This is a genomic window from Burkholderia sp. AW33-5 (genome assembly GCF_053427615.1).
In genome coordinates, this window is record NZ_JBSAXA010000013.1 from 56376 (window position 1) to 114046 (window position 57671).

A 57671-nucleotide genomic window follows, 5' to 3' on the forward strand; every position below is an offset into this window, starting at 1 on the left:
GCCGAACACGCGCTTGGCCATCACGTATTCGCCGCCTGCGCTGCGATGCGCGGCACTGAGCTCCGCGTAGCAGAGCGCGAACGCGAGCGCGAGCACGCCGCCGAGCAGGAACGACAGCACCGCGCCGCTGCCGGCCTGCTGGATCGCGAACGGCGCGATCACGAAGATCGAGCTTGCGGGCGTCACGCCCGACACGGTGATCATCACCGCGTCGCGCACGCTGAGCGTCTGCGACAACGCGCGCGGCGCGTCTTCCGTGGCAGGCGTCGCTTGCAGCGTGCCCGTCGATTCCGACATCATCGCCATTTCGTTCTCCTGTTGCTCCTACCCTGCACTTTTTTGAACACCCATACTCGGGCCCGATTGATTGCGTGGCAGTCTAGGAAGCCAAATTCAGGACCGCTATTCCCCCTTCGTGTTACACCCTTCGGTGGTGGTATGGATCGACTCTTCTCCGAAATCGCGATGCACCAGGCGCTTGGCCGCGCGATCGATCATCTGGGCCAGCCGCGCTTCTGGCGCTTCCTGGTGCTGCTGCTCAACGAGATGGTGCCGTTCGACAACGCGCTCGCGACCGCGATCGGCCGCGACGGCGTGCCGCTCGTGCTCGACGAATACGACACGGGCGGCTCCGACAGCGCGTCGCCGGTGCCGCTTTACCTCAATGGGTTATATCTGCTCGACCCGTTCCTGCAGGCCGCGCACGACGGACTTGCCGACGGCTGCTACCGGCTCGAGGAAGTCGCGCCCGACCTGTTTCGGCAGAGCGAGTATTTCCTGAGCTACTTCCGCGATGCGGTCGGCGACGACGAAATCCAGATCCTGCTGCGACCGAACCCCGACTTGCTGCTGTCGTTGTCGCTCGGCGCGTCGGCGCGCTTCGACGTCGAGCCGCTCGGCAAGCTGACGGCCGCGATGCCGTGGGTGCTCGCGACGATCCGGCAGCACTGGCGGCTGGTGGGCGATGCCGCGCGCGCGACGCCCGACGACGATCTCGGCGCGCGCGTCGAGCAGGCGCTCGCGCGCTTCGGCGCGGGCGTGCTGACCGATCGCGAGATGTCGATCGCAAGAATGGTGCTGCGCGGCAATTCGTCGAAGGCGATCGCGGAACGGCTGGCGATTTCACCCGAGACGGTGAAGGTGCATCGGCGCCATCTTTACGCGAAGCTCGGGATTTCGTCGCAGCCGGAGCTGTTTTCGCGGTTCATTCAGGCGTTGGGGGAGGATGCGGCGGGCTGAGCGCGACGCCGCCGCGTCACGACGGTCCGACCGCCGCCGCCCGCCGTGTCGGCGCGATCGCCAGGTGCAGCGCGCGCCCGGGCCGCAGCGTCACGTTCAGCGTCGCGCGCGGCACCGTCATGCCAGGCGGCACGGACAGTTCATGGCGCTGCAGGATCATGGCCGCCACCACCGTCATTTCCGTCATCGCCAGATGCTGCCCGAGGCATACGCGCGGCCCCGTGCCGAACGGCAGGTACGCGCCGCGCGGAATCGCCGGCGCGTCGTCGGCGAAGCGCTCGGGCCGGAATGCGTGCGGTTCCGGAAACCACCGCGCGTCGTGATGCATCAGCCGAATCGGCAGCATGAACAGCGTTCGCGCCGGAAACTGCCATGCGCCCAGCGCGACCGGCCGCGATGCGCGACGGCTGATCAGGATCGGTGCCGCCGGATACAGGCGCATCGTTTCCTCGAGCGTCTGTGTCAGATAGCGCAATGCGGCGCGCGTGTCGGCGGTCGGCGCGCGGCCGCCCAGCACGCGCACGACTTCGTCGCGCGCGGCGGCCTGCGCGGCCGGATTCGCGGCCATGTTCCACGCCCACCAGGTCAGCGTGGCCGCGGCCGTCTCGTGACCGGCCAGGAAGGCCGTCATGCACTCGTCGTGCACGGCTTGCAGCGGCCACGCGCGTGCGTCGGCGCGGTGCAGCCGCAACAGGCGCGACAGCAGATCGTCCGGCCAGCCGTGCTCCGGCATGTCAAGACGCGCATGCAGTTGGCGGTCGATCAATCCGTTCAGCACCGCCAGCGCCCTCGCCTTACCGCGCTTCGACGGCATCCAGTCCGGCGCGCTGGCCGGCTGGTAGAACTCGGCGTTCGCGGCCGCGCTGACCGTGCGCACGGCTGCCTCGGCCACGCGCGCGTCCGCGCCGATCGCATCCGAGAACATCGTGCGCATGATCACGTCCATCGCGAGCGACGTCAGCGCACTTTCGATCGGCCAGTGCGCGTCGTGCGCGGGCCACTGCGCGAGCGCATGACCGGCCGTCGCAGCGATCGACGGCACGAACGCCTGCACAGGTTTCGGCATGAAATTCGGCTGCAGCGCGTGCCGCTTGTCGCGCCATGCGTCGCCCTCTGCAATCAGCACGCTGTGCCCGTGAACCTGCGAGAACACGCGGATGCCGCGCTCCCAGCGCACGAACGCATCGTGATGCGTGACCAGCAACGCGCGCACGAGCGCCGGATCGGTCACGACCACCGCATGTTCGGGCCACATGCGCAGGTGCACGACGTCGCCGTGCGCGCGCTGCCAGCCCGCGAGCGCGCCGGGCAGGTCGCGCGACATCGCGCGCAGCAGCCGCCACCCCGTCAGGCCGGCACGCGGCCCCGGCGGCCATACGCCGGGCGGGTGAAGCGCGGGCGCCGCATCGGCGGCGTCCGCATGAAACGGGCATCGGGAAGAGGATCGTGTGTTCATGCGCCGGATTGTCCGGATCGACGCGCCGCCGGTCTTGAACGCAAACGACATCGACACGCGCGCCGCCGGTCCCTATACTCCGGCGTCATGCCCTTCGGTCCGTCTCCGACATTGCCGCCGTGTCCCGATCCGCTCGCGCGTGCGCCGCGCGTGCTGTGCGACGGCCGGTCGCCGCCCACCCGGCTGTATCAGCCGCCGGCTGCGCTGCAAGGCGCGGTCGTCGCGATCATCACGCGCGACACGCGCAGCTTCATGTTGAGCGACGCGCAGCGGCTCACGCATTTCCCCGCATCGCCGCTCGTCTGCCTGTCGTGGTATCGCGGCCTCGACGTCGGGCTCGTCCGGCGCACCGGCGACGGGCCCGTATGGCGGCCGTTCGGCGCATCGGCGACGCTGTCGGGCAGCCAGTCGATGCCGGTCGCGAGCTGGGCGCCGACGAGCGGACAAGGCGGCATCGTCTGCCTGCATGCCGATGCGGCACGCGCGCTGTTCGGCGTCGCGTTGCCGGCGATCCACGACACGTTCGTCGACGCGCATGCATGTCTCGACGACAGCTGGCGGCCGCTGCTCGATGCGCTCGCCGATGCCGAACACGACGACGACGCGCTGGCCGCGCTCGACCGCCACCTCGCGCCGCGCTGGCATGCGCTGCGCGGCAGCGTGTCGCCGCTGTCGTCGCTGCGCGATGCGGGGCGCAGCTGGGTCGGGCGTCTCGCGTCGAAAGCGCGCGAATGGCGGTACACCCACAGCCCGCGTCAGGTCGAACGGCGCATCAAGTCGTACAGCGGTCGCTCGATGCGCGACTGGCAAACGCTGGTGCGCACCGAAGGCGTGTTCTTCGCCGCACGCGACCGGCAGGACGCCGGGCAGCCGGTCGACTGGGCCGCGCTCGCGCTGGACGAGGGGTTCGCCGACCAGGCACACCTGAGCCGCGCGACGCGGCGCATCACGGGCTTCTCGCCGACCGAGTTCGTACGACGCTTCGCCGAGGACGAATCGTTCTGGATGTACCGCCTCTGGGTGTGACGGGCCGCGGCCCGTCACGCGTCAGCCGCCCGATTCGATGAACCCGCCCTCGGGCGCCTGGTGCGGCACGTACCAGCCGAAATACACCTCGGCCTCGACGATCCGGCCATCGCGGACACGCAACCGCTCCGCATTCCGGAACCGCCTGCCGGCTGTCGTGTCGGCTTCGTACACCACGAACACGTATTCGCCGTGCACGGCGACGTCGACGAACTCGAAACCGGCGAGCATCGCGCTATTCGGCCAGCAGCGCGCCAGATACGCGTCGCGGTCGAGCCGGTTGTCGAGCGGGCTCGTGAAATGGAAGTCCGGTGCGATCAGCGCTTCGATCGCGGCGCGGTCCTTGTCGACGTACGCGCGATAGCTGGCACGCGCAACGTCACCGGGGTCGTCTGTCATCGTCGTTACCTCCGCGAAGGACGGGGCCGACGCGACAGCCCGCGTCGCCCCGAGGCATCGATCAAACGCTTGCGGGCGGCACGACCGACCACGACCGCCCCCGCAGTCAGCGTTGCGCGCACGCCCGGCTCGATGCCATTCGCGAAAACCCGCACCGGGAGATCGGCGCGAGCGCCTGCGCGCGCCGATGCCGCGGTTGCCCGTTTCCGCACGCACGGGCATGATGTCCGCCAGCGTGCCGGCCGCGGCCGCCGGCTTCGGCGGTCGTCGGCGCCGCGATCGGCTTGCCGCCCATGCGCCGCCTCCGGCATCACTGAGCAATCCGCGTGCCGGCCCCGGCCGCCCACCTCACCGAGCCCATGTCACTACGCGCATTCCGAACGCTGGTCGCGATCGCCCGATACCGCACCTTCGCGCGCGCCGGCGAAGCGATCGGGCTCACGCAATCGGCCGTGAGCCTGCAGATCAAGACGCTCGAAAGCGAATACAACGTCCGGCTGTTCGACCGTTCGCGCCGCCAGCCGATACTCACCGAAGCCGGCAACATCCTCGTCGCACAGGCCGAGCAGGTGCTCGCGATGGTCGACCGGATTCCCGATGCGCTCAGCGACGAAAAAAAGCTCGTCGGCCGCCTGCGGATCGGCGCGATCCAGACCGCGCTGTCCGGCCCGCTGCCCGACGCGCTGCTCGCGCTGCGCGCCGCGCACCCGTCGTTGCGCGTGCACGTATCGGCCGGCATGTCGGCCGAACTGGCGAACCGCGTCGCGGCCGGCGAACTCGACGCCGCGATCACGACGCGCCCCGTGCGTCCGCATCCGGCGGAGCTGACGTGGACCACGCTGTACGAAGACCGCTTCTGGCTGCTCGCGCCGCCGCAGTATGCGGAGCGCGACGCGGGCACGCTGCTCGACGCGTTGCCGTTCATCCGCTTCGACGCACAGGCGTGGGCCGGCCGGATGATCGCCGCCGAGTTGCGCCGCATCGGCGTGCGCGTACGCGAGGAGATGGTGCTCGACAGCGCGGAGACGATCGCGCGGATGGTCGCGCGCGGGCTTGGCGCGGCGATCGTCGCGCTCCCCGACTCGACGCTCGCGCGGCTGCCGCCCGTCACGCGCTTGCCGTTCGGCCAGCCGCAGATGGGCCGCGAGGTCGTGCTGCTCGAACATCAGTCACGGCCGGCCGAGCGTTTCGCTCGTGCGCTGGCCGCCGAAGTCACCGCGTCATCGATGAGAATTTCTCATTGAACGCCCGATAATTAACCATTATTCCTGCTGCATCCGCGTGTTAACTTGGCGGCATCGTCACTCTTTCGATTGCGTGCCGCCATGTTGCCCGCCGGATGGATTCCCGCTTCGTTCCGCCGCTCCTCGCGCCTGCCGTCCGGCCCGTGTCGCCTGAAGGCGCGTCGATGATCGGCCCGATCCTGCTCGCGCTCGCGCCGGTCGCGCTGCTGGTCGCGCTCGGCCACGGCCTCCGGCGCACGGGCTTCATCGGCGATGCATTCTGGCCGCACGCCGAGCGGCTCTGCTACTACGTGCTGCTGCCGGCGCTGTTCGCGAACGGCCTCGCGAACGCGCGGCTGCAGGCACTGCCCGTCTTGCCGCTCGCGGCGGCGCTGGTCGGTTCGACCGTGCTCGTCGCGGCGCTTCTGCTGCTGGTCCGCCGCTTCGTTTCTGTGGACGGCGCCGGGTTCACGTCGGTGTTCCAGGGCGCGGTGCGCTTCAACAACTATGTCGGCACGGCACTCGCCGCCGGACTCTTCGGCGCGCACGGAATCGCGCTCGCGGCCGTGTGCGTCGCGGCGATCGTGCCGACCGTGAATTTGATGTGCGTGCTGGTGTTCGCGCGCTACGGCGACACGCGGCTCGGCGCGTGGGCGCTCGTGCGCCAGATCCTGTCGAATCCGCTGGTCGTCGGGTGCGCGCTGGGGATCGCGATGCAGGTCGCCGGCATCGCGTTTCCGGCCGCCGTCGAACCGGCCGTGCGCGCGCTCGGCGCCGCCTCGATGCCGCTCGGCCTGCTGTGCGTGGGCGCGGCGCTGAAGTTCGACGCGGCGCGCGAGTGGATGCAGCCGATGTGCATCGCGTCGGCGTTCAAGTTCATGGCGATGCCGCTCGCCACGCTCGCGGCCGGCCGCCTGTTCGGGCTCGGCGATGCCGCGCTGACCATCGCGCTGCTGTTCCAGGCGCTGCCGACGTCGTCCTCGTCGTACATCATGGCCCGCCAGCTCGGCGGCGACGCGCCGCTGATGGCCGGCATCACCGCGTTCCAGACGATCGCCGCCGCGCTTGCGATGCCGGCCGTGCTGACGGCGCTCGCGTCGGCGCCGGTATTTCGCTGACGGCACGGCATCGCGGCGCGTCGCTATCCGTCGTGAAAGCGCGCCGCCGGGGCCCGTTCGACCCGCGAAGGTTCGGGGACGGATGCCGAATCCCGCCGCACGCGCGCAACCGCCGCGTCGTTGCGCGAGACACACGCATCGCCGATGCGCCCCCCGTTCTTCTCGCAGCCCCGCCAAAAACCGCCTATGGTGAATGAAGCGGGTCCGTGCCTCCGCCATTCGACTTCACGTCGCTCGCACCGGCGGCCACGGCGCCGCGTTCCGGCACCATTCCCCGCAGTCGCGCGCACGCCCGGCCATGCGTGCGGCTGCGCCGCCCACCGGACCACAAGGAGGTAATCATGAAAGCCGTGCTGCTCGTCAGCTCCGCCGTGCTCGCCATGGCGTCCGTTTCGGCCTCGGCTCAAGGCTCGATCACCAAGGTCGAAAACGGCGCGCTCGTCGCGGCGAACGGCATGACCGTTTACGCATTCGACAAGGACAAGCCCAACGCCGGCACCAGCGCCTGCACGGGCCAATGCGAATCGATCTGGCCGCCTTACAAGGCCAGCGCGACCGACGTCCCGGTCGGCCCCTACACGATCGTCAAGCGCGACGACGGCAGCCCGCAATGGGCCTACAAGGGCAAGCCGCTGTATTTCTTCGCGAAGGACATGAAACAGGGCGACCGCAACGGCGACAACTTCAAGAACATGTGGCACGTGGTCGCGCCCTAAGCGTGCCTTCCCCGTCTTCAGTGTCGGCACGGCCGCCGCACGTGTGAAAAGGCCCGCCCCGGTCGTCGATCGGGGCGGGCCTGTGCGTCTTTACGCCGGCCGCATGGCGTCACGTCGCGGCCGGATCGCGCGTCAGCGGTTCGACGGGAAGCTGAACACCGTCCCTTCGCGCACGCCGGCCGACGGCCAGCGCTGCGTGATCGTCTTGCGCTTCGTGTAGAAACGCACCGCATCCGGGCCGTACGCGTGCAGGTCGCCGAACAGCGAGCGCTTCCAGCCGCCGAACGAGTGATACGCGACGGGCACCGGCAGCGGCACGTTGATGCCGACCATGCCGATCTGGATGTTGTCGCTGAAGTAGCGCGCCGCTTCGCCGTCGCGCGTGAACAGGCACGTGCCGTTGCCGTATTCGTGCGCGTCGATCAGCGCCATCGCCTCGTCGAGCGACTTCAGGCGGATCACGCCGAGCACCGGCCCGAAGATCTCGTGCTGATAGACCGGCATGCCGGGCTTCACGTTGTCGAACAGGCACGGGCCGAGGTAGTAGCCGCCGTCGTGGCCGTCGACCTTCACGCCGCGGCCGTCGACGACGAGCGTCGCGCCCGCTTCCACGCCCGCGTCGACGAAGCCCGTCACCTTCTCGAAATGCTGCTTCGTGACGAGCGGCCCCATGTCGACGCCCACACCGTTGCCCGGGCCGACCTTCATCTTCGCGATCTCGGCCTTCAGGCCGTCGATCACCTTGTCGCCCGTTTCGTCGCCGATCGCGACGACCAGCGGAATCGCCATGCAGCGCTCGCCGCACGAGCCGTACGCGGCGCCCATCAGCGCGTTCACCGCGTTGCCGATGTCGGCGTCGGGCATCACGACCGCGAAGTTCTTCGCGCCGCCGAGCGCCTGCACGCGCTTGCCGTGCGCGCAGCCGGTCGCGTAGATGTATTCGGCGATCGGCGTCGAGCCGACGAAGCTCACCGCCTTCACGCGCGGGTCGGTCAGGATCGTGTCGACCGCTTCCTTGTCGCCGTTCACGACGTTCAGCACGCCCGGAGGCAGGCCGGCCTCGAGCGCCAGCTCGGCCATGCGCAGCGTCGACGACGGCGTGCGCTCCGACGGCTTCAGCACGAACGTGTTGCCGCATGCGACGGCCATCGGCCACATCCACAGCGGTACCATCACCGGGAAGTTGAACGGCGTGATGCCGGCCGCGACGCCGAGCGCCTGGAATTCGCTCCACGAATCGATCGCGGGGCCGACGTTCTTGCTGTGCTCGCCCTTCAGCAACTCGGGCACGTAGGTCGCGTATTCGACGTTCTCGATGCCGCGCTGCAATTCGCCCATCGCGTCGGCGAGCACCTTGCCGTGCTCGGCGGTGATCAGCGCGCACAGCTCGTCCGCATGCTCCTCGAGCAGCGTCTTGAAGCGGCTCATCACGCGCGCGCGCTTCAGCGGCGGCGTGTTGCGCCACGCCGGGAATGCGGCCTGCGCGGACGCAATCGCCGCTTCGACGGTCAGCTTGTCGGCGAGCGCGACGCTCTTGTGCGATTCGCCGGTGGCCGGGTCGAACACCGGCTGGACGCGGCTGCCGCCGTCGACGCGCTTGCCGTCGATCAGATGGCCGACGGTGGAGGTCACATTGCTGTCGTGTTTCATGGTTCTGGCTCTGTCGTGAATTCGGTTGTCGCGCGGCACGGGCCGCGCTCAGTTCACTTCGTTCAGCGCGTCGGACAGCGCGTTCACGAGGTTGTCGATCTCGCGCTTCTCCGAGATGAACGGCGGCGCGAGCTGGATCGTGTCGCCGCCGTAGCGCACGTAGAAACCCTTCGCCCAGCAGCGCATCGCGATCTCGTACGGGCGCCGTGCCGGCTCGCCCGGCAGCGCCGCGATCGTCAGGCCCGCCGCCAGCCCATAGTTGCGGATGTCCGTGATATGGCGCTGGCCCTTCAGCCCGTGCACAGCCGCCTCGAAATACGGCGCGAGATCCCGCACGCGGGCCACCGCGTCTTCCTTCACCAGCAGGTCGAGCGCCGCGACGCCGGCTGCGCACGCGACCGGGTGCGCCGAATACGTGTAGCCGTGCGGGAACTCGAGCATGTACTCGGGGCCGCCCGCGGCCATGAACGTGTCGTAGATTTCCTTCGTCGCGATCACGCCGCCGAGCGGCTGCACGCCGTTGGTCACCTGTTTCGCGAAGTTCATGATGTCCGGCACCACGCCGAACGCGTCGGCGCCCGTCATCGCGCCGGCACGGCCGAAGCCCGTGATGACTTCGTCGAAGATCAGCAGGATGTCGTGCGCGGTGCAGATGTCGCGCAGGCGCTTCAGATAGCCCTTCGGCGGCACGACCACGCCCGCCGAACCCGAGAACGGCTCGACGATCACGGCCGCGATGTTCGATGCGTCGTGCAGCGCGATCAGGTCGAGCAGGCGGTCGGCCAGATCGGCGCCATGCTCGGGCATGCCGCGCGAGAACCGGTTTTCGGCGAGCTGCGTGTGCGGCAGGAAGTCGGCGTCGATCCCCTGGCCGAACAGCTTGCGGTTCGGTCCGATCCCGCCGACCGAGATGCCGCCGAAGTTCACGCCGTGATAACCCTTTTCGCGGCCGATCAGGCGCGTCTTCGTGCCCTTGCCCTTGGCGCGCCAGTACGCGCGGGCCATCTTCAGCGACGTGTCGGCCGCTTCCGAGCCCGAGCCCGTGAAGAATACGTAGTCGAGGCCGGCCGGCGTCAGGTCCTTGATCTTGTTCGCGAGCTCGAACGACTTCGGATGACCGAACTGGAACGCCGGCGCGTAGTCGAGCTGCGCGACCTGGCGGCTCACGGCTTCCGTGATTTCCGTGCGGCCGTGACCGAGGCCCGTGCACCACAGGCCCGACAGGCCGTCGAAGATCTTGCGGCCTTCGCCATCCGTGAAATACGCGTCCTTGGCCGACACGATCATGCGCGGATCGGACTTGAACTGGCGGTTCGCCGTGAACGGCATCCAGTGGGCGTCGAGCCAGGCGGCGTCGGTGCGGAGGTTCGTCTCGTCCTGCTGGCTGGCGGTGATCGTGTCGGTCATGTCGGTCGGCGCGGCGCGCCCCTCCTTCTTGTGATGATGTTGCGCATTGTCGGGAGGCCAATTAGTCTCTTCAATATCGCAATATCAATGTTCACTTGCGCAACTATGCAAGCAAAGAAACCGAAGAGCCGCGCGCTGCTCGGGCAGCTCAGCGACATGGATCTGCGGCTGCTGCGGGTCTTCAAGGGCGTCGTGCAGTGCGGCGGGATGGCGGCGGCCGAACTCGAGCTGAATATCGGCATCTCGACGATCAGTCGGCACGTGAAGGATCTGGAAACGCGCCTCGGCCTCGTGCTGTGCCGGCGCGGCCGAGCGGGCTTCACGCTGACCGCAGAGGGGCAGACGGTATACGAGGAAACCTTGCGACTGCTCGCGTCAATGGAGGCATTTCGCAGCAGGATCGACGGCATTCATGACAAGATGGGCGGAGAACTGCACGTCGCCGTATTCGACAAGACCGCCACCAACCCGAACGCACGGCTCGGCGACGCGATCCGCCAGTTCACGGACGAAGCGCCCGACGTCGCGCTGAACCTGCATGTCGCGTCGATCAACGAGGTCGAGCGCGGGATCATCGACGGCAGCTATCAGGTCGGGATCATCCCCGCGCACCGCAGCTCGGGCAGCCTCGTGTATTCGGAACTGTTCGACGAACGGATGCTGCTGTACTGCGGCCGCCAGCATCCGCTCTTTGACGCGCCGCACGGCAAGCTCACGTGGACGACGATCCGCAACCACGCGTTCGCCGGCCTCGGCTTTCATTCGCCGAACATGGAGCTGAGCCATCGCGCGAAGCTCACGCGCAGCGCGACGGCATCGGACCAGGAATCGATCGCGACGCTGATCCTGTCCGGCCGCTATCTCGGCTTCCTGCCCGACCATTACGCGGAGAGCTTCGAAAACAAGGGGCTGATGCAACCGATCGCGCCGCACCGCTTCAACTATCGGTGCCGGTTCGTGAGCCTGCTGCGGCGCTCGCCGCGACCGACACGGGCGGCGCTGCTGTTCCAGTCGTGCCTCGACGCGGCGCATGCGGTGGCGCGGCCGGGCGGCGACGGCAGCGACGCGTAGCCACGTTCAGGTTTCGCTGGCGGCGCCGTCCGACCAGAGGCTGCGGCCCGATCCGGCTCTGCGATAATGCGCACTTCCCGTTTCCGCTCGCCCCCCGCCATGACGCAGCCGTCCGCCCCGCTCCCGACCGACCTGCCGCCGATTTCGTGCCTGCCCGGCGACGCGCTGCCATGGCTGCCGATGAGCGCCGACCTGCCGGGGCTCGCGATCAAGTATCTGCATATCAATGCGGCGGAAGACACGCTGACCGCGCTGCTGAAGATGCCGGCCGGCGGCACGCTGCCGCGCCATCGCCACGACGGCGAGGTCTTCGTCCATACGCTGCAGGGTGCGTGGCGCTACCGCGAATACGAGTGGATCGCGCAGGCCGGCTCGACGGTGCTCGAACCGGCCGGGTCGGTGCATACGCCGGAAACGCTCGGCGCGCCCGGCGACGACGTGATCACGCTCAACGTGATGCGCGGCGATCTGGTGCTGCTCGACGACGACGGCCGCGAAACCGCGCGCGAGAATTGCCGCGTCGCGCTGCTGCGCCAGCGCAAGCATGCGCGCACCGCGCCGCACGATGCGGCGCCGTTTGTCACACGGTAATCACGCGGTAATCGCACGGCAAGACGGGCGACATCGTCGCGTCACGATCCGCACGGCGCATGCACTCGCCAACACGCACATGAATGACCGCCGGCGCACTTCGTCACCCAAGCCGCCCCCGGCGGCATTAGCGAAAACGCCGGAAAAATCGGCGAATATCGTCGGCCAGCAGTTCCGGCTCCTCCATCGCGGCGAAATGGCCGCCGCTCGGCATGTCGGTCCACTGCACGACGTCGAACACCCGTTCGACCCAACTGCGCGGCGGACGGCTGATTTCCTTCGGAAACCGCGCAAACGCGACGGGCGCCGCCACGCGCTGCCCGGCCGCGAAGCGCATCGGCTGCAGCCGGTTTTCCCAATACATCTGCATTGACGAGCCGATGCAGCCGGTGAACCAGTAGAGCGAGATACCGGTCAGCAGCGTGTCGTGCGAAAACCGCTTGGCGACGTCGCCATCGCAATCGCTCCACGTGCGGAATTTCTCGGCGATCCATGCCGCCAGCCCGGCCGGCGAATCGTTGAGCGCGACGGCCAGCGTCTGCGGCTTCGTCATGTGCACGTGCGCGTATCCGCCCTCCAGCGCGACCCACTCTCCGCGCTGCGTCACGAAGGCGCGTTCGTCTTCGGTCAGCGGGGAAGCCGCGTCGGTCGGCGGCTCGTAGTTGCCGGGCAGATAGTTCAGATGGATGCCGTTCACCACGTCGGCATGTCGCGCGCCGAGCGCAATCGACACGCCCGCGCCGAGATCGCCGCCTTGCGCGCCGAAGCGGCGATATCCGAGCCCGGACATCAACGTCGCCCAGCGGTCGGCGACCTGAAATGCCGACATGCCGGGTGCCGCGGGCGCGGGCGAGAACGCGAAGCCGGGAAGCGACGGCGCGACCACGTCGAACGCGTCGTGCGGATCGCCGCCGAACGCGGCCGGATCGCACAGGCGATCGATCAGCGCGTCGAATTCGAGTACGGAGCCCGGCCAGCCGTGCGTGATGACGAGCGGATACGGCTTCGGCCCCACCCCACGCCGATGGATGAAATGCACACGCTGCCCGCCTGCGTCCGCGACGAACTGCGGCTGCCGGTTCAGCGCACGCTCCGCCGCACGCCAGTCGAAGCGCTCGCTCCAGTATGCAACCAGTTCGTGCAGCCATGCGCCATCCACCCCCTGCTGCCACGGCGCGGCGGGTGTCAGCACCGGTGTGCGCGTGTCGCGCAGGCGCCGATGCAGGTCATCGAGCGCGTGATCGGGAATCGCAATGCTGAACGGGGCGGCGTGCATGGTGTCTCCTCGCGAGGAATGCCGGAGATTCTGCGCGATTTTTCCGACCCGCGCTGGCGGCGCGCCCGCGAGCGTCAGCCCGTTTCGCGCGTATCCGCCCGCGCGTCGCGCCGCACGGCCTGCGGCGGCACGCCGAAGCCGCGCACGAACGCATCGCGCAGGTGGCGCCGGTCGCGGAAACCGTTCTCCTTCGCGATCACATCGAGCGAATGCCGGCTCTGCTCGATCATCAGCCGCGCGGCTTCCAGCCGCAGCCGCTCGATCGCCTTCGCCGGCGACTGCCCGGTTTCGAGCGTAAACACGCGGCTGAACTGGCGCGGACTCAGGTGGACGGCGTCGGCCAGTTCCTCGACGGTCAGCGCGCGGCCGAGATTCCGCCGCGCATAGTTGAGCGCGTTCTGGATCCGGTCCGATTTCGGCGCGAGGTCCAGCATTTCCGAATGCTGCGACTGTCCGCCCGCACGGCGCTGGTGCATCACGAGCTTGTGCGCGACCGAGCGCGCGGTGTCCGCGCCGAGATCCTTCTCCACCATCGCGAGCGCCAGGTCGAGGCCGGCCGTCATCCCGGCGGACGTCCAGATCGGGCCGTCGACGATGTAGATCCGGTCCTCCTCGACACGAATGTCCGGAAACTGCTGCTGCATGCCGCGTCCGTACGCCCAGTGCGTCGTCGCGCGGCGCTGCGCGAGCAGCCCGGCCTCGGCGAGCACGAACGCGCCCGTGCAGATGCCGGCGATCCGCCGCGCGCGCGCGTTCGCGCGCCGCAGGAACGCGACGACGCCGGCCGGCGCCGGCGACGCGAGCGGATCGTTGACGCCCGCGACGATCCACGTATCGACGTCGATCCGCCCGCGCAGCGCGCGCGTCGCGACCGGCAATCCGAGCGACGAACGCACGTCGCCGCCGTCGACGGAATAGTTGTCCATCACGTAGAACGGCTCGCCCGCGACCATGTTCGCGTACTCGAACACCGATTGCGCGGCGAGCGCCATGATCTGGAAGCCGTCGCTGATCAGAAAACCGATGCGGTGCATGCGTATCTCCAGTAGCGGGGCATGATCGTCACGACCAACCCGATGTCCGAAATCATACCCATCTACGTCATTTGTGTCGCCGCGATTCGAGGCCAGAATGCCTTCACGCACTCACCCTTTCCTCGACATGGAGCGACATCATGACTGAAGCACATCGCGGTACCGCCGTCATTACCGGCGCATCGTCCGGCATCGGCGCAATCTATGCGGACCGCCTCGCGCGCCGCGGCTACGACCTGATCCTGGTCGCGCGCAACCGCGACCGGCTGGCCACGCTCGCCGAGCGCATCACGAACGACACGCAGCGCAGCGTCGAGATCGTCGGCGCGGACCTCAACGACCGCGCGGCGCTCGCCGCCGTCGAGGCGAAGCTGAAGCAGGATGCGAGCATCACGCTGCTCGTCAACAACGCCGGCGTCGGCACGCACGCGCCGCTGCTCGACAGCGACGTCGACGCGATGACGCGGATGATCGACCTGAACGTGACCGCGCTCACGCGCCTGACCTATGCCGCCGTGCCCGGCTTCGTCGCACGCGGCCGCGGCGCCGTGATCAACATCTCGTCGATCGTCGCGCTGTCGCCGGAAACGCTCAACGGCGTCTACGGCGGCAGCAAGGCATTCGTGCTCGCGTTCAGCCAGTCGCTGCACCACGAACTCGCGGAACAAGGCGTGCAGGTGCAGGCCGTGCTGCCCGGCGCGACGGCGACCGAGTTCTGGCAAACCGGCGGCCTGCCGCTCGAACACCTGCCGAAGGAGATCGTGATGTCGGCGTCCGACCTCGTCGACGCGGCGCTGGTCGGCTTCGATCGCGGCGAACTCGTGACGATTCCGTCGCTGCACGCGGCCGGCGAATGGGATGCGTACGAGGCCGCGCGCCGCACGATGGCGCCGCACCTGTCGACGGATTCGCCGGCGCCGCGCTATGCGGTTGCGCGCTAGTCGCGCAGTACCCGCGTCGCGCCCGTGCTGTCCGGGCGCGACGCTTCCGAATCGAAGCGCGCCGACGGCGCTTGCGCCACCGCAGCCGTCGACGCCGCGACGCATTCCGGACCCTCGGCACGGCCGGCGCGTTCGTCGTTTTCGCCTAAGCCGGCACGCAGCGCGTGGCGGCGTCCGACGGAACGCGGCACACCACGCTGCCTGCCGTGCACTTCCCGCCGCATGTCGAGCGCGCCTCGGCGCCCGACCGCCGATTCATCACACCCGAGGCGAGTGGGCGCCCGCTCGACGCGCCGCACGTCGTCGCGGCCTGCGAACTGATTGCGGCCGACGGCAGCGACGCTCGCGCTTGCGGTCCGGGCGCCGCCGCGATCACGATCAGCGCCCGGCCGTGGTTCAGGCCCGCCGCGCGGGTTCGCCCTTCACGCCGAGCATCAGCGCGGCGCCGCTCAGCGCGAGCAGCGCGGCCAGCAGATACACGGCGAGATCCATGCTGCCGGTGCGCGTGCGGATCAGCCCGATCACCCACGGGCTGACGATGCCGCTCGTGATCCCGATGCTGCTGATCAGCGCGATCCCGGCCGCGGCCGCGTTGCCTGACAGATAGCGGGTCGGCACGGCCCAGAAGATCGGCAGCGCGGCGAAGATCAGCGTCGCCGCGATCGACAGGCACGCGAGCATCGCCGCGAAGCTGTGCAGGTGCAGCGTCAGCGCCGCGAGTGCGAGCCCGCCGCCGATCGTGCAGCACGCGAAGTGCTTGCGGCGCTCGCCGGTGCGATCCGAGCGGCGCGCGATCAGGATCAGCCCCACCGCGCCGACCGCGTTCGGCACGACCGTGTAGAGGCTCACGGCCACGACGTCGGTCACGCCGAAATCGCGGATCATCAGCGGCATCCAGAAATTGAGCGTCAGCGACGCGCAGGTCAGCGAGAAGTAGATGAACGCGAACAGATAGACGCGCGGGTTCGCGAGCGCGGCCATCAGGCTGCGTGTGTCGTGCGCGCCATGCGCACGGCCGTCGCCGCACAGCGCGGCGACGCGCGCCTTTTCGTCGGACGTGAGCCACGCGGCGTCCTGCGGCCGGTCGACCAGATACGTGAACGCGAAGCACGCGAGCACGATCGCCGGCGCACCTTCGATCGCGAACATCCATTGCCAGCCGTGCAGCCCGAGCACGCCGCTCATGTCGCGCATGATCCAGCCCGACATCAGGCCGCCGAGCACGCCGGCCACCGCGACGCCCGCGAAGAACACCGAGATCGCCGCCGCACGGCGGTTCGCCGGAAACCAGTAGGTCAGGTACAGCACGATGCCGGGAAAGAAGCCGGCCTCGAACACGCCGAGCAGGAAGCGCAGCACGTAGAAATGCGACGGCTGCGACACGAACATCATCCCGGTCGACGCGATGCCCCACAGCAGCATGATCCGCGTGAACGTGCGGCGAGCGCCGAAGCGCGCGAGCAGCAGGTTGCTCGGCACCTCGCAGAAGACGTAGCCGACGTAGAACACCGCGGCGCCGAGGCCGTACATCGCATCGCTGAAGCCGAGGTCGTGCTTCATCTGCAACTGCGCGAAACCGATGTTGATGCGGTCGAGAAACGACACGACGTAGCAGAGGAACAGGAACGGCACGATCCGCCATGCGATCTTGCGGAACAGCAGCGCGTCGCCGGCGTCCGACGCCGGTGTGGATTCATATGCGGAAGCCGACGCCGCAACACTCGCGTGCGCGATCGTCGCTTCGGCGGGAAGCGATTGGGGCATGTCTCTCTCCAAACGGGCCGCGCGATTCGAGCGCGCAGCAGTCTCCGAGGGCGTACGTGCGCCCTGCTTTCTTGTGAGACCGGAAGCCGGCGCCCCGACCCGCGGCCCAATGCCGCCGTCGTTCAGGCGCCGTCAGAAAAACGGCGGGACGCCCGCCTGGACGCCGCGCCGCGGTGAGCCGCTCAGTCCTGCAGCGCGTCCCACATTTCCTTGTCGCGCCGCGCGGTCCAGATGCGCGGATGCGTGATGCCGCTCGCCTCGTCGAACGCGCGCGACACGTCGAACGGCAGACAGTGCTCGTAGATGAATACGTGGCCGAACTTCGGATCCATCGCTTCGCGCGTGAGCGCCATCGACGCCTTCAGGTCGAGCTTGCGCTCGACGGCCTTGCGGCCCTGCGCGAGCAGCGTCGTCACGAAATCCTTCGTGTAGTCGAGGCCCTTCTCGACCTCGGCCGGATTCAGCAACGCGGGGCCGCGGCCCGGCACGAGCTTTTCCGCGCCGAGCGCGCGCAGCGCCTCGAGCGTGGCCGGCCATTGTTCGAGCTGCGCGTCGCCGCAATAGCAGGCCGCGTCGTATTCGACCAGGTCGCCGGAAAACAGCACCTTCTGCGACGGCAGCCAGACAATCGTGTCGCCCTTCGTGTGGCCCGAGCCGACGTGCATGATCTTCACTTCGAGCTTGCCGAGGAACAGCGTGATCTCCCGCTCGAACACGAGCGTCGGCCAGGTCAGGCCCGGCACCGTCTCGACGCCCGCGAACAGGCGCGGAAAGCGCTCGATCTCCGACTTCATGTCGGCCTCGCCGCGCTCGACGATCATCTCGTACGTGCCGCGGCTCGCGATCACGTGCTGCGCGCCTTCGGCGAAATACGCGGACGCGCCGAGCACGCGCACCGCGTGGTAATGCGACAGCACGACGTGCTTGATCGGCTTGTCGGTCACGCTGCGGATCTTCGCGATCAGGTCCTGCGCCATCGCGGGCGTCGCGGTCGTGTCGACGATCAGCACGCTGTCGTCGCCGATGATCACGCCCGAGTTCGGGTCGCCTTCGGCGGTGTACGCGTACGCGTTCTCGGACAGCTGCGTCCAGGTGACTTTCTTCTCTTCCAGATCGGCTTGGGAGGCGAATGCTTTGGCCATGTTGCGTTCCGTGGCTGCGAGCCATGTGTTGAGGGGAGTGAGCGGATCATCTGCCCGCGTCGATTATTTGTCAATGACAAATGTACTTGCTATTGTCTAATGCGGGTAAACCTGCGGGCTGGCGCATCAAATGGCGTCGGATACCATGCGGGGTTTCGTCAACGGAAGAATCATCGCGTGCAGAACCACGAAGTCAGCGCGGACGACGCGCCGCCCAAGGCGCAGCGCGGAATCCAGAGCGTCGAGGTCGGCGGCCGGCTGCTCGACGCGCTCGCGCGCCGGCGCAAGCCGCTCGGGCTGTCGGAGCTGGCGGCCGCGGCCGAGCTGTCGACCGCGCAGGCGCACACCTATCTCGTCAGCCTGACGCGGCTCGCGCTCGTGAAACGCGACGCGCTCACGGGCAACTACGAGCCGGGGCCGCTGTCGCTGCGGCTCGGGCTGATGTCGATCGAACGCCAGCCGGCCTATCGCGCGGCGCTGCCGCACGCGGCGCGGCTCGCGGAAGCGGTCGGCCTGAGCGTGGCGCTGTCGGTGCCGGGCGTGCTCGGGCCCACGATCGTGCGCATCGAGCACGGCGGCTATCCGCTGCACGTGAACCTGCACGTCGGATCGGTGATGTCGCTCGACACGACGGCGACCGGCCGCGTGTTCCGCGCGTTCGGCGACCCCGCGCAGCTCGACGCGATGGCGGCCAGCCAAGCCGGCGCCGGCGACACGCTCGCCGGCGCGGAAGGCGTCCAGCCCACCTCCGACGCCGGCGCGTGGCAGGCCGAACTCGACGCGATCCGCGCGCGCGGGATCGAGCGCGGCGTGGACCGGCCGAGCCCCGGCGTCAGCGCGATGTGCGTGCCGGTGCTGGACGCGGACGGACGCCTGCAACTCGCGTTGACGGTGATCGGCTCGACCGGATCGATCGATGTCGGCTGGGACGGCCCGATCGCCGCGGCGCTGCGCGATGCGGCGCGGCAAGCCACCGCGTCGCTCGGCGCGGGACGCGATGCCCCGCCGGTCGCGCCGGGCATGCCCCCGGCCACGCAGCGCATGCCGCCCGCGCTCGCCGACGATACGAAAGCGCAGCGCGGCATCAACGCGCTCGACAGCACGGGCGAACTGCTGCTGGCGCTCGTGTCGGCGGGCCGTGCGCTGCCGCTGCGCGACCTCGCGACGGCGGCCGGTATGCCGGCCGCGAAGGCGTTTCCGCATCTGGTGAGCCTGCAGAAGATCGGCCTGCTGAGCCGCGACGACGCCGGCTGCTTCGGCGGCGGGCCGCTCGCCCAGGCGCTCGGCCTGATCGCGATGCAGCGCGTGTCGCCGACGCGCGATGCGGAAACCGAGATCGTCGCGCTGGCGGCCGCGACCGACATGAGCGTGGCCGCCGCGACGCTCGGGCCGCTCGGGCCGACCGTGATCCGCCTCGAGGAATCCGCGCGGCCGCAGCACGTGAGCCTGCAGGTCGGCACCGTGATGTCGCTCGTAAATACCGCGATCGGGCGGATCTTCGCGGCGGGCATGTCCGACGACGTGCTGGCCGGCCTGCTGGCCGACGAGCCGGTACGCCTCGCCGGCCGCGCGACGCAGGTCGACGACGCGCTCCGCGCGCGGCTCGCGACGATCCGCGCGGACGCGCTCGATTTCGCGTTCGATGCGCCGGTGCCGGGCATCGGGACGATCGCCGCGCCCGTGTTCGATCACACCGGCAGCATCCGGCTCGTGATCGCGATCATCGGCTCGTCGCGCGGCTTCCCGCGCGGGCCGGACAGCGAACTCGCGCATGCGCTGCGCGCCGCGACGCGCCGCCTGTCGTGGCGCTTCGGATGGATCGGCGAGTAGGCACCGCCCGCTGCCGCACACTTTCTCCGCGCCTGACTTCCCCCTTCCGCCCGTCAATGCAAGGCCGTGCTCGCCACGGCCTCGTCACGCCCGTCCGCCACGCGGAAGCCGGTGCAATTCATGTTGCGCAGCAGCAACAGAAATTGTCAGTAATTCTCATATAACGAAATCGCATTTCACAGCGCGGTGACGTTCCTCTATGATTAGGGTTATCCCTAACTCGCCACCTACATGGGGCTTCGTCATGCAAACGTCTAATGTCTCCGATCGTTCCACCCAATCCGCTGGCTGGCTCGCACGTGTTGGCGAGCTGCTTGCAGAAGCATGGGCACTGCACCTCGAGAACTGCGAAGTCATCGCTGAAGCGCACGCACGCCTGCCGCGCTGAGCGCAGCGTCACATCATCCGTCTGACCCGCCTGCCGGGACGCGCGCCGTCAGGCCGCCGCGCCCGGCATCGGCGTGGCGGATGAACGCCGCAAAAGCCGACGGAAGATTCATCCGTTTTCCGGCCCCGCAGGCATTTCCCGCCTGTTTCCGGCTCCGGGCCGCGCCCACTCGACGCGACAGCCCGATTGCCGCTCCTCTTCGGCACACCCGCGAATCTCGTCGTCACGACGATCCGCGTGCCGTCTCCCCCTGTCGTCACACCTGAATCGACGGCACGTCTTTCATGCACCGCAGCGCGAACATCGAGCGGCTGTGGCGGATGCTCGAAATCCTGTACAGCTTCTCGCGCAAGAAGCGCTCGTAGCCGGCCGTGCCGTCCACGGCGACCTTGATCCAGTAGTCGTATTCGCCCGACACGAGGTAGGCCTCGAGCACTTCGGGCAGCGCCGCGAGTTCGGCGCCGAAACGCGCGAGCGCGTCGTCCTCGTGGCGATCGAGCGTGACTTCGAGGATCACGATGTCCGCGTAGCCGAGCATGCGCTGGTTGACCAGGGCGACGTAGCCGTCGATGTAACCGTCGAGCTCGAGCTGCCGCGTGCGGTTCCAGCATGCGGTGGTCGACATGCCGATCTGTTCGGCCAGTTCGGCATTCGACAGACGCGCATTTTTTTGCAGTGCACCGAGGATCTTGCGGTCCTGGTTGTCGAGGGTTTTGGGCGTGCGTTCGCGGGTAGCCATGATGGAAAGAATCTTCTACTGAAAATCGGCATTCTATCTGAACAGGATTCCGGTTTCGGGTGCGTTTTGCTGGAAAACAGGAAGCCTTTTAACCGGCCCGCTTGATACATTTTCTCCATGCCTGTTGTCCGGCACGCTCCCCGCGACAACCCCTTCGCACCGGGACGCCCGGCCGCAATCACGAGTTGCGGCGCCGGACACGCAGGCATGCAGTGTCCCGCCTCCCGCGCGCCTATCCGGCTGCACGGGCCGGCGCCTGATCCATCGTTTTCCGCACATCCCGTCATGTCGTTCAGGCTTTATCTGTCGTTCCTCGCTGCGTCCGCCGTCCTCGTCTACGCCCCCGGCCCCGTCAACCTCCTCACGATGAACCAGGCATTGCGCACCGGCTGGCGCCGCGCGCTGCCGTGCGTATGGGGCGGCACGCTCGCCGTGCTGCTGCAGCTCGCGCTGACCGCGCTGTGCCTGAATTCGCTGGTCCGTCTCGACGAGCACGCGCTGAACGTGCTGCGCTGGGCCGGCGCCGCCTACCTCGTGTGGCTCGGCTGCAAACAATGGCTCGGCCGCGCGCCGATCGCCGCGCCCACCGCGTCGGCCCCGCCCGGCAGCACCACACCCGACGACAGCGAACGCGCGCTGTTCTGGCGCGGCGTCGCCACCTCCGGCCTGAATCCGAAGACGCTGCTGTTCTTTCCGTCGTTCTTTCCGCAGTTCATCGTTCCGAGCGCGGACTGGAGCCTGAACGCGCAGTTCCTGCTGCTCGCGACGTCCTTCGCGCTGCTGTTCGCCGGCGGCGTCGCGTCGATGGCGCTCTTCTCGCACCGGCTGAGCCGTGCGCTGCAGCGTCCGGCGCGGATGCGCGCGATGAATCGCGTGACGGGCGGGCTGCTGGTCGGCATGGGCGCGATCATGGCCGGCTGGAACTGAGACCGGGCGGCCGCACGCGCGGGTGCCGGGCCCCCCTCGTGCCCCGCGAAAAAGCAGCCGATCGCCGAATGCTTTAGGGTAGCGGCTGGTTCGTTGGACATGCCCGGCTCGCCCGGGCGATTGCATGAAGCACGTCACTACCCGCCTGCGGCGCCTGTTCGCGCCGATCGGCCTGCACTGGTATCTCGCTCTCCTCCTCGCGCTCGATGCACTGATGGTGCTCCGCCCCGTCGTCGCCCATGCGAAGCTCGGCGCGCATCATGCGTGGCTCACCGATGCGCTGAACCTCGTCGACAATGCCGGCCTCGTCGTGCTGCCGCAGGTCGTCGTCGCGGCCGGCCTCGCGACGATGGCCATCGGCATCGTGCTGCGTGCCCGCGTCGCGTGGGTGCTGTCGATCCTTCTGCTGGTCGCGGCCGCCGCGATCAGCATCCTCGGCGGCTACCGCAGCAACGCGGTATTCGTGTACACGGCCGTCCTCGCCGTCACGCTGATCTACTACTGGCGCCATTTCGACCGCGCGAGCGTCGCCGCGAGCAGCCTGTTCGCGCTGCTCAGCATCGTGTCGCTGCTGATCTACGCGACCTTCGGCGTGCTGTATCTCGGCGACGAATTCACGCCGCCGGTCCACGACCTCGCCACGGCCGTCTACTTCTCGATCGTGTCGATGTCGACGGTCGGCTACGGCGACATCGTGCCGCACGCACCCACCGCGCGCCTGTTCACCGCGTCGGTGATCGTGCTCGGCATCACGGTGTTCGCGACGTCGATCAGCGCGGTCATCGGGCCGGTGATCGGCGGCAGCCTGAAACGGATCGTCAAGGGAGGCATTTCGAACGTGATCCGCAAGCATCATTTCCTGATCGTCGGCGCGACGCCCGTCGCGCATGCAGTGCACGACGGGCTGCGCAAGCGCGGCTACGCCGTGACCGTCATCGTGCCGGCCGGCGTCGAGCACAACTATGCGGGCGCGACCGACCTGATCGTCGGCGACGCCACCGACCACGCGGTGCTGGAAAGCGCCGGCGCGGCCACGGCCCGCGCGGTGCTCGCGCTGCGCTCCGACGATGCCGAGAATGCGTTCATCATCCTCGCGATCCGCGAGATCGCGTCGACGGTGCGTACCGTCGCGCTCGTGAACCAGCAACGCAACCTCGAGCGGCTGCGCCTGCTGAAGCCGGACATGGTGTTCTCGCCGCAGCAGCTCGCGGGCGAACTGCTCGCCAGCACGCTCAACGACGAACCGGTCGACAAGTCGGTGATCTCGCACCTGCTGTTCGGCACCGACGCCGCCGCGTGACCGGTGCCGGCCGGCGTGCGGCCGGTACAATCGCGCGATGTCCGAATTGCTCACTTACGGCGGCCTGTTCGCCGTGTCGATGGTCGCCGCGACCCTGCTGCCGCTCCAGTCCGAAGCCGTGCTCGCCGGTCTGCTGCTCGCCGGGCGCGAGCCCGTGTGGGCGCTGGTGCTGGTCGCGAGCGTCGGCAACGTCGCGGGCTCGGCGGTCAACTGGGCGCTCGGCCGCGGCATCGAGCACTTCCGCGACCGCCGCTGGTTCCCGGTCAAGCCGGCCGCGCTCGCGCGCGCCGAGCGCTGGTATGCGCGCTACGGCCGCTGGTCGCTGCTGCTGAGCTGGGCGCCGGTGGTCGGCGATCCGCTGACGATGATCGCCGGCGTGCTGCGCGAGCCGCTGCCGACCTTCCTCGCGATCGTGACGATCGCGAAGGTCGGGCGGTATCTGGCCGTCGCATGGCTCGTGATGCACTGACGCCGCCCGCCCGCGTGGGGCCAACCTGCTCGCCCCTTGCGGCTTCGCACCGCTAAAGAATTCGCCGAACCTGCCGTATTCCTTACGGTATGCGGTGGCGCGTGCGTTCCGCCTCTCTCCCTCTCCACTCAGGATTCGTATGAGATTGACCCAACTGGGCCGGGCGAGCGTCGGCGCGCGCCTGGCCGCGCTGGCATGCGTGCTGGTCGCGCTGCTGTTTACCGCCTTCGCATGGGCGCTCGCCCATTTCGCCGGCCAGCAACTCGCCGACGAGGCCCATGCGCGCATCGCGGACAAGGAGCAGTCGATCCGCGCGATGGTCGAGATGTTCGACAAGGCGCTGTCCGCCGAAGCCACGCGCTCGATGGCGCTGTTCGCCAGTTTCCTGCCGGCCGATTTCGCGCTCGACCCGGCCCGCACCGTCGACATCGGCGGCGTCGCCGCGCCGACATTGTCCGCGGGCGGCCAGCCGCTCGACCTCGATTACGCGATTCCCGACCAGTTCCTGAAGAAAAGCGGCGCGATCGCGACGATCTTCGCGCGCGACGGCGACGATTTCGTCCGCATCACGACGTCGCTGAAGAAGCAGGACGGCACGCGCGCGGTCGGCACGCGCCTCGATCGCGCGGGCCCCGCCTACGCGCCGCTCGTCGCCGGACGCAGCTACACGGGCCTCGCGAAACTGTTCGGCCGGCCGTACATCACGCAGTACAAGCCGGTCACCGACGCGACGGGCCGCGTGATCGGCGCGCTGTTCGTCGGCCTCGACGTCGGTGCCGAGCTGCAAGTCGTGCAGGACGGCATCCGGGCGCTGAAGATCGGTGAAAACGGCTATTACTTCGTGCTCGACGCGTCGCCGGGTGCATCGCGCGGCACCTTCGTCGTCCATCCCGACGCGGCCGGCCAGCACGCGGACGACGCGCGCGCGCCGTACACGCAGATGCTCGCCGCCGGCCAGGGCCGGCTCGCTTACACGTCGGCCGATCCGGCCGCGCACGACACCGGGCCCACCGCCAAATTCGTATCGTTCACGACGATTCCGCAGTGGCAATGGCTGGTCGGCGGCATCGCGCTCGACGACGAACTGCTCGCGAGCATGCGCACCGTCCGCAACCGTTTCCTGATGATCGGGGCCGTACTTGTCGCGGCGTTCGCGGCGTTGTTCCTCGTCGTCGTGCGGCGCGTGGTGAGCCGGCCGCTCGATGCGGCGGCGCGTGCGTCGGAACGCTTCGCGGCCGGCGACCTCAGCATCCGCATCCGCGACGGCGCCGCCGCGCGCGGCGCGGCGGGCAACGACGAGATCGGCCGGCTCGTGCAGGCGGTCGACGGAATCGGCGACGGCCTCGCGCGGATCGTCGCGCAGGTGCGCAGCGGCTCGTCCGACATCGCGCGCGGCACGGTCGGCATCGCGGCCGGCAGCGGCGACATCGCCGCGCGGATCGCGACGCAGGCGAGCAGCGTCGAACAGACGGCAGCCAGCATGGAGCAGATCACGGCCGCCGTGCAGCAGAACGCCGAACATGCGGCGCAGGCGAACGCGCTGGTCGCCGACGCATCGGCCGCCGCGACCGACGGCGACACGGCGGTGCAACGCGTGGTCGCGACGATGGACGACATCGGCCGTGCGACGCGCCGGATCGCCGAAATCACCGGCACGATCGAAGGCATCGCATTCCAGACCAATATCCTGGCGCTGAACGCTGCCGTCGAGGCCGCGCGCGCGGGCGAGCACGGCAGGGGCTTCGCGGTGGTCGCGGCCGAAGTGCGCGCGCTCGCGCAGCGCAGCGCGGCCGCGGTCAAGGAAATCGACGCGCTGAGCGCCGAATCGTCGACGACCGTCGAACAGGGCTACCGGATCGCGGACGCCGCGCGCGGCACGATGCGCGACATCGTCCAGCGCGTCGATCAGGTCAGCACGCTGATCGGCGAGATCAGCGCCGCGTCGCGCGAGCAATCGACCGGCATCGAGCAGGTGAACCAGGCCATCACGCAGATCGGCGAGGCGACGCAGCAGAACGCGACGCTGATCTCGGATGCCGAACGCGCGGCCGTCGCGTTGCGCGACCAGGCCGCGCAATTGTCGGAAGCCGTCAGCGTGTTCCGGCTGGCCCGCGACGCGTGACGCACGACGAACGACCGGGCAACCGCCCGGTCGCGTCGATTACTTCTTGTCCCCCGCCAGGTCGATCGCCTTGTCCGACCCGACCGCGTTGCGCAGCTGGAATTTCTGGATCTTGCCGGTCGACGTCTTCGGCAGCTCGCCGAAGCGCACGACCTTCGGCACCTTGAAACCCGCGAGCAACTGCCGGCAGTGCGCGATGATTTCCTCCTCGGTCGCGCTCATGCCGTTGCGCAGCTCGACGAACGCGCACGGCACCTCGCCCCATTTCGGGTCGGGCATCGCGACCACCGCGGCGACCTCGACGGCCGGATGCCGGTACAGCGCATCCTCGACCTCGATGCTCGAAATGTTCTCGCCGCCGGAAATGATGATGTCCTTGCGGCGATCCTTGATGCGGATATAGCCGTCCGGCGTCAGCACGCCGAGATCGCCCGTATGGAACCAGCCGCCGTGGAATGCCTCGTCCGTCGCGTGCGGATTCTTCAGGTAGCCCTTCATGCAGATGTTGCCGCGGAACATGATCTCGCCGAGCGTCTCGCCGTCGGCCGGCACCGGCGCCATCGTGTCCGGGTCGAGCACCGTCGCGCCCGCTTCCAGCTGATAGCGCACGCCCTGCCGCGCATTGAGCCGCGCGCGCTCGTCGTCGGGCAGTTCGTCCCAGTGCGCCTGCTTCGCGCATACGGTCGCCGGGCCGTAGACCTCGGTCAGTCCGTACACGTGCAGCAGGTCGAAGCCGATCTCCTTCATCTTCGCGATCACGGCCGGCGCGGGCGCGGCACCGGCGACCATCGCGTGCACCGTATGATCGATGCCCGCGCGGAACTCGGCCGGCGCATTCGCGATCGCGCTCTGCACGATCGGCGCGCCGCAGTAATGCGTGATGCGTTCGCGGCGGATCAGGTCGAACACCGTCTTCGCGTCGAACTTGCGCAGGCAGACGTTCACGCCCGCGCGCGCCGCGACGGCCCACGGGAAGCACCAGCCGTTGCAGTGGAACATCGGCAGCGTCCACAGATACACGGCGTGCTTCGGCATGTCCCATTCGAGGATGTTGCTGATCGCCGCGAGATACGCGCCGCGATGGTGATAGACGACGCCCTTCGGGTCGCCGGTCGTGCCGGACGTGTAGTTCAGCGCGATCGCCTCCCACTCGTCGGCGGGCTGTGTCCACGCGTAGTCCGGGTCGCCGCCCGCGACGAACGCCTCGTAGTCGGTCGCGCCCGCGAAGCGCGCGGGGTCGGCCGGCATCGCGTCGGCGACGCTGACGATCTTCAGGCCCGGCACTTCGAGCGCCGCGCGATGCGCGAGCTCCGCGTATTCGGTATCGACGATCAGCACCTTCGCTTCGCCGTGACGCAGCATGAACAGCACCGACGAAATATCGAGCCGCGTATTGATCGTGTTGAGCACGGCGCCGGCCATGGGCACGCCGAAGTGCGCCTCGACCATCGCCGGGATGTTCGGCAGCAGCGCCGCGACCGTCTCGCCGCGCGCGACGCCGGCCCGCGCGAGCGCGCTCGCGAGCTGCTTCGACCGCTTGTAGGTCTCGCCCCAGGTGCGCCGCACGTCGCCGTGCACGATCGCGAGGCGCTCGCCGTAGACTTCGGCCGCGCGAACCAGAAAGTCGATCGGCGTGAGCGGCACGTAGTTGGCGTCGCGGCGGCCGAGTCCGGCCTCGAACATCTGCGTCATGATCCTGTCTCCCGTTTTCTGCCGGCCGGCGTGCAGGCACCCCGATCGGTTTTGATGTGGTTCAATTGCCGATAGCCTAACGGGCGCTATTGTGAGCCGTCTGTCATCGAAACGACAGAGTGCCCGACGAACGCTGCGCGTTATCCCTATCCTCGCAAACCCGCACCCATGCACGACCACTCCGTTGCGCCGCCCGACGCGGCCGCTACGCCGGACCACTCGCCGGCCAACCCACCGCTCGAACCGGGCCCGTTGCCGCCCCTGTCCGTGCTGTTCGGCCAGTGCGCGTGGTTCCGCGCGCTGGCGCCGGAACACCAGGCGCTCGTGCTCGCGCAGTCCCATGCGGAACGGCACGAAGCCGGCGACGTGATCGCGCAGCGGCTCGCGCCGTCCGAATACTGGATCGGCGTGCATCGCGGATTGCTGAAGCTGGCGATCTTCAACGCATCGGGCCGCGGCTGCACGTTTTCCGGCGTGCCGTCGGGCGGCTGGTTCGGCGAAGGCAGCGTGATCAAGCGCGAGCTGCGCAAATACGAAGTCGTCGCCGTCCAGCGCTCGATCGTGCTGTTCGTCCCGGTCGACACGTTCCATGCGCTGCTCGACACGAGCCTGCCGTTCACGCGCTTCGTGATCCATCAGTTGAACAACCGGATGGGCGAATTCATCGCGTCGATCCAGAACAGCCGGCTGCTCGATGTCGACGCGCGCGTCGCGCAGGCGCTCGCGCAGCTGTTCAACCCCGCGCTGTACCCGGACACCGGCCCGTCGCTCGCGATCTCGCAGGAGGAACTGGGGATGCTCGTCGGCGTGTCGCGGCAGCGGATCAACCAGGCGTTGCAGCAGCTCGAGAAACTCGGCGTGCTGCGGCTCGCGTACAACCAGATCGAGGTCGTCGATCTGGCCGCGCTCGCGCGGGTCGGGATGGAACAGATCTGAGCGGCGTCCGATGCGCGGAAGCGCCGCCGATACGGCATGCGCGTGCGGTCCGGCGGCGGTGTCCGCGCGCCTGCGTCCGCGCGCCTTTCATCCGATGAATCGACCTTGTGCCGCCCCGCCCCAACCTGACAATTCCGCCAGTTTCGCGCCAGTGACCCGCTCCGCCCCGACGCCTATCATTCGGGTTCCCTTCACCGACGCCTGATCACCGCCTGTCCCGCTGCCTCCATGTGGATCGTCAATCTCGCGCTCAGGCGCCCCTACACGTTCATCGTGATGGCCATCATGATCGTGCTGGCCACCCCGCTTGCGCTGATGCGCACGCCTGTCGACGTCCTGCCGGCGGTCAACATTCCCGTCATCAGCGTGATCTGGAATTACACCGGCTTCTCCGCGAAGGAGATGACCAACCGGATCACGGCCGTCCATGAACGGATCCTGACGACGACCGTCAACAACATCCAGCACATCGAGTCGACCTCGCTGCCAGGCATCGCGGTCGTGAAGGTGTTCCTGCAGCCCGGCGCGAACGTGCAGACCGCGATCGCGCAGACGGTCTCCTCCGCGCAGGCGATCGTGCGGCAGATGCCGCAGGGCGCGACGCCGCCGCTCGTGATCACCTATTCCGCGTCGAGCATCCCGGTGATCCAGCTCGGGCTGTCCAGCAAGACGCTCAGCGAACAGTCGCTCGCCGACATCGCGCTCAACTTCCTGCGTCCGCAACTGATCACGATCCCGGGCGCGCAGATTCCGTTTCCGTACGGCGGCCGCACGCGCGTGGTCGCGATCGACCTCGACCCGCAGGCGTTGCTCGCGAAGGGCCTCACGCCCGCCGACATCGTCAACGCGGTCAACGCGCAGAACCTCGTGCTGCCGACCGGCACCGCGAAGATGGGTCAGACCGAATACCGGATCGACACGAACGCATCGGCCGACACGGTCGCCGATATCAACGGCCTGCCGGTGCAGACCGTCAACGGCGCGACGACCTACCTGCGCGAAGTCGCGTCGGTGCGCGACGGCTTCGCGCCGCAGACCAACGTCGTGCGCCAGAACGGCCAGCGCGGCGTGCTGATGTCGATCCTGAAGACCGGCGACGCGTCGACGCTGAAGGTCGTGTCGGACCTGAAGGCGCTGCTGCCGAAGGTGATCCCGACGCTGCCCGAAGGGCTCACGATCACGCCGCTGTTCGACCAGTCGGTGTTCGTCAACGCCGCCGTGCAGGGCGTGATCCACGAGGCGCTGATCGCCGCCGTGCTGACCGCGATGATGATCCTGCTGTTCCTCGGCAACTGGCGCAGCACGCTGATCATCGCGATCTCGATTCCGCTGTCGATCTTCACGTCGCTGATCGCGCTGGCCGCGCTCGGCGAGACCATCAACATCATGACGCTCGGCGGGCTCGCGCTCGCGGTGGGGATCCTGGTCGACGACGCGACCGTCACCATCGAGAACATCGAGCGGCACCTGCATCTCGGCACCAACCTGCACGACGCGATTCTCGAAGGCGCGGGCGAGATCGCGGTGCCCGCGTTCGTGTCGACGCTGTGCATCTGCATCGTGTTCGTGCCGATGTTCTTCCTGACGGGCGTCGCGCGCTTCCTGTTCGTGCCGCTCGCCGAAGCCGTGGTGTTCGCGATGCTCGCATCGTACGTGCTGTCGCGCACGCTCGTGCCGACGCTGGCGATGCTGCTGTTCCGCCCGCAGCAGGCCGGCACCGGCCCCGAGCACGCGACGTCGCGTTTCGCGCGGCTCCATCACGCGTTCAACGCCGCGTTCGAGCGGCTGCGCGCGTGGTACATCGTGCTGCTCAGCATCCTGCTGGTGCGCCGCCGCTTCTACGCGACGTGCTTCCTCGGCTTCTGCGTGCTGTCGACCGGCCTCGTGTTCGTGCTCGGCCGCGACTTCTTCCCGAACGCCGATTCCGGCAACATCCGGCTGCACATGCGCGCACCGACCGGCTACCGGATCGAGGAAACCGCGCGCCTCGCCGACCAGGTCGAGCGCGCGATCCGCGAAGTCGTGCCGCCCGACGAACTCGGCGCGATCGTCGACAACCTCGGGCTGCCGGTGAGCGGCATCAACCTGTCGTACAGCAACAGCGGCACGATCGGCACGCTCGACGGCGAACTGATGATCGCGCTGAAGCCGGGCCACCGCTCGACCCAGCACTACGTGCAGACGCTGCGCACGCTGCTGCCGCAGCGCTTCCCCGGCGTCGAGTTCTTCTTCCAGCCGTCGGACATCATCACGCAGATCCTCAACTTCGGTCAGCCGGCCGCAATCGACGTGCAGGTGCTCGGCAACGATCTCGCGAGTAACATGGCTATCGCGAGCAGCCTGATGAAAAAGATCAGGCAAATCCCCGGCACCGTCGATGTGCACGTCCTGCAGCGCAACGACGAACCGACCCTGGTGGCCGACATGGACCGTACGCGCATGCAGCAGCTCAGCCTCTCCGCGCAGAACGTCGCGCAGAACATGCTGATCTCGCTGTCCGGCAGTTCCCAGACGACCCCGTCGTTCTGGATCAACCCGCGCACCGGCGTCCAGTACCCGCTGCAGATCCAGACCCCGCAATACAACATCGCGTCGATCGACGACCTGCTCGGCACGCCGATTTCCGCGAGCGGGCGCACGGGCATGCCGCTGCAACTGCTCGGCAACCTCGTGCAGATCCACCCCGTCTCGAACCCGGCCGTGATCACGCATTACAACATCCGCCCGGCGATCGACCTGTACGTGAGCGTCGAGGGCCGCGACCTCGGCTCGGTCGCGGGCGCGATCGACCGGATCGTGTCCGACGCGCGCGCGACGCTGCCGCGCGGCACCGACCTCACGGTGCGCGGCCAGGTCGAGACGATGCGCACGTCGTACATCGGTCTCGGCGCGGGCGTCGCGATGGCGATCGTGCTCGTCTACCTGCTGATCGTCGTGAACTTCCAGTCGTGGCTCGATCCGCTGATCATCATCAGCGCGATGCCGGCCGCGCTCGCCGGCATCGCGTGGATGCTGTTCATCACCGGCACGCACCTGAGCGTGCCCGCGCTGACGGGCGCGATCATGACGGTGGGCGTCGCAACCGCGAACAGCATCCTGGTCGTGTCGTTCGCGCGCCAGCGCCTCGCCGCCGGCGCGCCGCCGCTCACGGCCGCGCTCGAGGCCGGCGCGACGCGGATCCGCCCGGTGCTGATGACGGCGCTCGCGATGATCATCGGGATGGTGCCGATGGCGCTCGGTCTCGGCGAAGGCGCCGAGCAGAACGCGCCGCTCGGCCGCGCGGTGATCGGCGGCCTGCTGTTCGCCACCGTTTCGACGCTGCTGTTCGTGCCGCTCGTGTTCGGCGGCGTGCATTCGCGGCTGGCCCGCCGGCGCGCGCGCCAGGCCGGACACTGACTTTCGCCCCTAGCCTTTAGACCCGGTCAATTCATGGAAGAGAAACATCACAGCTCCGTCGGCATCCAGGTGGACGAACACGGCATGCATCTGCCGACGCGCACGTCGGTGTCGCGGCGCGGGCGGGTCGTGCTGATCGTGGTCGGCGTGCTGCTGGCCGCGGGCGCCGCGCGCACGATCGTCGTCAACGTGCTGAACCGCAACCGGCTCGACGCGGTGGCCGAGCAGAACACGCGCCAGTACGTGAACGTCGTGCATCCGGTCGATGCGGCCACCGGCGGCAAGCTGACGCTGCCCGGCACGCTGCGCGGCTTCGTCGAGGCGCCGATCTATGCGCGCGCGAGCGGCTACGTGCTGCGCTGGCAGGCCGACATCGGCGCGCACGTGAAGCAGGGGCAACTGCTCGCCGAGCTCGACACGCCCGAGCTCAACCAGGAACTCGCGCAGGCCACCGCGCAGCGTCAGCAGGCGCAGGCCGCGCTCGCGCTCGCGAAGACGTCGTTCGACCGCGCGCAGCAACTGCGCCAGCGCGATGCGGTGTCGCAGCAGGAGCTCGACGACCGGCAAGGCGCGTTCAACCAGGGCAGCGCGAACCTCGCCGCGGCCGATGCGAACATGCGCCGGCTCACCGAACTGAAGGGCTTCCAGCGCATCGTCGCGCCGATCGACGGGATCGTCACGCAGCGCAACGTCGACGTCGGCGACCTCGTCAATTCCGGCAACGCGGGCCGCTCGCTGTTCACGGTCGTGCAGGCCGACCAGTTGCGCCTGTACGTGCAGGTGCCGCAGGCGTACGCGCAGCAGGTGAAGGTCGGCCAGCACGTGAGCGTCGCGCAGGCCGAGCTGCCCGGCCAGACCTTCGACGGCACGATCACGCGCACGTCCCAGGCGATCGACGTCGCGACGCGCTCGCTGCAGATCGAGATCACGCTGCCGAACCCGGACGGACGGCTGCTCCCCGGCTCGTATGTGCAGGCGACGCTGCCGATGACACCGGTCGGCCGCCTGCAGATTCCGGCCAACACGCTGCTGTTCCGCGCCGAAGGGCCGACCGTCGCAGCCGTCGACGCGAACGGTCAGGTGCACCTGAAGGCGGTGACGATCGCGCGCACGATCGGGCAGACGCTCGAAGTCGACGGCCCGCTCACGCCGAACGACCGCCTCGTCGCGAACCCGAGCGATGCGCTCTCGAACGGCGACACCGTCATCGTGCAGGCGCCGCCGGCCGTGAAGCCGGCGTCCGCCGCCGCGGGAGCGAAGTCGTGAGCGCGATGCGCGCCCGCCTGCGCCCCGCCGCGGTCCTGGCCGCCATCGCGGTCGCGGCCCTTGCCGGCTGCACGGTCGGCCCCGACTACCGGCGCCCCGCCGTCGAGACGCCGGCCGCGTGGCGGCTCGACCCGGCCGACGCGTACTGGCACCCGGCCGCGCCCGCCCGTGCGCCGCTCGATCCGGCCTGGTGGACCGCCTTCGGCGACGCGCAGCTGGACACGCTTGAAGCCGACGCGTTGCGCAACAACCAGAACCTGAAGGCCGTCGCCGCACGCTACGACCAGGCGAAGGCGACGCTCGCGTCGGTCGCGTCCGCGCAGTATCCGGCCGTCGGCCTGAACGCGAGCGGCCAGCGCTTCAAGATCTCCGCCGACCGGCCGCAGACCAACTACGCGACGCGCAGCATGTCGACCGTGCAGAACGACATCCAGGTCGCCGCAAGCGTCAGCTACGAACTCGACCTGTTCGGCCGCGTGCGGCGCAGCGTCGAATCCGCGCAGGCCAGCTCCGAGCAGGCGCGCGACGATTTCGCGAACGCGCGCCTCGTGCTGACCGCCGATCTCGCGTCGAGCTACTTCGCGCTGCGCGAGCTCGACAGCGAGATCGACGTCGTCAAGCGCTCGATCGACCTGCAGCAGAAGGCGCTCGACTACGTGAGCGCGCGCCACGACCTCGGCGCGGTGTCCGGCCTCGACCTGCTGCAGCAACGCGCGCAGCTCGACGCGACGCGCACGCAGGCGCAGCTGCTGATCCAGCAGCGCGCGCAGGTCGAGACCGCGATCGCGACGCTGGTCGGCACGCCGGCCCCCGAATTCTCGCTGCCGCCGCGCGTGGTGCCGATCAACGCGCCCGCGCTGCCGACCGGGATGCCGAGCGACCTGCTGCAGCGGCGCCCGGACGTCGCGTCGGCCGAGCGCGCGATGGCCGCCGCGAACGCGCAGATCGGCGTCGCGCGCGCCGCGTACTTCCCGCGCATCGCGCTGTCGCCGGACATCGGCTGGGACGCGACGCGCTTCTCCGGGCTGTTCACCGTGCCGGCGCTGCTGTGGTCGATCGGCGCGTCGGTCAGCCTGCCGCTGTTCGAAGGCGGCAAGCTGAAGGCCGGCGTCGATTTCGCGCAGGCCGGCTACGTGGCCGCGCAGGCCAGTTACCGGCAAACCGTGCTCACCGCGTTCCAGGAGGTGCAGAATGCGGTGACGGGCCTGGCGGTGCTGGCCGAAGCCGCGCAGCAGGCGTCGGCGGCCGTCGACGACGCGCGCAAGCTCGTGTCGCTCGCGCAGGACCGTTATGCCGGCGGCCTCACGCCGTTCATCGACGTGCTGACGGCCCAGCAGCAGTTGCTGACGAGCGAGCGTCAGGCCGTGCAGATCCAGGGCCAGCGTGCGGCGCTCGTCGTGTTTCTCGCGAAGGCGCTCGGCGGCGGCTGGGACGGCGGCGCGACAGGCGGCGCCACGCCGACCGACGTCGCGGCGGCAACCCTCCAGCCCGCCGCGAGCGTCGGCCCCTAACCCGGTTACAAGGACACACCCATGAAGGTCCTGATCGTCGAAGACGAACCGAAAGTCGTCGAATACCTGAAGAGCGGCCTGACCGAGGAAGGCTGGGTCGTCGATACCGCGCTGGACGGCGAGGACGGCGCGTGGAAGGCCGTCGAATTCGAATACGACGTGGTCGTGCTCGACGTGATGCTGCCGAAGCTCGACGGCTTCGGCGTGCTGCGCGCATTGCGCGCGCAGAAGCAGACGCCCGTGATCATGCTGACCGCGCGCGACCGCGTCGACGATCGCGTGCGCGGGCTGCGCGGCGGCGCCGACGACTATCTGACCAAGCCCTTCTCGTTCCTCGAACTGATCGAGCGGCTGCGCGCGCTCACGCGCCGCGCGCGCGTGCAGGAATCGACGCTGATCTCGATCGGCGACCTGCGCGTCGACCTGATCGGCCGGCGCGCGTCCCGCGACGGCACGCGCCTCGACCTGACCGCGCAGGAATTCCAGCTGCTCGGCGTGCTCGCGCGGCGCAGCGGCGAGGTGCTGTCGAAGACGACGATCGCCGAACTCGTGTGGGACGTGAACTTCGACAGCAACGCGAACGTCGTCGAGACGGCGATCAAGCGCCTGCGCGCGAAGCTCGACGGCCCGTTCGCGGAGAAGCTGCTGCACACGATCCGCGGCATGGGCTACGTGCTCGAAGCGCGCGAGGACGCCGACAGCGAGAGGCACGCATGAAACGCTCGATCACCCTGCGTCTGTCGGCGATGTTCGGCATCGTGTCGCTGCTCGTGTTCACGCTGGTCGGCTGCGGGCTGTTCGTGATGATGGAGCGCCAGCTGTTTGCCGAACTGCGCGCGACGATCGACACGCGCGCGAAGGTCGCGCAGATGATCGTGTCGCACGCGACCACCGCCGCGCGCGGCCGCCTGATGCAGGAAAAGCTCGCCGATCTCGAACCGCCCGACGGGTCGACGCGTTACCAGATCGACAGCCCCGACGCCAACTTCCGCTTCGGTCATCCGGTCGACGGCGTGCCCGTCGGCAAGCCGTTCGGTGCGTTCCAGCAATACGCGCTCAACCACAGCAGCTACGACGTGATGACGAAGACCGTCCCGATCGCGGGCAGCGGCGAGCGCCCCGACCTGAAGCTGATCGTCGCGTCGTCGTGCGAGCGCACGCAGCGGATGCTGCGCCGTTTCGTGTGGACGCTCGCCGCGCTGATCGCGATCGCCACCGTCGTCACGCTGCTGCTGAGCCGCGCGGTCGCGCGCTTCGGGCTCGCGCCGCTCGAACGGCTGTCGCAGGACGCTGCGGCGATCAACGCCACCGACCGCCGCCAGCGGCTGCACACCGACGCGTTGCCGACCGAGCTGCGCGATCTGGCCGCGTCGTTCAACGGCGCGCTCGAGCGCATCCAGCAGACCTATGCGCGGCTCGAGGCCTTCAACGCGGACGTCGCGCACGAGCTGCGCACGCCGATCAGCATTTTGATCGGCCAGACCCAGGTCGCGCTGACGAGCCGCGACCGCTCGGTCGACCGGATGCGCCAGACGTTGCAGTCGAACCTCGAGGAGTTCGAGCGTCTGCGCGTGATCATCAACGACATGCTGTTCCTGTCGCGCAGCGATCGCGGCGAGCGCGCGACCGACCTGAAGCACGTGTCGCTCGCCGACGAAGTGCGGCGCATGCTCGACTTCCTCGAGATTCCGCTGGACGAGGCGCAGTTGCGCGCCGAACTGCACGGCGATGCGCGCGCGGCCGTCGACCCGTCGCTGTTCCGCCGCGCGATGACCAACCTGCTGATCAACGCGATCCAGCATTCGGCGCCCGGGGCGACGCTGAACGTGACGATCACGCCGCGCGACACGCTCGTCGACGTGTCGGTCGCCAACCCCGGCGAGCCGATCGACCCCGTGCAGCGCTCGCACGTGTTCGAGCGCTTCTACCGGCTCGAGGAAGCGCGCGCGAACAGCAAGGAGAACCACGGGCTCGGGCTGTCGATCGTCAAGGCCGTCGCGGAGATGCACGGCGGCAGCGTGTTCGTCGCGTGCTCGGGCGGCGTCAATACGTTCGGCTTCTCGGTGTCGACGCAGGCGTGCAGCGTCGGCCCGATACGCTCAGCCGACGCGGGCGACGCGGGCGACCCGCACGCGCTGCGACCGACGCACGCGCCGCGCGCGATGCACTGACGGCACCGCGCCGCCCAGGGCAGTTTTCTTCAATACGGACACGCGCGGCTTCTTTAGTCTCGATGCGACTTTCACATTCGCATGGAGACACATGATGAGCATGCTGGTTTCGATGGCCGCGTTCGCGCTGGCGTCGTCGATCACGCCCGGTCCCGTCAATATCGTCGCGCTCGGCGCGGGCGCGCGCCACGGCCTCGGCGCGAGCCTGCGCTATGCGGCCGGCGCGACGCTCGGCTTCGTCGCGCTGTTTCTGCTGATCGGCCTCGGGCTGCACGCGGCGCTCGCGCGCTGGCCGATGCTGACCACGGCCACCCAATGGTCGGGGATCGCGTTCCTGCTTTACCTCGCGCTGCGGCTCGCGCTCGACGACGGCCGGCTGTCGACCGATCCGGCCGGTCCGGACGCGCCAAACGTCGCCGGCCCGTCGGCGGCGGCCGGCGCGGCGATGCAATGGCTGAATCCGAAGGCGTGGCTTGCATGCGTGGCCGCGATGGGCGCGTATGCGGCCGATGGCGGTCGCGCGCAGGTGTGGCAATTCGCGGCGCTGTATCTGGTGATCTGCTTCGCGTCGATCTCGTGCTGGGGGTATGCAGGTGCGTCGCTGCGGCACTGGCTCGCGAACGCGCGGCGGATGCGACTGTTCAACCGCGCGATGGCGCTGCTGCTCGCGGGCAGCGCCCTTTATCTGCTCGACGTCTAGCGTCGTCGCTTCGAACGCGTGTTGCTGCGGGCGGCGGGCAGCGGGCGGCGAGCCGTCGCCGGCCGCTGCGGTGCCGGCATGGGCCGGCCCTTTCCCCGCTCAGTTCGCGGCGCTTCGATATTGGCCCGGCGTGGCGGCCGCGATGCGCCGGAACGCGCGCTGGAAATGCGCCTGGTCCGCAAAGCCCGCATCGAGCGCGACCTCGGCAATCGGCCGGCCGCGGCGCAGTTCCGCGCGGCCGTACTGCACGCGACGGTCGACCAGGAACGCATGCGGCGTCATCCCGTAGCGGGCGTTGAACGCGCGGATCAGGTAGGACGGCGACAGGTCGGCGGCCGCGCAGATCGCATCGAGGGTGACGGCCTGACGGCAATGCGCGGCGATGTAGTCGGCCGCGCGCGCGAGCTTCGCGTTGTCGGTCCCGCGCCGCGTATCGACGGGCAGTTCGCGATCGAGCGCGCCGTGCAGCCGCGTGAAGAATTCGACCGCCGCGCTTTCCTTGCCGAGCGGATCGACACCGGGTGCCACGAGCGTGCGGTAAAAGCCGCCGAACTGCGCGAACAGGTCGCGCCGCTCCGTCAACTTCGGCGAAAAGCCGCGAAAATCGCTGTTCGGGTCGCGCCCGAGCGCATGCTGCAGCCGCGCGAGCCAAGGCACGTCGACATAGACCATCCGGTACGCCCATGCGTCGGGGCCATACGGATTGCACGCATGCACCTGCTCCGGATCGATGATCACGAGCACGCCGCGCCCGACGTGTTCCTTCGTCGCGCCGTTCAGGTAAGTGCTCGTGCCGCCGACGATCGCGCCGAGCGAAAACGTGTCGTGCGTGTGTTTCGCGTAGCAGATCGTCCGGCCGTCGTCGACGGTGCGCGCCTCGATGAACGGCAGCGCGGCGTCGCGCCAGAACGGCGACGGCACGGCGAGGGGGGTGGCGGAACGGCTCACGCGACGGGCTCCCGGATCGGATGGCGAACGCACACCGTACAAGACTGCGCGGCGCGATGCAACCGCGAACCGACGCTTCGCGGCCGGATCGCCTAAGCTTTGATTTCGGCCGCCGCGGCAGACGCGGCGGGTTCCGTTTCCCTCTTCCAACCGGTAACTCTGCACTTCGATCTGCGCGGCCAACGGCATCGCAGCAGGTCGTCGAATCCAGAAGCGGTGGTCACGGTCAACTCGCAAACCGCCCCTGGATTCGCCTGCAGCCGCCACCGTCCGAATCTCTGCATGAACAACACGTGGCCCCCTCAACGGACAGGCATTGCGATTTAGCTCTGCCGCGTGACGACAATCTCGACGCGTCGGTTTTGCGAACGCCCATCCGTCGTTTTGTTGTCGCCGACCGGATCGGCATCGCCCTTGCCGACGGCTTCGAGACGATTGGCCGGGATGCCAGCAGCTTGCAGCATCTGCATCACATGCGTCGCACGCTCGTGCGACAGTGCCTGATTCGACGCGAACTGGCGGCTGCGGATCGGTATGTTGTCCGTGTAGCCGGTGACCGTCACCTGGCCCGGCACCTTGGCGATCTCGCCCGCAATCTTCGCAATCAGTGGGGCGACCGTCGCCTTCACTGACGCACCGCCCGGCGGGAACATCGCATCGCCCCGGAACGTCACCGAGCTGTAGTGCGGATCCTCATCGACGCTCACGGTACCCGCTGCGATCTCGCTTTTCAGCAGCTGTTTCAGGTGCAGGGCCTGCGATGCGGATGGCGGCCCCATGTGGCCAATGTCGGCGATCTGCTTCTGGACTTCGGCCGCGCGGGTCGCAAGCCGGTACTTGTCATAGCCATACATGCCCAGCAGGATCACCGACAGCACCGCGACCGTGATCCATACGGGGAAGTTGTAGAACGACACGCGCCTGCCATTCGTATCCGGTCGCCAGTTCGGCGACAGTTCCACCGGCACAGGTTCCCGTCGCGACATGAACTCATCGTAGAGCCGCTGCCTCACGGCCTCGTGCTTGCGGTGACCGTCCGTTTCGAGTCGGTAGCGGCCCTCGAAGCCGAGACTCAGTACGCGGTGGATCACTTCGAGCAGATCACGGTGTTCGTCCGGATCGTTCATCAGCCGGCCGATCAGCAGATAAATCTTGTCGCCGCCCTGACGGTCTTCGTGAAAGACTGTTGCGAGGCCGTTCGTGATCCACGCCACCCCGTTTTCGCAGTTCTGCCCCCAGGCCGTCTGCATCGCTACCTCATCGAGCGCCGTGCACAGGCAGTAACGCGCGCCGATCATGTGATCGCGCCTAATACTCGCCTGCTCGCACAGCTTCTGGAATATGCGCATCTCCTGTTCGAGCAGCGAGCGCAGCGCGGGGATGGCGTCTGTATCAAGATATTTCGGCATATCCGCCTGGACGCGCAGCAGCGGCCGGGCCGCTTCCAGCAATGGATTCCGGTGGGCGCGAACCGCTGCCAGGCGTTCGCCGAAAGGTTCGGGCGGCGGAATCTCCTTGGGCGCGTCAGGCGGTGTTGAGGCTTCGCTGGGTTGAGTGTTCATGGTTTCAGATGCGTACAGCGCCGAGTGCGGTCAGGCACGCAGCACGGGCTCTCTTGATGGATTGTTGAAACGCAGCGGGAAAAACGCGACACAGGCGGCGTTGACCCGAAGGTCATTGAGGCGGAATGACTGCCGGTGATGGAGGCGCAGCCGATGCAGCGCGAGCGCCATCGTCTGGCGCGTCGATGAACTCTATCGATTTGACTACGGTTAGAGCGAAAGGCAAGAGGTCGCTTTTCTGGTAAAAGGGACGAGCGATTTGTGGTGTGCCGCCGCATAGCATGACCGGGGGATGGCGCAAACAAAACGCAAACCGGCGGTCACGCGTCTTTGGATCACCGTTCGTCTGCTCTTGAGTTACGGCGATGCCCGTGCTATTTGCTGCCTCCAGAGGAAATATCCGAGTGACCGGCTTCAGCAAGGCTGCGTCTTCAGCGGACAACGCAGAAAAATCCTCTTTCCATTGCTTTCCGTTTTCGTCAAATGATGCGGAAACAATATTTCGGATTGCCTCAGCGTCATTAGAATTCGCACACTCAAACTGTAGATAAAGTTCCCCAAGCCCCGTTCGTCGATACGGAAAGTGGTCGAGCACATATCTCGTTTCGGTAACACGGGCGTTATAAGGATCGACAAGTCTGATCGGGCATTGAACTCCATCCGTGGTAACGACAATCTGCTTGACTTCCTTGGTCGGCTGTTCAGCATGTCCGGAGGTAGCCCAGCAAAACGTCAGGCAAAATCCAACCGCCGCTGTAATCACGGTCCTGATCATTTGAAGGAGCTTTAGTGCAACCTGTTTTTGCTTTGTCATACGTGCCTCAATATCTGATTTTCCGGCATCTCGCCCGGTTGCTCCTACGCCGGGAATCTTGTTTCGCCTCACGCCGACAACGCGATAGCGTCGGCCAGACAGTGAGCATCAAAGTCAAAATGCCGCGACAAACAAGTCCAGAATGTCCTTACTGGCGATTGTTTTCACCATCGTTATGTAGCCGAGTACTCTTTGACGAGATACGCTTTCCATTTCTGAACAGATCGATGTAGGAGAATGAGTCACCTGTTGACGGATCGCAGTATGTGCCCTCCTTGCTGCGAAGATGCAGTCGGTTCAGACGATCCACCGAATAGCGCTCTATCCAGTTCTCACATGCACTTATGTGAAAGCATGCTCCAATGACCTGACGCACCTTCGGATCGGACGCTACGCAAGGAACATTGCTGAAGTCTTTGCTAAGCTTGTATCTTTTTGTTACCGGATCGAACAAATACACGTCATAAAATTTCTCGATGTTACCCGCAGATCTAAATACTTTTATATCTATGTATCCGTCAAAATTCAGGTCTTCATATGCGATGTCATCTTTCGAAGCCGGATGTGATACGTGGAGCACCTGAGACTGTCCTAGCGGGGTTATCACAAACACCGCGCCATCCGACACTTCCGTAACAATTGACGCCTCCCCTGCGCATACCGTTGAAAATAAATTCACAAAGAATGTTACATAAAGAGCGACAGATATGAGTTTGTTCACTTATAAATCACTCGCACCTGTGCCACGAAGCCGATTCCATCGAGAATAATATCCGTTAACATCTGCGCCGCTTTCACTTCGACTGACCGAGTGAATCGAGAATCCTCCGAGCACGATTGATCGCTTGCGTACGTGCCGGCCCGCTCCGCACGTTCTCACTCGTACCTAGCCAGTACACGAAGGAGTAAGTTTTATTCCCGGTTGCCTTAACTGCTGCGTAGCACTCTCCGCCATAAGGATCGGATCTGCCACGCTTGTCCATTGATGGACATAGCGGGAAAGCTTCGTACACGTCTCCGTCGTGAATCTCTCGATGCGTTACCGTCGAGGTTGTGTGAAATATGGCTAAGCGGCCGGTGTCGACGTCGAGCCAGTAAGGTTTGGCTTGATTTTCATTACTGGCACATGTAGACAGCGATTCGCCGCAAACGGTTATCGAATCAACAATGCCGTCACCACGCCGCATCAAATCGTAAAAGCGCACCTTGCCGTCGGACGCGGATTCGCTCGGCGGCTCGATCTTTTTGTATAGATTTGACGGATATACAAAACTAACGAACCTATCAAAATAAATAGTGACAGGATAAGCCGTCTTGCCCAGCGCACCCGACGGGAAAATACATGCATACGCGATCAAAATCGTGATACGTAACAATATATTCATATCGTCTCCCTAACGACACTGCATATCCGAAATGAGTGGCAACGACTATTTTTCAGCCCGGCGACCGCTCCATTAATAGCTTTTGTCACTTTCTCGACAATTTCAACCGTCATTCCGTCGCTGGCGGCGACGTTTATCCGCACCTCCTGCTCAAACAACGAGCGCAGCGCGAGAGTCGCGTCCGTATCAAGATGTTCCGGCACATCCATCAGGACGCGCAGCAGCGGCCGGGCCGCTTCCAGCAATGGATTCCGGCGGGCACGAACCGCTACAATGCGTTCGCTGAAAGGTTCCGGCTGAGAAATCTCCTTGGGCGCGTCAGGCGGTGGTAAGGCTTCGCTGGGTTGAGTGTTCATGGTTTCAGATGCGTACAGCGCCGGGTGCGGTCCGGCACGCAGCGCGGGCGCTCTTTTCAGTTTGTTGAAACGCACCGTGGAAAACGCGACACTGGCAGCCTTGAGCCGAAGGTCATTTGGGCGGAGTGACTGCCGGTGATGGAATCGCAGCCGATGCAGCGCGAGCGCCATCGTCTGGCGCGTCGATGAACTCTATCGATTTGACTACGGTTAGAGCGAAAGGCAAGAGGTCGCTTTTCTGGTAAAAGGGACGAGCGATTTGTGGTGTGCCGCCGCATAGCACGACCGGGGGATGGCGCAAACAAAACGCAAACCGGCGGTCACGCGTCTTTGGATCACCGTTCGTCTGCTCTTGAGTTACGGCGATGCCCGTGCTATTTGCTGCCTCCAGAGGAAATATCCGAGTGACCGGCTTCAGCAAGGCTACGTCTTCAGCAGACAACGCAGAAAAATCCTCTTTCCATTGCTTTCCGTTTTCGTCAAATGATGCGGGAACGATATTTCGGATTGCCTCAGCGTCATTAGAATTCACACACTCAAACTGTAGATAAAGTTCCCCGAGCCCCGTTCGTCGATACGGAAAGTGGTCGAGCACATATCTCGTTTCGGTAACACGGGCGTCATAAGGATCGACAAGTCTGATCGGGCATTGAACTCCATCCGTGGTAACGACAATCTGCTTGACTTCCTTGGTCGGCTGTTCAGCATGTCCGGAGGTAGCCCAGCAAAACGTCAGGCAAAATCCAACCGCCGCTGTAATCACAGTCCTGATCATTTGAAGGAGCTTTAGTGCAACCTGTTTTCGCTTCGTCATACGCGTCTCAATATCTGATTTTCCGGCGTCTCGCCCGGCTGCCCTTGCGCCGGGAACTTTGTTTCGCCTAACACCGACAACGCGACTGTGGCGCGTTTGTCGCATGGTCATCCGCATGGACGAGAAACTGGCCGTCCGTGAAGCCGAGAATGCCCTTCGGGCTGATTTCGAGTTCAGTACCACCGCCATTCAGGCGGATGCCCTGCTTGGCAGTCAGGTTGATCCAGTCAGTTATGCTCATCAGTTCAAGTACCTTCTTCGCGACGATCTCGACGTTGTCGCCCTGTGCCTCGACACGCACATTGCCCGACGCCGCAACCAGCTTGATACCGAGCTTGTGGACAAACAGCGAAAACGCCTCCGCATACAAGTTGTACTCGTAGTCGATCAAATAGATTGAGAGGCTGCGCCAGAGCAGAGCCGGCGTAGCCTCCAATGGCACGGTGGTTACTGATGCGGGCGGACTGTCGGTGATGGAACTGTAGCCGATGCACCGCGCGCGCCATCGCCTGACGTATCAATGAATTCGATACTGCGCAGCAGTTGCATGACCTCAGGCTCGACGCTTTTGTGTTTGCCGTAGAGAGCATCGACAGACGTCCCTCCAAATAGGGTTGCTCCGCTGAGTGACGTTAAGCAGAAGCCCAGATTTCTGCCGCGGTTTTGCTCGTCGCCCGTTGTATCGCTTTCGATACGCACCGCGCCTGATCCATTGACGCTGCGAAGTTCGCGCACTTCTACGTGAGCGGCTTTGGGAGGCGGCCCCTGATCCAAGGTATCCCACGCGACCCAGCCGTGGGCGGTATGCTCCACACCACCGAATTCGTGGCAAACCTGCACCGGAGGGCGCGTGTCACATCCAAACTGAATATGGAAGGCGTTCGGAAGAGTCTTTCTTCTTAGCTCCACGTTATAGTCAGCATAGGGGGGCGATCCGCTAGGATTGGCCCTCAACTCTCCACCAAAGGTATCGGTAAGCTTGAATTCGCAGGCACCGACATTCGCCACGTGCACGATCGGTGAAATCACCTTTGGGTCATAAGCGGATGACGTCACGGCCAGAAATAGAAGGGCCATACATCCAAACAATATTGAAAGCTTTACCACGAAGTTCTCCGCTGGAAGTTTTCCGGCCATTCTTTCGCAACTCCATGTGCATCGGGAAATGATGGCGTATCGGTTAGTACTACGAGCGCGTTTGCATAAGCGCTGTAACGATCGGTAAGTCCGATAACAGAGTAGTGGCCATAGACCGCGCCCGGAATGTTAACCATCGCGGCCGTCCTGCGTGCAGTTTCGTTGCTGTAGTACACCTGCTGACCATGCACCACCGACACGCTATGGCGCACGTTAGGGTGTAGTTCGTCCGCGTACTGCAACGCAGTTTCAGTCGCATGAGGCGAGGACGAGCTGAATTGGAACTTGGTCCAGTAAAAGCCTGCGCTTTGTGCGGCATCGTCCGGGTTATTAGCAACATCCTGACGCCATTGCAGAGTCTGACTGGTCGGTGGAATCGGAATTGGCGCGCGCCCACGCCACCGGAAGTAGTTGTAGTAGTTGTTATTGCCGTGATTCAGGTTGCCGTGGGGCGCGGTCAGTTGCAGGAAGCCCCGCCCGTACCAGCCGTTATGCAATGCGGCATTTCTTCCGCCCCCCTCTTCGAGGGACCTGAACCAGTCACTTTCAACCGTCGCCTGTGCAAAAAATGCTGCTATGCGAGATGGCGTGGTAATACCGTACTTCCGCAGCGACTTGTTTAGTTCGACACGATAGCGTTGAATAATTGCATCAGTACGGCCGTTATGTGGAACGGGTTCCCAATGGTGTTGACCATGCCCATCCTTGCGGACGATATGCATCGGCAGCAACTGCTGCATCTCGGCCTTGCTCAGCCATGTGCATTTTCTCAGGTGTTCGATAAATGCCTTCGGTGGAAAGTGCCAGCATTCAGCGACAGACGGCAGGTCAGACGCCTGGATGTCCTCCCAAAACGCGAGCGCTTCAATGTGGGCCTTCAGCGTGTCGAAGTCTTCCCCGGTAAGCGGTGCCGCCAGCGCCTCATGCGGCGACTTGAGCCATCCCCAGCGCGCGTCGATATCCTGCTTCGCCCATTCAACAGGGAATTTGCAGATCGCCTGCGCCATGCGTTTCCGCACGTCCCCGCTATGCAGCGCTTCTTTCGCTTCCGCATGCGTAACCTGACCATCGCCGTCGAGGTCGAGCCACCGTTTGATCGTTGACGACTCGCACAGGCTATCGGGTGTCGCATCGTCGTCGATCAGACTCCAGCCCGCCCAGTGTGGAAAATCCGCGTCGCTGTAGACGCTGATTCCCGCATACGGCGTGGCACCGTGGTGACCTTCTTTCTTTGGAGCGTTCAGGTTGATCCAGCCGGTACCATCAGGCGTGGCAATCTTGCGCCAGTGGCCGAATTTCACGTTTGCGGGCATCGGCTCGCCGATCGCACGGCCAAGGCGCAGCATTTCGTAAATCAGGCTGGGCGCAGGCGCTGCAGGCGCGGGTGCGGCGGGATTGGTGCTGCCATCGCGGTACTGCCTGTTCAGACGCATGGCTTCGGCGTACAGGCTGTACTCGTAGCCGTGTGTTTTCACCGGTTCGCCGACTCGAACGCAACGACCGTCGCTGGCCAGCGTAAACGTCGTGAGCGTGCAATCGCCTCTTTCGTAATGCATCTGGATGAGCAGATCGACCGCCGTCGTACCGGCAGCCGGCTGTGTCTGCACCGAAGGGTGCGGCCCTTGAGGAGGCTCAGTGTCATCGCGCCGGTAAGGATGCGGCCAATTCGCAAAGAACTTGAGACCCTTGGGCACCTTGAACCAGATATCGCCGTAGATCGCATCCGTGCGGCCCTGCGTTGCAGTGAGCGGCCCCGTCGTCCGTCCCACCAACTTCTTAAGGTTGGCCGTGTCGCAAACGATCTCGAAATGTATCTGGCCGCGCTGCCCATAGATCTGCCCAGGCATACCAAGCAGGTCCTTTCGGTAGACAGGCTTGCCAAGCTTGACCGTGACGCTTTGCAGATGCATGTAGATCGAGTAGAAGGTGACTTTTGCACCATCGCCTTCGCCAATCTCGGTCGTATGTTTGATCACGACGCAACCATCGTCAGTGCGGACATTGCGGTATTGCAGCGCGGGCTTCTCGCTTGCGTCGGTCTGGCGGACATAGACGACTTCGCCGTCGGCAATTGCGCGCACCGGCTCGGACTGGCCGTTCGCGGCCTTGGGCGCGACGAGATGAGGGCCGCCGTGCCAACCGAGGCTATAGCTCACCGGATAGGCGCCGTTACCGGGAGCGCATTCCTGCATACCGGACTGACAGATGTCATGATCCGGCACGACAGTATTACCGGCGGTGGCCGAGTCCATTTCATGCCCGGTCCCGGACGGTTGGGATGGCAGGAACGGCGGGCTGATGATCATTGATTAAGATTCCTTGATGGTCACAGCGAAAACGGAAATGCCTGATTCACTTTCCCGGACGGGAACGACGGAAAATCAGCAGGTTTCGACTGTGGCGCGTCCGTCGCATGGTCATCCGCATGGACGAGAAACTGGCCGTCCGTGAAGCCGAGAATGCCCTTCGGGCTGATTTCGAGTTCAGTACCACCGCCATTCAGGCGGATGCCCTGCTTGGCAGTCAGGTTGATCCAGTCTGTCGTGCTCATCAGTTCAAGTACCTTCTTCGCGACGATCTCGACGTTGTCGCCCTGTGCCTCGATACGCACATCGCCCGACGCCGCAACCAGCTTGATACCGAGCTTGTGGACAAACAGCGAAAACGCCTCCGCGACACTTGCGTAAAACGACTTGCGCGCGGCAATGCCGACGTGGCCGCCCGTCGTAAGCGCGAGATTTTCGTCACTCGCAATGTGTGTGCTGCCCGCAGTGGTGGTTTCGATACCGGCCGGACTGGCGAACACCAGATGCGGCGTGCTCATCTCGGGATGCGGCTCGTCGCTGGTCGGCGTGCCGCCCCGAATGGCATCGTTCTGCGCCTTGATCGCCGTCGTGACCTCGCTCTGGCCGGCGTCCACCTGCTGCGCTTCATGCTGCTGCGCGAGCCTGGTCAAGCTCAAGTGAATGTCGCGCGCCTGCGTCAGGCGCTGGACCGTCTCGCCCATATCCTTCGCGTGCGACCTCGCACCGTTGCGCGCTTCGGTCGTGATCAGCAACCCCATCGCCGCGCGCACGACTCCCCACAAGTCGGTGCGAAGATCAAAGCCCTTGCCACGTGCGTCTTGCCGTCCCTTGTTGCCCAGGATGCGCCGCACGAAACCGAGACTCAGTTGCGAGGTGCCATAGTCGCTAGATAGCTGCGTCTGGATTTCGCCGTTCGTGTCGTCCTGCACGAAGTGATTCGACTGACCGCATTTCAGTCCACGACTGCGGAAGCCCGAGAGCGCCTGATTGTCCGGCAGCGCCCAGGCTGGCTGGTTGAACGCGTTCACCACGCGCCCTGTCACCACCGGCAGGTCAGGGTCGCCGTTGATGTGTTCCACCAGTACTTCCTGGCCGATGCGCGGCAGGTGCGTCGCACCGAACTGGTTGCCCTGCCACGGTGACGATACGCGCACCCAGCAGCTTGACGTGTGATCGTGCGCTCCCAACCGGTCCCAAAGGAACTGGACTTTCACGCGGCCATATGCGTCGGTCCAGATTTCCTGATCCGCAGGGCCTGTTACGACCGCGTATTCCGGGCCGGACGTGCGCGGCTTCGTGAGGGTCTGCGCCGAGCGGAATATTTCACTCGTGGGCTGGATTTCGAATTCCGTCGTGCAACGGTAGTGCTGGCCGATACCGCTCGCCTGGGCCACTTCCTCAATCGTAAGCGTGCTCGAGACGACCAGATATTCACGATTGGCCGCCTGCTGCGGGCAGCGTTCGAGCGTGAAAGTCTGCCCGGTCACGAGGCCACGCAGATTGCCCATTCCCTTCGCGCGCAGGCCGGAGCAACGAAGCGCATCCATGCGCACCCGCACCAAATAGTCCGCCTCGCGCGTCGCATCGTTATGCGCCCCGGACAGGCCGCTCACGCCGGCCTGCGGCTGCGCGTAGTCGCCCCATCCGTAGTGCTCCTGACCGGCATGCGCGGTGTCGCGTGGGTTTTCATCGCGGCTCGTGAGGTCTGCGCGCGGACCGGTATAGTCGTAATCCACACGCGTGACGCGTCCGGTCGTGAGATGGTTTTCTACCGACAGCTCATGGATGTGCTCTTGATCGATATGCTTGCCACCCGGCCCCTCGTAGCGGATCACACGGTACGCCTCGCCATGCGGTCGGTGCGCGCCAATCGAATCACAGAGGATCAGCCGGTGACGTCCGTTACCATGATCAAACCAGAAATAGATGCCCCATTCCTGCCACAGGCGGCAGACGAATCCGAAATCGCTCTCCCAGTTTTGCCGTTGAATGTCGCGCTTCGGGTAATTCCCGGCCAACCATTTTTCGACCGGAAACATATAGGCGGACAGTACGGCGTCCGTGATCTCCATGACATCCATGTCCTGGAACAGGCGACAGTCCTGGTTCTTCGTGGCAAGCCACAGCCACGGGCGCAGCGTTAGTTCGTACACCATCGCGCGACCTTCCTCGCGCACGAAGCGTGCGGAGGTGACCATGCCGGTGATCTCGCGTGTGCCCGCGCCGATATTGCCCATGCCGGTGTTGCCCGGCATGCCGGGAACAAAGTTGCCGCCTCCCTCGATCTCGACTAACACTGTGACCTCGGTGCCAATCAGTTTGTCCAGATCGACATTGGCAGTGATGCTCGGTGAGAACGCCAGCGTATCCGCGGTCTTCAGTTCGAGCGTGTAGCAGAACAGCTCGCCAAGCGTTTCGGTACCCGACAGACGTGCCGGCACCAGAACTGGCGTACCGTTGAATACCGGCAGTGCCGCGCCAACAACAGCCAGCGTGCGAGACTGAAGAAAGTCAGGCATGGGGTAGATCCTTGCAGAAAATCAGCCGCGATGGGCGCGCTTGCCGGTGGCGACGATAGGGAAGGTGCCGCCACACTTCGGGCACGCAACCGGATGGCCGTCGAGCGCGACGGTGATACACGGTGTTTCAGATCGAGGGTCGCCTCGAATATCTTGCCGCCGTGATCGGTCGCATTGCCAAGCTACGCCATGTCGCGACCCCGTTCGTTTCATGCAGACTTCCCTTTGGCGTTTACTTTCTGGCTGTTAAAGGCCAGACATGCAGGCTAGCCAACTACATGAAATCGTCGAATAAAACGTGCCCCAAATATTTCTCCATTTTTTCTCAAGGCACAATCGGACAATTCTGAAAAATTGGCCTCGAATCAATGCGCCCGGGCCGCTTTACATTGATTGACCTGCGCCAGATTCTGGCTAATATGACTTCTATCGGGATGGTCAAAATTTGATCCCAAACAAAAAGCCCGCGTGTAGCGGATTTTTTATTTCAAAATCTATTGGGCGTCGGAGCCGCTCGGCTTTCGTATTCGGTTACACGCCTTCCAAGAAGATTGTCTAGAAGCACGTTCGTCGCAACGGACCTCAATCCACTACGCGAGATGCTTGCCTAAGCTTTGATTTCGGCCGCCGCGGCAGACGCGGTGGGTTCCGTTTCCCTCTTCCAACCGGTACATTCATGCATATCGATCTGACAGGCAAAACCGCGGTCGTCACCGCTTCCACCGCCGGCATCGGGCTGGCGATCGCCGAAGGGCTCGCGCGGGCGGGCGCACGTGTCGTCGTCAACGGACGCAGCGACAAGTCGGTCGATGCCGCGCTCGCGCATCTGCGCAGCGCGGTCCCCGGCGCGGACGTCGACGGCGTCGCCGCCGACCTGTCCGATGCCGCCGGCGTCGCGCGCGTCACGCAGCACACGCCGGAAGCCGACATCCTCGTGAACAACGCGGGCATCTACGGGCTGAAGGCGTTCTTCGACATCGACGACGACGAATGGGCCCATTACTTCCAGATGAACGTGATGTCCGGCGTGCGTCTCGCGCGGCACTACCTGAAGGGGATGCTCGCGCGCAACACGGGCCGCGTCGTGTTCATTTCGTCGGAATCGGGCCTGAACATCCCGGTCGACATGATTCACTACGGGTTCACGAAAACCGCGCAACTCGCGATCGCGCGCGGCCTCGCGAAACTCGCTGCCGGAACCAACGTGACCGTCAATTCGGTGCTGCCGGGGCCGACGATGTCGGAGGGCGTGCGCGCGCTGCTGAAGGAAACGGCCGACGCGACGGGCCGCAGCATCGACGACGTCGCGGTGGATTTCGTGCGCAGCGAGCGCGCGAGCTCGATCATCCAGCGGCCGGCAACGACGGAGGAAGTCGCGAATCTGGTCGTGTATGTCTGCTCGCCGCAGGCCTCGGCGACCACCGGCGCGGCGTTGCGCGTCGACGGCGGCGTGGTCGACACGATCGCGTGACGACTGCGTGACACGCGCGCGCGGCGCATGGCGGCCGAGCTATCGCGAGGCCGCCTTGTCCGGTTGAAGCGTGCCCTTGCGGTCGGCGTCCATGCAGGTATCGAAGCCGTATTGCGTGACGGCCCCGGCCTTGTCGAACACGACGAAGTACGCCCGGTGTTCGTTGCCGTGCTCGATGAAGTAGTTGTAGCAGACGCCGCTGCCGTTACGGACCATCCACACGCTGCGCGGGTTGCCGCCCGCGCGGACAACGTCGGCGCGCGTCGCGCCGTGCCGCGACGCGGCCCGCGCCAGCGGCGTGCGCGAATAGGAGAACGGCAGCCACGAGTCGAACCACGCGCAACCGTGCAGCATCAGGCAGCTGGCGGCCAGCGACAGCGTCGCTGCGGGACGGGACATCGGAATCAATCGCATGCTTGGAAAAATCTGCCGCGCCATGCCGGCGTGATCGAAAGCCCCATGCTACTAGACCTTTGGGTCCGGATCGAAAAGAAATGTAGAGACTTGTGTCCGACGCCGCGCTCGGCGCGGCCCGGCGCGCGCCCGATCGTCGCGAACCGTGACGGCGCCGCGCGGGCTCGCACACGCGTCGATGCCGTTGCGCCGATGGCCCGGATCGGCACAACGAGCCTCGCCGTCACGCGACCCACTCGGCCCACAGCATCGTCAGCACCGTCATCAGCGCCGGGCCGACGAACAGTCCGATCAGGCCGAACGTCTCGGCGCCGCCGAGGATGCCGAACAGCACGAGCAGGAACGGCAGGCGGGTCGAACTGCCGATCAGCACCGGCCGCACGAAATGCTCGGCGACGAACACGACCACGAAGCCGAGCGCCAGAACCACGACGGCCCACGCGGTCGCACCCTGCACGAACAGCCAGAGCGCCGCACCGCAGAACACGATCGGCGCGCAGAACGGCAGCATCGCGGCGACGGCCGTGACGAGGCCGAGCAGCGCCGCATGCGGAACACCCGCGAGCGCATACGCGACGCCGAGAATGGCGCCCTCGCCCAGCCCGACGACGACCAGCCCCGTCACCGTGCCGTACACGGCCGCGACCATCCGTTCGATCAGGTGCGCGCCGCCGCGGCCGAACGCACGCCGCGCGCCCTGCAGCAACGCACCCGACAACTTGTGGCCGGCCCGCATGATCACGAACAGCGTGACCAGCATGAAGCCGAACTCGAACAGCGCATGCGCGAGCTTCGTGCCGAACTGCCGGCCGAACGCGATGAACTTCTCGCCGCTCGCGCCATGCATCGCGGTGCCCGCGTGCAGCGGATGACCGAGATTGGCCTGCCACCACTCGGTGACCTGCGCGGCACCGTACGGCAACCGGCCGACGACGTCCGGCAGCGGAATGCCGTTGTCCTGGATCGAGTGCAGCCAGATGCGCAGGTCATGCGCCTGCGAGATCGCCTGGCCCAGCGCGATGGCGACCGGCAGCACGACCAGCAGCGACACGCCCGCGGTGATCGCGGTCGCGATCAGGGTTGGCCGGTCGCGAAACCAGCTGTCCGATTCGAAGCGTTTCAGCAACGGCCACAACGCGATCGCGATCACGCAGGCCCACGCGATGGCGGGAAGAAAATCGCGGATGACCCACAGCGCGAGCACCAGCAGCGCCGCATACAGCACGGCGCGGGCGATCTGCTGGGCACCTGGCCGCGCGGCGGATTCCTGGGAAGGCGAGACATGTGCGCGCATGGCACCTCTGTCGAAATGAAAAAATGGCGGTTCGCGCGGCCCGAGGGCCGGTGCGAACCGCCATTCTATCCATCGATACCGCCTCGGCACGCGGACGCGATGCCAAGCATTGTCAAATGCTTGGCGCGAACGTCGCGCGGCGCGACCTGCGCTCAGGCCACCTTGTCGGCGACGCGATAGCGTTCGAGCCAGTGCGCGTACGGCGCAGGCAGCGTCCATGACGGACGCTCGACGCCGAGCTGCTTGGCCGCGTAGTACGGCCAGTGCGGATCGGCCAGATGCGCGCGGCCGACCATCACGAGGTCGAGCTGCTGTTCGGCGACGACGCGCTCGGCCAGTTGCGGCGTGTCGATCCCCCATGCGGACGATACCGGCAAGCCGGCCTCGCGGCGCACGCGTTCGGCGATCGGCGCGAGGAACGCCGGGCCCCACGGAATGCGCGCGTCGGGCGTCGAGAAGCCGACCGACACGCTCAGCATGTCGAGGCCTTCCTGCTTCATCCGCTGCGTGAGCGCGATGGATTCGGCGAGCGTTTCCTCATCGCGGCCGTCGTATTCGATCACGCCGAGACGCGCGGTCAGCGGCAGATGCTCCGGCCAGACCTGGCGGACGGCCTTCAGCGTGTCGACGAGGAAACGGCCGCGGTTTTCGGCGGAACCGCCGTACTCGTCGTCGCGCCGGTTCGAATGCACGGAGAAGAAGCTCTGGCCGAGATAGCCGTGCGCGAAGTGCAGTTCGAGCCATTCGAAGCCGAGGTCGCGGGCACGCTTCGCCGACGCGACGAAGTCGGCCTGCACGCGTGCGATGTCGTCGTGCGTCATCGCGCGCGGCGTCTTCGGCAAATGCGCGCCGAACGGCACGGCCGACGGTGCGATGGTCTGCCAGCCGCGCGGATCGCCGTCGGCGATGTGGTCGTCGCCTTCCCACGGACGGTTCGCGCCCGCCTTGCGGCCCGCATGCGCGATCTGGATGCCCGGCACCGCGCCGGCCGCCTTGATCGCCGCGACCGACGGCGCGAACGCCTCGGCCTGCGCATCGGTCCACAACCCGGCGCAGCCCGGCGTGATGCGGCCTTCCGGCGACACGGCCGTCGCCTCCGCGATCACGAGGCCCGCGCCGCCGCGCGCGATGCCGGCCAGATGCACGTGATGCCAGTCGTTGACGACACCGTCTTCGGCGACGTACTGGCACATCGGCGGCACCGCGATGCGGTTGCGCAGCGTGACATCCTTGAGTTTGAACGGTTCGAACAGGGCAGACATCCACCACTCCTTTGCTTGGTTCTACGAAACGACTGGATGAGCCGTCGCGCGGTGCGCACGACGGAACGGTTCGGGCCGTCGCCGGGCCGGATGCGCCCGACGACGGAAACGGCCAGGTGCCGGTCATGCCGGCACCGCGCCGGCTTACTGACGGCCGAGCTTCGCGAGCAGCGCCTCGGCAGCAGGTTCCGACGACGCGGGGTTCTGCCCCGTGATCAGCAACCCGTCGGTGACGACATGCGGCGCCCAGTCGGCGCTGCGCTCGAACTGCGCGCCGTTGGTCTTCAGCATGTCCTCGACGAGGAACGGCACCACTTCCGTCAACTCGACGGCCGCTTCCTCGCTGTTGGTGAAGCCCGTCGCACGCTTGCCGCGCACGACCGATTCGCCGGTCTTCGGATCCTTCACGTGGCGCAGCACGCCCGGCGCGTGGCACACGGCCGCGACCGGCTTGCCCGCCGCCAGCGCACGCTCGATCAGGCCGATCGAGTGCAGGTCCTCGGCGAGATCCCACAGCGGGCCGTGCCCGCCCGGATAGAACACCGCGTCGTAATCGTCGACCGACACGTCGGCCAGCTTGCGCGTGGCCGCGAGCGCGGCCGGGTCGCTGCTTTTCGGGTCGAGCGGCGGCTGGCCGCCCTTCGGCGATGCGAGCGTCAGCTCGATACCCGCATCCGTGAACGCGTAGTACGGCGCGGCCAGTTCCTCGAGCCAGAAGCCGGTCTTCTTGCCGGTGTCGCCGAGCGTGTCGTGCGAGGTCAGGACAACCAGAATCTTCATGATCGGACACTCCTTCGAAATGGGGGAACGGGGCCGCGTCGCGGCGGCAGCCCACGCGACGCACGCCGCGTGCCGGCGACGACGGCGCGCCTGCCGGTTAGGCCGCCGGCACGCGTCAACGTGCCGGCTCCGTGCCAAAAATATTGCTCGAGTCTATTAGACCAGTCGTCTAGAGTCGGCTCGAAAAAAACGACGGCATCTCCTGCACCACCAGCATTGCAGCGCGATATGGCATCTTCGCGTCCGTTGGCAGGAACGACGTCGCATTCATGAGGCTGGATGATAGCCCCGGATTAGACCGGTCGTCTAGAAACCTGGCATTCAGCCCTGCCGGCTTCATGGCTTTTGCGCCGGAGCGCGCCCCGCAACGTGCGTTGCCGATCGCGCCCCACGGGGGCGCGCCGCCGAAACGGCTAGCCGTGCACCGGCCCGTCCGTATCGCCTGCCTCGATCATCGGCATCTCGAGCCGATGGCCGCGCACGCCGTCGGCGAGCAGGCCCAGCATCAGGTCCGCCAGCGCACGCCCGGTCGCATGACCGGTCGGCTGCACCACGGCCGTTACCCGATGCGGACACGCGACCTCCGGCGGCACCCCGTCATAGACGATGAGCGACATGTCCCGCCCCAGCCGCAAGCCGCTGTCGACCAGCGCCCGGAACGCGCCGCCCCCCGAAATGTTGTTGTCGACGAGCAGCGCAGTCGGCCGTTCGGCCTGTGCGAGCAGCGCCTGCGCGCCCTGCTGGCCGCCGTCGCGCGTAAACGGACACTCGACCAGCAGCGCCGGATCGGGTTCGATGCCGGCCTCGCGCAGCGCCGCGAGATAGCCGGCGCGGCGCTGCATCGCGAAATTCAGCGACAGCGGCGCACTGATCATCGCGATCCGCCGATGACCGAAGCCGATCAGGCGCCGCACCGCATCGCGCGCGCCCGCTTCGTTGTCGAAATCAAACCACGCGTAAGGCTCGGCGGTTTGCGTACGGCCATACGCGACATACGGAAACGCATTCGAGCGCAGGTACGCGAGGCGCGGGTCGTCGACCAGCGTGCGCGCGACGATCAGCCCGTCGACGAGCCGGCCGTCGACGAGCCGGCGATACGAGTCGAGTTCGGCGTTCGGCCGTGCGGCCGCGATGATGAAGTCGAGATTGCGCTCGCCAAGCCGCTCGGTGATGCCCGCAACGACTTCACCGAAGCGCGGGTCGCCCAGATCGCCGGCTCCGAACGGATACACGATGCCGATCGCATCGGCACGCCCCGTCGCCAGCCGCCGGGCGGTCGGATCCGCGACATAACCGAGTTCGCGCGCAGCCTTCATCACGCGTTCGCGGGTCGCCTCGCTCACATCGTCGTAGCCGTTCAGCGCCCGACTGACCGTCGTGCGCGACAGTCCGAGCGCATCCGACAGCGCCTTCAGATTCACCTTCACGTCGCTCCTCGCGTTGTGCATGCCATCCGTTCAATCCGCATGTAGCGGCAATCATTTCCGAATGGTAGTTATTACCGTCAAATATTTATCTTTTGACGTCCAAACCGGTTTGAAATAGCATCCAAACCGGTTTGGATATCAACGCCACCTCAGCAGTTCCTTTTCACCGTCAACGGAAACAATGCCGACATGACTTACTTTCCTTTTTGCCGCGCGACCGCGGCCAAACGTTTGCTGTTCGCTGGCGCGGCACTGGCCGCCTTCGCGTCCGCGTCATCCGTCGCGCACGCGCAAAGCACCGGCGCCCCCGCGCCCACGCCGCATACGCAGCAGGCCTACGATCCCGAAGGCAACTTCACGATGCGCTGGACCCGCGCGGACATCCGCCAGATCGTCGCGCAGTCGCACACGGCCGGCGCGGACAAGAACTCGCTGCCGCAGTCGCTGACGATGCCGGACATCCCGCAGGATTTCCCGCTGATCAACTCGAACGTGTGGGTCTGGGATACCTGGCCGCTGGCCGACCTGCGCGCGAACCAGCTCAGCTACAAGGGCTGGGAAGTGATCTTCTCGCTCACGGCCGATCCGCACGCCGGCTACACGTTCGACGATCGTCACGTCCATGCGCGCATCGGCTTCTTCTATCGCCGTGCCGGGATTCCCGCGTCGCAGCGTCCCGCGAACGGCGGCTGGACCTGGGGCGGCCACCTGTTCCCGGACGGCGCGAGCGTCAAGGTGTTCGGCACGTCGCCGATGACCAACAACGCCGAATGGTCGGGCTCCGCGCGCCTCACGCAGGGCGACAACGTCAGCCTCTACTACACCGCAACCTCGTTCAACCGCTCGGCCCCCGGCGGCGCGGACATCACGCCGCCGCAGGCGATCATCACGCGCGCCGACGGCCACATCCATGCCGACGACAAGCACGTGTGGTTCAGCGGCTTCGACGATCACAAGGCGCTGCTGCAACCGGACGGCAACTACTACCAGAGCGGCCAGCAGAACACGTATTTCTCGTTCCGCGATCCGTTCGTGTTCACCGACCCCGCGCACCCGGGCAAGACCTACATGGTGTTCGAAGGCAACACCGGCGGCCAGCGCGGCGCCCGGACCTGCACCGAGGCCGACCTCGGCTACGCGCCGAACGATCCGCACCGGGAAGACCTCAACGCCGTCATGAACTCGGGCGCAGTGTATCAAAAGGCCAACGTCGGCCTGGCGGTCGCGACGAACCCGCAACTGACCGAATGGAAGTTCCTGCCGCCGATCCTGTCGGCGAACTGCGTCGACGACCAGACCGAGCGCCCGCAGATCTATCTGAAGGACGGCAAGTACTACCTGTTCACGATCAGCCACCGCACGACGATGGCCGCGGGCGTCGACGGGCCGGACGGCGTCTACGGCTTCGTCGGCAACGGCATCCGCAGCGACTTCCTGCCGCTGAACGGCGGCAGCGGCCTCGTGCTCGGCAACCCGACGGACTTCTCCGCACCGGCCGGCGCGCCGTATTCGCAGGATCCGAACCAGAACCCGCGCGAATTCCAGTCGTATTCGCACTACGTGATGCCGGGCGGGCTCGTCGAGTCGTTCATCGATGCGATCGGCCCGCGTCGCGGCGGCACGCTCGCGCCGACGGTGAAGGTGAACATCAACGGCACGTCGACGGCGGTCGACCGCACGTA

At 66.5% G+C, this 57671-nt stretch carries 49 protein-coding genes (2 of these 49 cut by a window edge); 22 read left to right on the forward strand and 27 right to left on the reverse strand.

Going from position 1 to position 57671, the window contains the following annotated elements; genetic code table 11:
* Nucleotides 1–306, reverse strand: the 5' portion of a protein-coding gene (locus ACV22V_RS20665) for an APC family permease (RefSeq protein WP_059690025.1). 1101 nt of this gene lie to the left of the window's left edge; only the first 306 of its 1407 coding nucleotides appear in the window; its start codon is at nucleotides 304–306; the stop codon falls past the left edge of the window.
* Nucleotides 307–438: 132 nt separating this feature from the next.
* Here ACV22V_RS20665 and ACV22V_RS20670 point away from each other — a divergent pair, with 132 nt between their 5' ends.
* Nucleotides 439–1239: a helix-turn-helix transcriptional regulator gene (locus ACV22V_RS20670; RefSeq protein WP_059467907.1), complete on the forward strand. Its 801-nt coding sequence runs from the start codon at nucleotides 439–441 to the stop codon at nucleotides 1237–1239.
* A 16-nt stretch (nucleotides 1240–1255) separates the two neighbouring features.
* Here ACV22V_RS20670 and ACV22V_RS20675 read toward each other — a convergent pair whose 3' ends face one another.
* Nucleotides 1256–2695, reverse strand: coding sequence for a cytochrome P450 (locus ACV22V_RS20675; protein ID WP_448015359.1), 1440 nt, complete (start codon nucleotides 2693–2695; stop codon nucleotides 1256–1258).
* Between the two features lie 87 nt (nucleotides 2696–2782).
* Between ACV22V_RS20675 and ACV22V_RS20680 the strand changes: the two genes are divergently transcribed.
* Nucleotides 2783–3721: a helix-turn-helix domain-containing protein gene (locus ACV22V_RS20680; protein WP_448015361.1), complete on the forward strand. Its 939-nt coding sequence runs from the start codon at nucleotides 2783–2785 to the stop codon at nucleotides 3719–3721.
* Nucleotides 3722–3742: 21 nt separating this feature from the next.
* Here the strand turns inward: ACV22V_RS20680 and ACV22V_RS20685 are convergent, their stop codons facing one another.
* The gene (locus ACV22V_RS20685) at nucleotides 3743–4120 is read right to left on the reverse strand and encodes a nuclear transport factor 2 family protein (protein ID WP_059700305.1); all 378 of its coding nucleotides are present in this window, start codon (nucleotides 4118–4120) and stop codon (nucleotides 3743–3745) included.
* 359 nt (nucleotides 4121–4479) lie between these two features.
* Here ACV22V_RS20685 and ACV22V_RS20690 point away from each other — a divergent pair, with 359 nt between their 5' ends.
* From ACV22V_RS20690 to ACV22V_RS20700, 3 genes are all read left to right on the forward strand, one after another.
* Complete coding sequence (locus ACV22V_RS20690) at nucleotides 4480–5364, forward strand: LysR substrate-binding domain-containing protein (RefSeq protein ID WP_448015362.1); 885 nt, start codon at nucleotides 4480–4482, stop codon at nucleotides 5362–5364.
* A gap of 164 nt (nucleotides 5365–5528) precedes the next feature.
* Nucleotides 5529–6461 (forward strand): AEC family transporter, encoded by a 933-nt coding sequence (locus ACV22V_RS20695; protein ID WP_059525708.1) that lies wholly within the window; start codon nucleotides 5529–5531, stop codon nucleotides 6459–6461.
* 341 nt (nucleotides 6462–6802) lie between these two features.
* Nucleotides 6803–7177 (forward strand): COG4315 family predicted lipoprotein, encoded by a 375-nt coding sequence (locus tag ACV22V_RS20700; RefSeq protein ID WP_059468071.1) that lies wholly within the window; start codon nucleotides 6803–6805, stop codon nucleotides 7175–7177.
* A 132-nt stretch (nucleotides 7178–7309) separates the two neighbouring features.
* On the opposite strand, the gene ACV22V_RS20705 is transcribed toward ACV22V_RS20700, so the two are convergent.
* Entirely contained in the window at nucleotides 7310–8827 is a 1518-nt protein-coding gene (locus tag ACV22V_RS20705) for a CoA-acylating methylmalonate-semialdehyde dehydrogenase (protein WP_448015364.1), read from the reverse strand.
* Nucleotides 8828–8875: 48 nt separating this feature from the next.
* On the reverse strand, nucleotides 8876–10234 hold the full coding sequence (locus ACV22V_RS20710; protein WP_059690022.1) for an aspartate aminotransferase family protein: 1359 nt from the start codon (nucleotides 10232–10234) through the stop codon (nucleotides 8876–8878).
* A gap of 105 nt (nucleotides 10235–10339) precedes the next feature.
* Between ACV22V_RS20710 and ACV22V_RS20715 the strand changes: the two genes are divergently transcribed.
* Both ACV22V_RS20715 and ACV22V_RS20720 read left to right on the forward strand, forming a co-directional pair.
* A complete protein-coding gene (locus tag ACV22V_RS20715) occupies nucleotides 10340–11305 on the forward strand; it encodes a LysR family transcriptional regulator (protein ID WP_059690021.1) in 966 nt (321 codons plus the stop codon).
* Nucleotides 11306–11404: 99 nt separating this feature from the next.
* A complete protein-coding gene (locus ACV22V_RS20720; protein WP_059450233.1) occupies nucleotides 11405–11896 on the forward strand; it encodes a 2,4'-dihydroxyacetophenone dioxygenase family protein in 492 nt (163 codons plus the stop codon).
* 127 nt (nucleotides 11897–12023) lie between these two features.
* Here ACV22V_RS20720 and ACV22V_RS20725 read toward each other — a convergent pair whose 3' ends face one another.
* Both ACV22V_RS20725 and ACV22V_RS20730 read right to left on the reverse strand, forming a co-directional pair.
* On the reverse strand, nucleotides 12024–13172 hold the full coding sequence (locus ACV22V_RS20725) for an epoxide hydrolase family protein (protein WP_448015366.1): 1149 nt from the start codon (nucleotides 13170–13172) through the stop codon (nucleotides 12024–12026).
* A gap of 74 nt (nucleotides 13173–13246) precedes the next feature.
* A complete protein-coding gene (locus tag ACV22V_RS20730) occupies nucleotides 13247–14206 on the reverse strand; it encodes a GlxA family transcriptional regulator (protein ID WP_448015367.1) in 960 nt (319 codons plus the stop codon).
* A 140-nt stretch (nucleotides 14207–14346) separates the two neighbouring features.
* Here ACV22V_RS20730 and ACV22V_RS20735 point away from each other — a divergent pair, with 140 nt between their 5' ends.
* A complete protein-coding gene (locus tag ACV22V_RS20735; RefSeq protein ID WP_059525315.1) occupies nucleotides 14347–15147 on the forward strand; it encodes an SDR family NAD(P)-dependent oxidoreductase in 801 nt (266 codons plus the stop codon).
* Between the two features lie 396 nt (nucleotides 15148–15543).
* Here the strand turns inward: ACV22V_RS20735 and ACV22V_RS20740 are convergent, their stop codons facing one another.
* Both ACV22V_RS20740 and ACV22V_RS20745 read right to left on the reverse strand, forming a co-directional pair.
* Complete coding sequence (locus ACV22V_RS20740) at nucleotides 15544–16911, reverse strand: MFS transporter (RefSeq protein ID WP_448015369.1); 1368 nt, start codon at nucleotides 16909–16911, stop codon at nucleotides 15544–15546.
* Nucleotides 16912–17093: 182 nt separating this feature from the next.
* Nucleotides 17094–18053, reverse strand: coding sequence for an MBL fold metallo-hydrolase (locus ACV22V_RS20745; RefSeq protein ID WP_448015371.1), 960 nt, complete (start codon nucleotides 18051–18053; stop codon nucleotides 17094–17096).
* A gap of 177 nt (nucleotides 18054–18230) precedes the next feature.
* On the opposite strand from ACV22V_RS20745, the gene ACV22V_RS20750 reads away from it, so the two are divergent.
* A complete protein-coding gene (locus ACV22V_RS20750; RefSeq protein ID WP_448015372.1) occupies nucleotides 18231–19883 on the forward strand; it encodes an IclR family transcriptional regulator in 1653 nt (550 codons plus the stop codon).
* Nucleotides 19884–20527: 644 nt separating this feature from the next.
* On the opposite strand, the gene ACV22V_RS20755 is transcribed toward ACV22V_RS20750, so the two are convergent.
* A complete protein-coding gene (locus ACV22V_RS20755; protein ID WP_006755380.1) occupies nucleotides 20528–21010 on the reverse strand; it encodes an Lrp/AsnC family transcriptional regulator in 483 nt (160 codons plus the stop codon).
* A 285-nt stretch (nucleotides 21011–21295) separates the two neighbouring features.
* On the opposite strand from ACV22V_RS20755, the gene ACV22V_RS20760 reads away from it, so the two are divergent.
* The 4 genes from ACV22V_RS20760 to ACV22V_RS20775 all read left to right on the forward strand — a co-directional run bounded on the left by ACV22V_RS20760 (nucleotide 21296) and on the right by ACV22V_RS20775 (nucleotide 25828).
* Complete coding sequence (locus tag ACV22V_RS20760; protein ID WP_448015374.1) at nucleotides 21296–21937, forward strand: LysE family translocator; 642 nt, start codon at nucleotides 21296–21298, stop codon at nucleotides 21935–21937.
* A gap of 124 nt (nucleotides 21938–22061) precedes the next feature.
* Nucleotides 22062–23237: a voltage-gated potassium channel protein gene (gene kch, locus ACV22V_RS20765; protein ID WP_059690013.1), complete on the forward strand. Its 1176-nt coding sequence runs from the start codon at nucleotides 22062–22064 to the stop codon at nucleotides 23235–23237.
* A 37-nt stretch (nucleotides 23238–23274) separates the two neighbouring features.
* On the forward strand, nucleotides 23275–23706 hold the full coding sequence (locus ACV22V_RS20770) for a YqaA family protein (protein WP_059525300.1): 432 nt from the start codon (nucleotides 23275–23277) through the stop codon (nucleotides 23704–23706).
* A 139-nt stretch (nucleotides 23707–23845) separates the two neighbouring features.
* Nucleotides 23846–25828, forward strand: a complete 1983-nt coding sequence (locus ACV22V_RS20775) for a methyl-accepting chemotaxis protein (protein WP_448015375.1) — start codon at nucleotides 23846–23848, stop codon at nucleotides 25826–25828.
* A gap of 39 nt (nucleotides 25829–25867) precedes the next feature.
* Here ACV22V_RS20775 and ACV22V_RS20780 read toward each other — a convergent pair whose 3' ends face one another.
* Nucleotides 25868–27520, reverse strand: coding sequence for an acyl-CoA synthetase (locus tag ACV22V_RS20780; RefSeq protein WP_448015376.1), 1653 nt, complete (start codon nucleotides 27518–27520; stop codon nucleotides 25868–25870).
* Between the two features lie 168 nt (nucleotides 27521–27688).
* Between ACV22V_RS20780 and ACV22V_RS20785 the strand changes: the two genes are divergently transcribed.
* The 7 genes from ACV22V_RS20785 (at nucleotide 27689) to ACV22V_RS20815 (ending at nucleotide 37500) form a co-directional block, all read left to right on the forward strand.
* Nucleotides 27689–28456, forward strand: a complete 768-nt coding sequence (locus tag ACV22V_RS20785) for a Crp/Fnr family transcriptional regulator (RefSeq protein ID WP_448015378.1) — start codon at nucleotides 27689–27691, stop codon at nucleotides 28454–28456.
* Nucleotides 28457–28684: 228 nt separating this feature from the next.
* Nucleotides 28685–31852: an efflux RND transporter permease subunit gene (locus tag ACV22V_RS20790; RefSeq protein WP_448015380.1), complete on the forward strand. Its 3168-nt coding sequence runs from the start codon at nucleotides 28685–28687 to the stop codon at nucleotides 31850–31852.
* Nucleotides 31853–31885: 33 nt separating this feature from the next.
* The gene (locus ACV22V_RS20795) at nucleotides 31886–33118 is read left to right on the forward strand and encodes an efflux RND transporter periplasmic adaptor subunit (RefSeq protein ID WP_448015382.1); all 1233 of its coding nucleotides are present in this window, start codon (nucleotides 31886–31888) and stop codon (nucleotides 33116–33118) included.
* A gap of 5 nt (nucleotides 33119–33123) precedes the next feature.
* Nucleotides 33124–34629: an efflux transporter outer membrane subunit gene (locus ACV22V_RS20800; protein WP_448015491.1), complete on the forward strand. Its 1506-nt coding sequence runs from the start codon at nucleotides 33124–33126 to the stop codon at nucleotides 34627–34629.
* A gap of 21 nt (nucleotides 34630–34650) precedes the next feature.
* Nucleotides 34651–35346: a heavy metal response regulator transcription factor gene (locus ACV22V_RS20805; protein WP_059450219.1), complete on the forward strand. Its 696-nt coding sequence runs from the start codon at nucleotides 34651–34653 to the stop codon at nucleotides 35344–35346.
* A complete protein-coding gene (locus ACV22V_RS20810; protein WP_448015384.1) occupies nucleotides 35343–36800 on the forward strand; it encodes a heavy metal sensor histidine kinase in 1458 nt (485 codons plus the stop codon). Before ACV22V_RS20805 ends, ACV22V_RS20810 begins: the two co-directional genes overlap by 4 nt.
* A 94-nt stretch (nucleotides 36801–36894) precedes the next feature.
* Nucleotides 36895–37500 carry a LysE family translocator gene (locus tag ACV22V_RS20815; RefSeq protein ID WP_448015386.1) on the forward strand — a complete coding sequence of 202 codons (606 nt, stop codon included), beginning with the start codon at nucleotides 36895–36897 and terminating at the stop codon, nucleotides 37498–37500.
* Between the two features lie 99 nt (nucleotides 37501–37599).
* On the opposite strand, the gene ACV22V_RS20820 is transcribed toward ACV22V_RS20815, so the two are convergent.
* The 11 genes from ACV22V_RS20820 to ACV22V_RS20870 form a co-directional block, all read right to left on the reverse strand.
* Entirely contained in the window at nucleotides 37600–38448 is an 849-nt protein-coding gene (locus ACV22V_RS20820) for an AraC family transcriptional regulator (protein WP_059700272.1), read from the reverse strand.
* Between the two features lie 323 nt (nucleotides 38449–38771).
* Nucleotides 38772–40010: a type VI secretion system protein TssL, long form gene (gene tssL, locus ACV22V_RS20825; RefSeq protein ID WP_448015388.1), complete on the reverse strand. Its 1239-nt coding sequence runs from the start codon at nucleotides 40008–40010 to the stop codon at nucleotides 38772–38774.
* A gap of 112 nt (nucleotides 40011–40122) precedes the next feature.
* On the reverse strand, nucleotides 40123–40824 hold the full coding sequence (locus ACV22V_RS20830) for a hypothetical protein (protein ID WP_448015390.1): 702 nt from the start codon (nucleotides 40822–40824) through the stop codon (nucleotides 40123–40125).
* Between the two features lie 148 nt (nucleotides 40825–40972).
* The gene (locus ACV22V_RS20835; protein ID WP_448015391.1) at nucleotides 40973–41545 is read right to left on the reverse strand and encodes an XAC2610-related protein; all 573 of its coding nucleotides are present in this window, start codon (nucleotides 41543–41545) and stop codon (nucleotides 40973–40975) included.
* 73 nt (nucleotides 41546–41618) lie between these two features.
* Nucleotides 41619–42209: a hypothetical protein gene (locus ACV22V_RS20840; RefSeq protein WP_448015393.1), complete on the reverse strand. Its 591-nt coding sequence runs from the start codon at nucleotides 42207–42209 to the stop codon at nucleotides 41619–41621.
* Nucleotides 42206–42736: a hypothetical protein gene (locus ACV22V_RS20845; protein ID WP_448015395.1), complete on the reverse strand. Its 531-nt coding sequence runs from the start codon at nucleotides 42734–42736 to the stop codon at nucleotides 42206–42208. Before ACV22V_RS20845 ends, ACV22V_RS20840 begins: the two co-directional genes overlap by 4 nt.
* Nucleotides 42678–43379, reverse strand: a complete 702-nt coding sequence (locus tag ACV22V_RS20850) for a hypothetical protein (RefSeq protein WP_448015397.1) — start codon at nucleotides 43377–43379, stop codon at nucleotides 42678–42680. The genes ACV22V_RS20845 and ACV22V_RS20850 overlap by 59 nt, the downstream gene beginning before the upstream one ends.
* Nucleotides 43380–43446: 67 nt before the next feature.
* Entirely contained in the window at nucleotides 43447–43821 is a 375-nt protein-coding gene (locus ACV22V_RS20855) for a DUF2345 domain-containing protein (protein ID WP_448015398.1), read from the reverse strand.
* A 5-nt stretch (nucleotides 43822–43826) separates the two neighbouring features.
* Nucleotides 43827–44516, reverse strand: coding sequence for a hypothetical protein (locus ACV22V_RS20860; RefSeq protein ID WP_448015399.1), 690 nt, complete (start codon nucleotides 44514–44516; stop codon nucleotides 43827–43829).
* On the reverse strand, nucleotides 44480–46822 hold the full coding sequence (locus ACV22V_RS20865) for a hypothetical protein (protein WP_448015400.1): 2343 nt from the start codon (nucleotides 46820–46822) through the stop codon (nucleotides 44480–44482). The genes ACV22V_RS20860 and ACV22V_RS20865 overlap by 37 nt, the downstream gene beginning before the upstream one ends.
* A 20-nt stretch (nucleotides 46823–46842) precedes the next feature.
* Complete coding sequence (locus tag ACV22V_RS20870) at nucleotides 46843–49341, reverse strand: type VI secretion system Vgr family protein (protein ID WP_448015402.1); 2499 nt, start codon at nucleotides 49339–49341, stop codon at nucleotides 46843–46845.
* Nucleotides 49342–50017: 676 nt separating this feature from the next.
* Here ACV22V_RS20870 and ACV22V_RS20875 point away from each other — a divergent pair.
* Nucleotides 50018–50812, forward strand: coding sequence for an SDR family NAD(P)-dependent oxidoreductase (locus tag ACV22V_RS20875; protein ID WP_448015404.1), 795 nt, complete (start codon nucleotides 50018–50020; stop codon nucleotides 50810–50812).
* Between the two features lie 39 nt (nucleotides 50813–50851).
* Here ACV22V_RS20875 and ACV22V_RS20880 read toward each other — a convergent pair whose 3' ends face one another.
* The 5 genes from ACV22V_RS20880 to ACV22V_RS20900 all read right to left on the reverse strand — a co-directional run bounded on the left by ACV22V_RS20880 (nucleotide 50852) and on the right by ACV22V_RS20900 (nucleotide 56010).
* Complete coding sequence (locus tag ACV22V_RS20880) at nucleotides 50852–51226, reverse strand: hypothetical protein (RefSeq protein WP_059690217.1); 375 nt, start codon at nucleotides 51224–51226, stop codon at nucleotides 50852–50854.
* A 223-nt stretch (nucleotides 51227–51449) separates the two neighbouring features.
* Complete coding sequence (locus ACV22V_RS20885) at nucleotides 51450–52520, reverse strand: AI-2E family transporter (RefSeq protein ID WP_448015405.1); 1071 nt, start codon at nucleotides 52518–52520, stop codon at nucleotides 51450–51452.
* A gap of 152 nt (nucleotides 52521–52672) precedes the next feature.
* Nucleotides 52673–53782, reverse strand: coding sequence for an NADH:flavin oxidoreductase/NADH oxidase (locus ACV22V_RS20890; protein ID WP_448015407.1), 1110 nt, complete (start codon nucleotides 53780–53782; stop codon nucleotides 52673–52675).
* Nucleotides 53783–53926: 144 nt separating this feature from the next.
* Nucleotides 53927–54562: a type 1 glutamine amidotransferase domain-containing protein gene (locus ACV22V_RS20895; protein ID WP_448015409.1), complete on the reverse strand. Its 636-nt coding sequence runs from the start codon at nucleotides 54560–54562 to the stop codon at nucleotides 53927–53929.
* Between the two features lie 413 nt (nucleotides 54563–54975).
* On the reverse strand, nucleotides 54976–56010 hold the full coding sequence (locus tag ACV22V_RS20900; protein WP_059525274.1) for a substrate-binding domain-containing protein: 1035 nt from the start codon (nucleotides 56008–56010) through the stop codon (nucleotides 54976–54978).
* 168 nt (nucleotides 56011–56178) lie between these two features.
* Here ACV22V_RS20900 and ACV22V_RS20905 point away from each other — a divergent pair, with 168 nt between their 5' ends.
* Nucleotides 56179–57671 carry the 5' portion of a glycoside hydrolase family 68 protein gene (locus tag ACV22V_RS20905; RefSeq protein WP_448015410.1) on the forward strand. Its footprint extends 94 nt past the window's final position, so only the first 1493 of its 1587 coding nucleotides appear in the window; the start codon lies at nucleotides 56179–56181; its stop codon lies off the right edge, out of view.

Coding starts and splice junctions, on each gene's coding strand:
- ACV22V_RS20805 (WP_059450219.1), top strand. CDS start 34,651: ATGAAGGTCCTGATCGTCGAAGACGAACCGAAAGTCGTCGAATACCTG.
- ACV22V_RS20700 (WP_059468071.1), top strand. CDS start 6,803: ATGAAAGCCGTGCTGCTCGTCAGCTCCGCCGTGCTCGCCATGGCGTCC.
- ACV22V_RS20895 (WP_448015409.1), bottom strand. CDS start 54,562: ATGAAGATTCTGGTTGTCCTGACCTCGCACGACACGCTCGGCGACACC.
- ACV22V_RS20850 (WP_448015397.1), bottom strand. CDS start 43,379: ATGACGAAGCGAAAACAGGTTGCACTAAAGCTCCTTCAAATGATCAGG.
- ACV22V_RS20760 (WP_448015374.1), top strand. CDS start 21,296: ATGTCGTTCAGGCTTTATCTGTCGTTCCTCGCTGCGTCCGCCGTCCTC.
- ACV22V_RS20860 (WP_448015399.1), bottom strand. CDS start 44,516: ATGGCCGGAAAACTTCCAGCGGAGAACTTCGTGGTAAAGCTTTCAATA.
- ACV22V_RS20720 (WP_059450233.1), top strand. CDS start 11,405: ATGACGCAGCCGTCCGCCCCGCTCCCGACCGACCTGCCGCCGATTTCG.
- ACV22V_RS20830 (WP_448015390.1), bottom strand. CDS start 40,824: ATGACAAAGCAAAAACAGGTTGCACTAAAGCTCCTTCAAATGATCAGG.
- ACV22V_RS20890 (WP_448015407.1), bottom strand. CDS start 53,782: ATGTCTGCCCTGTTCGAACCGTTCAAACTCAAGGATGTCACGCTGCGC.
- ACV22V_RS20880 (WP_059690217.1), bottom strand. CDS start 51,226: ATGCGATTGATTCCGATGTCCCGTCCCGCAGCGACGCTGTCGCTGGCC.
- ACV22V_RS20870 (WP_448015402.1), bottom strand. CDS start 49,341: ATGCCTGACTTTCTTCAGTCTCGCACGCTGGCTGTTGTTGGCGCGGCA.
- ACV22V_RS20795 (WP_448015382.1), top strand. CDS start 31,886: ATGGAAGAGAAACATCACAGCTCCGTCGGCATCCAGGTGGACGAACAC.
- ACV22V_RS20800 (WP_448015491.1), top strand. CDS start 33,124: ATGCGCGCCCGCCTGCGCCCCGCCGCGGTCCTGGCCGCCATCGCGGTC.
- ACV22V_RS20900 (WP_059525274.1), bottom strand. CDS start 56,010: ATGCACAACGCGAGGAGCGACGTGAAGGTGAATCTGAAGGCGCTGTCG.
- ACV22V_RS20740 (WP_448015369.1), bottom strand. CDS start 16,911: ATGCCCCAATCGCTTCCCGCCGAAGCGACGATCGCGCACGCGAGTGTT.
- kch (WP_059690013.1), top strand. CDS start 22,062: ATGAAGCACGTCACTACCCGCCTGCGGCGCCTGTTCGCGCCGATCGGC.
- ACV22V_RS20725 (WP_448015366.1), bottom strand. CDS start 13,172: ATGCACGCCGCCCCGTTCAGCATTGCGATTCCCGATCACGCGCTCGAT.
- ACV22V_RS20780 (WP_448015376.1), bottom strand. CDS start 27,520: ATGACGCAGATGTTCGAGGCCGGACTCGGCCGCCGCGACGCCAACTAC.
- ACV22V_RS20845 (WP_448015395.1), bottom strand. CDS start 42,736: ATGGCGCTCGCGCTGCATCGGCTGCGATTCCATCACCGGCAGTCACTC.
- ACV22V_RS20865 (WP_448015400.1), bottom strand. CDS start 46,822: ATGATCATCAGCCCGCCGTTCCTGCCATCCCAACCGTCCGGGACCGGG.
- ACV22V_RS20810 (WP_448015384.1), top strand. CDS start 35,343: ATGAAACGCTCGATCACCCTGCGTCTGTCGGCGATGTTCGGCATCGTG.
- ACV22V_RS20885 (WP_448015405.1), bottom strand. CDS start 52,520: ATGCGCGCACATGTCTCGCCTTCCCAGGAATCCGCCGCGCGGCCAGGT.
- ACV22V_RS20735 (WP_059525315.1), top strand. CDS start 14,347: ATGACTGAAGCACATCGCGGTACCGCCGTCATTACCGGCGCATCGTCC.
- ACV22V_RS20815 (WP_448015386.1), top strand. CDS start 36,895: ATGAGCATGCTGGTTTCGATGGCCGCGTTCGCGCTGGCGTCGTCGATC.
- ACV22V_RS20705 (WP_448015364.1), bottom strand. CDS start 8,827: ATGAAACACGACAGCAATGTGACCTCCACCGTCGGCCATCTGATCGAC.
- ACV22V_RS20755 (WP_006755380.1), bottom strand. CDS start 21,010: ATGGCTACCCGCGAACGCACGCCCAAAACCCTCGACAACCAGGACCGC.
- ACV22V_RS20715 (WP_059690021.1), top strand. CDS start 10,340: ATGCAAGCAAAGAAACCGAAGAGCCGCGCGCTGCTCGGGCAGCTCAGC.
- ACV22V_RS20790 (WP_448015380.1), top strand. CDS start 28,685: ATGTGGATCGTCAATCTCGCGCTCAGGCGCCCCTACACGTTCATCGTG.
- ACV22V_RS20785 (WP_448015378.1), top strand. CDS start 27,689: ATGCACGACCACTCCGTTGCGCCGCCCGACGCGGCCGCTACGCCGGAC.
- ACV22V_RS20745 (WP_448015371.1), bottom strand. CDS start 18,053: ATGGCCAAAGCATTCGCCTCCCAAGCCGATCTGGAAGAGAAGAAAGTC.
- ACV22V_RS20775 (WP_448015375.1), top strand. CDS start 23,846: ATGAGATTGACCCAACTGGGCCGGGCGAGCGTCGGCGCGCGCCTGGCC.
- ACV22V_RS20770 (WP_059525300.1), top strand. CDS start 23,275: ATGTCCGAATTGCTCACTTACGGCGGCCTGTTCGCCGTGTCGATGGTC.
- ACV22V_RS20730 (WP_448015367.1), bottom strand. CDS start 14,206: ATGCACCGCATCGGTTTTCTGATCAGCGACGGCTTCCAGATCATGGCG.
- ACV22V_RS20875 (WP_448015404.1), top strand. CDS start 50,018: ATGCATATCGATCTGACAGGCAAAACCGCGGTCGTCACCGCTTCCACC.
- ACV22V_RS20710 (WP_059690022.1), bottom strand. CDS start 10,234: ATGACCGACACGATCACCGCCAGCCAGCAGGACGAGACGAACCTCCGC.
- ACV22V_RS20690 (WP_448015362.1), top strand. CDS start 4,480: ATGTCACTACGCGCATTCCGAACGCTGGTCGCGATCGCCCGATACCGC.
- ACV22V_RS20840 (WP_448015393.1), bottom strand. CDS start 42,209: ATGAATATATTGTTACGTATCACGATTTTGATCGCGTATGCATGTATT.
- ACV22V_RS20695 (WP_059525708.1), top strand. CDS start 5,529: ATGATCGGCCCGATCCTGCTCGCGCTCGCGCCGGTCGCGCTGCTGGTC.
- ACV22V_RS20670 (WP_059467907.1), top strand. CDS start 439: ATGGATCGACTCTTCTCCGAAATCGCGATGCACCAGGCGCTTGGCCGC.
- ACV22V_RS20685 (WP_059700305.1), bottom strand. CDS start 4,120: ATGACAGACGACCCCGGTGACGTTGCGCGTGCCAGCTATCGCGCGTAC.
- ACV22V_RS20680 (WP_448015361.1), top strand. CDS start 2,783: ATGCCCTTCGGTCCGTCTCCGACATTGCCGCCGTGTCCCGATCCGCTC.
- tssL (WP_448015388.1), bottom strand. CDS start 40,010: ATGAACACTCAACCCAGCGAAGCCTCAACACCGCCTGACGCGCCCAAG.
- ACV22V_RS20675 (WP_448015359.1), bottom strand. CDS start 2,695: ATGAACACACGATCCTCTTCCCGATGCCCGTTTCATGCGGACGCCGCC.